Annotated in this window: 46 protein-coding genes and 1 pseudogene (2 of these 47 cut by a window edge); 20 read left to right on the top strand and 27 right to left on the bottom strand. The window is 67.8% G+C overall.

Translation table 11 applies throughout. The annotated features are described in order from the left end of the window. Positions 1-177, top strand: the end of a protein-coding gene (locus ACE37B_RS15475; RefSeq protein ID WP_409924222.1) for a hypothetical protein. 540 nt of this gene lie to the left of the window's left edge; the window shows 177 of its 717 coding nt (coding positions 541-717); its start codon lies off the left edge, out of view; the stop codon is at positions 175-177. A gap of 178 nt (positions 178-355) precedes the next feature. On the opposite strand, the gene ACE37B_RS15470 is transcribed toward ACE37B_RS15475, so the two are convergent. The 4 genes from ACE37B_RS15470 to ACE37B_RS15455 all read right to left on the bottom strand — a co-directional run bounded on the left by ACE37B_RS15470 (position 356) and on the right by ACE37B_RS15455 (position 7,371). Next, positions 356-1,114 (bottom strand): class I SAM-dependent methyltransferase, encoded by a 759-nt coding sequence (locus ACE37B_RS15470; protein ID WP_409924221.1) that lies wholly within the window; start codon positions 1,112-1,114, stop codon positions 356-358. A 55-nt stretch (positions 1,115-1,169) separates the two neighbouring features. Then, positions 1,170-2,888, bottom strand: coding sequence for a nickel/cobalt transporter (locus ACE37B_RS15465; RefSeq protein ID WP_409924220.1), 1,719 nt, complete (start codon positions 2,886-2,888; stop codon positions 1,170-1,172). Between the two features lie 89 nt (positions 2,889-2,977). After that, on the bottom strand, positions 2,978-4,420 hold the full coding sequence (locus ACE37B_RS15460; RefSeq protein WP_409924219.1) for a tetratricopeptide repeat protein: 1,443 nt from the start codon (positions 4,418-4,420) through the stop codon (positions 2,978-2,980). 254 nt (positions 4,421-4,674) lie between these two features. Further along, a complete protein-coding gene (locus ACE37B_RS15455) occupies positions 4,675-7,371 on the bottom strand; it encodes a DUF4331 domain-containing protein (protein WP_409924218.1) in 2,697 nt (898 codons plus the stop codon). Positions 7,372-7,598: 227 nt separating this feature from the next. On the opposite strand from ACE37B_RS15455, the gene ACE37B_RS15450 reads away from it, so the two are divergent. Beyond that, the gene (locus ACE37B_RS15450; RefSeq protein ID WP_409924217.1) at positions 7,599-7,973 is read left to right on the top strand and encodes a VOC family protein; all 375 of its coding nucleotides are present in this window, start codon (positions 7,599-7,601) and stop codon (positions 7,971-7,973) included. Positions 7,974-8,010: 37 nt separating this feature from the next. Here ACE37B_RS15450 and ACE37B_RS15445 read toward each other — a convergent pair whose 3' ends face one another. Together ACE37B_RS15445 and ACE37B_RS15440 are read right to left on the bottom strand one after the other, a co-directional pair. Further along, positions 8,011-8,793, bottom strand: a complete 783-nt coding sequence (locus ACE37B_RS15445; protein WP_409924216.1) for a cytochrome b5 domain-containing protein — start codon at positions 8,791-8,793, stop codon at positions 8,011-8,013. A 37-nt stretch (positions 8,794-8,830) separates the two neighbouring features. Further along, entirely contained in the window at positions 8,831-9,655 is an 825-nt protein-coding gene (locus ACE37B_RS15440; protein ID WP_409924215.1) for a PepSY domain-containing protein, read from the bottom strand. Between the two features lie 238 nt (positions 9,656-9,893). Between ACE37B_RS15440 and ACE37B_RS15435 the strand changes: the two genes are divergently transcribed. From ACE37B_RS15435 to ACE37B_RS15410, 6 genes are all read left to right on the top strand, one after another. Next, a complete protein-coding gene (locus ACE37B_RS15435; RefSeq protein ID WP_409924214.1) occupies positions 9,894-10,553 on the top strand; it encodes a response regulator transcription factor in 660 nt (219 codons plus the stop codon). Next, positions 10,550-11,959, top strand: a complete 1,410-nt coding sequence (locus ACE37B_RS15430; RefSeq protein ID WP_409924213.1) for an ATP-binding protein — start codon at positions 10,550-10,552, stop codon at positions 11,957-11,959. The genes ACE37B_RS15435 and ACE37B_RS15430 overlap by 4 nt, the downstream gene beginning before the upstream one ends. A gap of 184 nt (positions 11,960-12,143) precedes the next feature. Further along, positions 12,144-12,869, top strand: a complete 726-nt coding sequence (locus ACE37B_RS15425; RefSeq protein WP_409924212.1) for a TetR/AcrR family transcriptional regulator — start codon at positions 12,144-12,146, stop codon at positions 12,867-12,869. 75 nt (positions 12,870-12,944) lie between these two features. After that, positions 12,945-13,352: a DUF3237 domain-containing protein gene (locus ACE37B_RS15420; RefSeq protein WP_409924346.1), complete on the top strand. Its 408-nt coding sequence runs from the start codon at positions 12,945-12,947 to the stop codon at positions 13,350-13,352. Between the two features lie 116 nt (positions 13,353-13,468). After that, the gene (locus tag ACE37B_RS15415) at positions 13,469-14,950 is read left to right on the top strand and encodes a sulfatase-like hydrolase/transferase (RefSeq protein ID WP_409924211.1); all 1,482 of its coding nucleotides are present in this window, start codon (positions 13,469-13,471) and stop codon (positions 14,948-14,950) included. Positions 14,951-15,064: 114 nt separating this feature from the next. Beyond that, positions 15,065-15,775, top strand: a complete 711-nt coding sequence (locus tag ACE37B_RS15410; RefSeq protein ID WP_409924210.1) for a hypothetical protein — start codon at positions 15,065-15,067, stop codon at positions 15,773-15,775. A 68-nt stretch (positions 15,776-15,843) separates the two neighbouring features. On the opposite strand, the gene ACE37B_RS15405 is transcribed toward ACE37B_RS15410, so the two are convergent. Next, complete coding sequence (locus ACE37B_RS15405; protein ID WP_409924209.1) at positions 15,844-17,199, bottom strand: carotenoid oxygenase family protein; 1,356 nt, start codon at positions 17,197-17,199, stop codon at positions 15,844-15,846. Positions 17,200-17,344: 145 nt separating this feature from the next. Next, complete coding sequence (locus ACE37B_RS15400) at positions 17,345-17,953, bottom strand: TetR/AcrR family transcriptional regulator (protein WP_409924345.1); 609 nt, start codon at positions 17,951-17,953, stop codon at positions 17,345-17,347. A 238-nt stretch (positions 17,954-18,191) separates the two neighbouring features. Here ACE37B_RS15400 and ACE37B_RS15395 point away from each other — a divergent pair, with 238 nt between their 5' ends. Then, complete coding sequence (locus tag ACE37B_RS15395; protein WP_409924208.1) at positions 18,192-20,984, top strand: MMPL family transporter; 2,793 nt, start codon at positions 18,192-18,194, stop codon at positions 20,982-20,984. 9 nt (positions 20,985-20,993) lie between these two features. Here ACE37B_RS15395 and ACE37B_RS15390 read toward each other — a convergent pair whose 3' ends face one another. Then, a complete protein-coding gene (locus ACE37B_RS15390; protein WP_409924207.1) occupies positions 20,994-21,683 on the bottom strand; it encodes a helix-turn-helix transcriptional regulator in 690 nt (229 codons plus the stop codon). Between the two features lie 127 nt (positions 21,684-21,810). Here ACE37B_RS15390 and ACE37B_RS15385 point away from each other — a divergent pair, with 127 nt between their 5' ends. Continuing rightward, positions 21,811-22,242 carry a VOC family protein gene (locus tag ACE37B_RS15385; protein ID WP_409924206.1) on the top strand — a complete coding sequence of 144 codons (432 nt, stop codon included), beginning with the start codon at positions 21,811-21,813 and terminating at the stop codon, positions 22,240-22,242. A gap of 176 nt (positions 22,243-22,418) precedes the next feature. Further along, entirely contained in the window at positions 22,419-23,960 is a 1,542-nt protein-coding gene (locus ACE37B_RS15380; RefSeq protein WP_409924205.1) for an L-lactate permease, read from the top strand. Between the two features lie 38 nt (positions 23,961-23,998). Here ACE37B_RS15380 and ACE37B_RS15375 read toward each other — a convergent pair whose 3' ends face one another. Next, on the bottom strand, positions 23,999-24,334 hold the full coding sequence (locus tag ACE37B_RS15375; protein ID WP_409924204.1) for a DUF1971 domain-containing protein: 336 nt from the start codon (positions 24,332-24,334) through the stop codon (positions 23,999-24,001). 196 nt (positions 24,335-24,530) lie between these two features. Here ACE37B_RS15375 and ACE37B_RS15370 point away from each other — a divergent pair, with 196 nt between their 5' ends. After that, positions 24,531-25,301: a hypothetical protein gene (locus ACE37B_RS15370; protein WP_409924203.1), complete on the top strand. Its 771-nt coding sequence runs from the start codon at positions 24,531-24,533 to the stop codon at positions 25,299-25,301. 99 nt (positions 25,302-25,400) lie between these two features. On the opposite strand, the gene ACE37B_RS15365 is transcribed toward ACE37B_RS15370, so the two are convergent. Continuing rightward, the gene (locus ACE37B_RS15365; protein WP_409924202.1) at positions 25,401-26,276 is read right to left on the bottom strand and encodes a fructosamine kinase family protein; all 876 of its coding nucleotides are present in this window, start codon (positions 26,274-26,276) and stop codon (positions 25,401-25,403) included. A 126-nt stretch (positions 26,277-26,402) separates the two neighbouring features. Here ACE37B_RS15365 and ACE37B_RS15360 point away from each other — a divergent pair, with 126 nt between their 5' ends. After that, on the top strand, positions 26,403-29,126 hold the full coding sequence (locus tag ACE37B_RS15360) for an ATP-binding protein (protein WP_409924201.1): 2,724 nt from the start codon (positions 26,403-26,405) through the stop codon (positions 29,124-29,126). A 69-nt stretch (positions 29,127-29,195) separates the two neighbouring features. Here the strand turns inward: ACE37B_RS15360 and ACE37B_RS15355 are convergent, their stop codons facing one another. The 7 genes from ACE37B_RS15355 to ACE37B_RS15325 form a co-directional block, all read right to left on the bottom strand. Beyond that, positions 29,196-30,497, bottom strand: coding sequence for a GGDEF domain-containing protein (locus tag ACE37B_RS15355; RefSeq protein WP_409924200.1), 1,302 nt, complete (start codon positions 30,495-30,497; stop codon positions 29,196-29,198). Between the two features lie 147 nt (positions 30,498-30,644). Beyond that, the gene (locus tag ACE37B_RS15350; RefSeq protein WP_409924199.1) at positions 30,645-31,640 is read right to left on the bottom strand and encodes an ABC transporter ATP-binding protein; all 996 of its coding nucleotides are present in this window, start codon (positions 31,638-31,640) and stop codon (positions 30,645-30,647) included. Continuing rightward, the gene (locus ACE37B_RS15345) at positions 31,637-33,247 is read right to left on the bottom strand and encodes an ABC transporter permease (RefSeq protein WP_409924198.1); all 1,611 of its coding nucleotides are present in this window, start codon (positions 33,245-33,247) and stop codon (positions 31,637-31,639) included. Before ACE37B_RS15345 ends, ACE37B_RS15350 begins: the two co-directional genes overlap by 4 nt. Beyond that, on the bottom strand, positions 33,244-34,356 hold the full coding sequence (locus ACE37B_RS15340; RefSeq protein WP_409924197.1) for an extracellular solute-binding protein: 1,113 nt from the start codon (positions 34,354-34,356) through the stop codon (positions 33,244-33,246). The genes ACE37B_RS15345 and ACE37B_RS15340 overlap by 4 nt, the downstream gene beginning before the upstream one ends. Positions 34,357-34,504: 148 nt before the next feature. Continuing rightward, a complete protein-coding gene (locus ACE37B_RS15335) occupies positions 34,505-35,599 on the bottom strand; it encodes an acetate/propionate family kinase (protein WP_409924196.1) in 1,095 nt (364 codons plus the stop codon). 3 nt (positions 35,600-35,602) lie between these two features. Next, the gene (pta, locus tag ACE37B_RS15330; protein WP_409924195.1) at positions 35,603-37,693 is read right to left on the bottom strand and encodes a phosphate acetyltransferase; all 2,091 of its coding nucleotides are present in this window, start codon (positions 37,691-37,693) and stop codon (positions 35,603-35,605) included. 78 nt (positions 37,694-37,771) lie between these two features. Then, positions 37,772-39,787 carry an alanine racemase gene (locus ACE37B_RS15325; RefSeq protein ID WP_409924194.1) on the bottom strand — a complete coding sequence of 672 codons (2,016 nt, stop codon included), beginning with the start codon at positions 39,785-39,787 and terminating at the stop codon, positions 37,772-37,774. Between the two features lie 228 nt (positions 39,788-40,015). Here ACE37B_RS15325 and ACE37B_RS15320 point away from each other — a divergent pair, with 228 nt between their 5' ends. Then, positions 40,016-41,515, top strand: coding sequence for an HD-GYP domain-containing protein (locus tag ACE37B_RS15320; RefSeq protein ID WP_409924193.1), 1,500 nt, complete (start codon positions 40,016-40,018; stop codon positions 41,513-41,515). Between the two features lie 31 nt (positions 41,516-41,546). Here the strand turns inward: ACE37B_RS15320 and ACE37B_RS15315 are convergent. Then, positions 41,547-42,335, bottom strand: a pseudogene (locus ACE37B_RS15315) (LLM class flavin-dependent oxidoreductase). 290 nt (positions 42,336-42,625) lie between these two features. Between ACE37B_RS15315 and ACE37B_RS15310 the strand changes: the two are divergent. After that, complete coding sequence (locus ACE37B_RS15310; RefSeq protein WP_409924192.1) at positions 42,626-43,057, top strand: hypothetical protein; 432 nt, start codon at positions 42,626-42,628, stop codon at positions 43,055-43,057. Here ACE37B_RS15310 and ACE37B_RS15305 read toward each other — a convergent pair. Together ACE37B_RS15305 and ACE37B_RS15300 are read right to left on the bottom strand one after the other, a co-directional pair. After that, positions 43,021-43,815, bottom strand: a complete 795-nt coding sequence (locus ACE37B_RS15305; protein WP_409924191.1) for a fasciclin domain-containing protein — start codon at positions 43,813-43,815, stop codon at positions 43,021-43,023. The two genes, ACE37B_RS15310 and ACE37B_RS15305, sit on opposite strands and share 37 nt — an antisense overlap. Positions 43,816-44,028: 213 nt before the next feature. Continuing rightward, positions 44,029-45,840, bottom strand: a complete 1,812-nt coding sequence (locus ACE37B_RS15300; protein WP_409924190.1) for an SLC13 family permease — start codon at positions 45,838-45,840, stop codon at positions 44,029-44,031. A gap of 65 nt (positions 45,841-45,905) precedes the next feature. Between ACE37B_RS15300 and ACE37B_RS15295 the strand changes: the two genes are divergently transcribed. After that, positions 45,906-47,252, top strand: a complete 1,347-nt coding sequence (locus ACE37B_RS15295; RefSeq protein ID WP_409924189.1) for an MBL fold metallo-hydrolase — start codon at positions 45,906-45,908, stop codon at positions 47,250-47,252. Here ACE37B_RS15295 and ACE37B_RS15290 read toward each other — a convergent pair. From ACE37B_RS15290 to ACE37B_RS15280, 3 genes are all read right to left on the bottom strand, one after another. Continuing rightward, positions 47,242-48,525: an MFS transporter gene (locus tag ACE37B_RS15290; protein ID WP_409924344.1), complete on the bottom strand. Its 1,284-nt coding sequence runs from the start codon at positions 48,523-48,525 to the stop codon at positions 47,242-47,244. The two genes, ACE37B_RS15295 and ACE37B_RS15290, sit on opposite strands and share 11 nt — an antisense overlap. Further along, positions 48,525-48,725 (bottom strand): hypothetical protein, encoded by a 201-nt coding sequence (locus tag ACE37B_RS15285; protein ID WP_409924188.1) that lies wholly within the window; start codon positions 48,723-48,725, stop codon positions 48,525-48,527. Before ACE37B_RS15285 ends, ACE37B_RS15290 begins: the two co-directional genes overlap by 1 nt. Positions 48,726-48,828: 103 nt before the next feature. Continuing rightward, positions 48,829-50,880 (bottom strand): alpha/beta fold hydrolase, encoded by a 2,052-nt coding sequence (locus ACE37B_RS15280; protein WP_409924187.1) that lies wholly within the window; start codon positions 50,878-50,880, stop codon positions 48,829-48,831. 63 nt (positions 50,881-50,943) lie between these two features. Here ACE37B_RS15280 and ACE37B_RS15275 point away from each other — a divergent pair, with 63 nt between their 5' ends. Beyond that, positions 50,944-53,772: a BTAD domain-containing putative transcriptional regulator gene (locus tag ACE37B_RS15275; RefSeq protein ID WP_409924186.1), complete on the top strand. Its 2,829-nt coding sequence runs from the start codon at positions 50,944-50,946 to the stop codon at positions 53,770-53,772. A gap of 177 nt (positions 53,773-53,949) precedes the next feature. Here ACE37B_RS15275 and ACE37B_RS15270 read toward each other — a convergent pair whose 3' ends face one another. Both ACE37B_RS15270 and ACE37B_RS15265 read right to left on the bottom strand, forming a co-directional pair. After that, a complete protein-coding gene (locus tag ACE37B_RS15270; protein ID WP_409924185.1) occupies positions 53,950-54,303 on the bottom strand; it encodes a hypothetical protein in 354 nt (117 codons plus the stop codon). A gap of 81 nt (positions 54,304-54,384) precedes the next feature. Next, positions 54,385-54,735 carry a DUF1622 domain-containing protein gene (locus ACE37B_RS15265; protein WP_409924184.1) on the bottom strand — a complete coding sequence of 117 codons (351 nt, stop codon included), beginning with the start codon at positions 54,733-54,735 and terminating at the stop codon, positions 54,385-54,387. A gap of 261 nt (positions 54,736-54,996) precedes the next feature. Between ACE37B_RS15265 and ACE37B_RS15260 the strand changes: the two genes are divergently transcribed. Both ACE37B_RS15260 and ACE37B_RS15255 read left to right on the top strand, forming a co-directional pair. Next, positions 54,997-55,377, top strand: coding sequence for an ArsR/SmtB family transcription factor (locus ACE37B_RS15260; protein WP_409924183.1), 381 nt, complete (start codon positions 54,997-54,999; stop codon positions 55,375-55,377). Then, the gene (locus ACE37B_RS15255) at positions 55,374-55,859 is read left to right on the top strand and encodes an SRPBCC family protein (protein ID WP_409924182.1); all 486 of its coding nucleotides are present in this window, start codon (positions 55,374-55,376) and stop codon (positions 55,857-55,859) included. The genes ACE37B_RS15260 and ACE37B_RS15255 overlap by 4 nt, the downstream gene beginning before the upstream one ends. A 139-nt stretch (positions 55,860-55,998) precedes the next feature. Here ACE37B_RS15255 and ACE37B_RS15250 read toward each other — a convergent pair whose 3' ends face one another. After that, a complete protein-coding gene (locus tag ACE37B_RS15250) occupies positions 55,999-56,622 on the bottom strand; it encodes a TetR/AcrR family transcriptional regulator (protein ID WP_409924181.1) in 624 nt (207 codons plus the stop codon). Positions 56,623-56,837: 215 nt separating this feature from the next. On the opposite strand from ACE37B_RS15250, the gene ACE37B_RS15245 reads away from it, so the two are divergent. Beyond that, positions 56,838-57,671: the 5' portion of a nuclear transport factor 2 family protein gene (locus tag ACE37B_RS15245; protein ID WP_409924180.1), read on the top strand. 69 nt of this gene lie beyond the right edge of the window; only the first 834 of its 903 coding nucleotides appear in the window; the start codon lies at positions 56,838-56,840; its stop codon lies beyond the right edge, outside the window.

The following is a 57,671-nucleotide window of genomic DNA, read 5'->3' as shown; positions in this document are numbered from 1 at the left end:
GGGCCCTATCGCGACTCGCGCCTCGGCCAGTGGCTGTTCGGACCCGGCGCCGGCGTGTTCCGCCACGACGGCATCGACGTGCTCCGCAGTCACGGCTCGACCGACACGCACCGCAAGTACCTCGAGCGCATCGGCTTCCGACACGCCCACGACGACGTCTACGAACTCACCCTGTAGCCCGAGTTGTCACACCGCCGGCCCCACGCTGGGCGCCCGGATCTGTCCGCGCCTGGCATCAGGGAGATCGACGCCAGCCGAGGAAGTGCGCATCCGAACGCCACGTGACTGGGCGCGGCGCCGCAGGTCGTTCTGGGTGCGGCGCGGCCCCGTCGACGAGATGCCTGCGGGCGTGTGGTCAGCGCCGCGCGACGATCAGCCGCATACCGACGTCGTACTCGGCGAGGTCGCGAAGCTCGCCGTTGCGTCGGTCCCACGTGCCGTCTCGGAGGTCGCTGTCGACCGCCGCAACCACACGGTGCAGTACCGCCGGCTCCATCCGAGCGAATGCCGATGTCGCACGGCGCGCCGCCCCGTCGAGAACACGTTCGGGGTGAGCCCAGAACGAACCAAGCGTCCAGTCGGGCGTGTCTCGAGCGTTCAGAACCGGTTCGACGGCCACGGTGCCACCGAGCCACATCGTGAGATCGTCGATTCGCGGAAAGGTCGCCCGGTCGAGCGCTGCGGCCTCCGGAAGGTAGTCGCGGTACAGCCACATCGTGGCGCAGACATCCGGGTCGTAGGTCACGATGACGACCGGGCCGCGCGCAACTCGGCGAAGCTCACGCACGCCGACCTCCTGCTCTGCATCCCAGTGGTGAACGGTGAGGACGGCCATCGCTGCATCGACGGTGCCGTCTCGTAGGGGAAGCGGGGCGGCCGTTCCCCGCAACGCTGGTGCGAGGTCGGCTGACCGCTGATCTGCCATGACGTCGCTGGGCTCGATCGCGATCACATGGCGGTCACTCGGCTCGTAGGAACCGGTGCCCGCTCCGACGTTCACGAGCGTCCGGCTGTCGCCCAGAGCGGCCTCGATGCGCTCGCGCAGTCGCGGGTCCTCGCGGCGGGTGGTCGAGTAGCCGTGTCCGATGGTGTCGTAGCGGGGATCGACGGTCACGCATTCGAACGTACTGCGCGCTCGACGCGGCATCCCGCTCACATTGCGGTCGACCTCAGACGTCGGCGAGGCCTCGCAGGGCCAGGCCGACGCCGACCACGAGCACGAGCAGCGCGGTGGCGTGCGGCATCGCCGCCGACCACCGGCGGCCGATCGACGCGAGTCGGCCCCCGCCGGCGGCGACGAACCGCTGCGCTCGATCACGGAACGTCACGAGCAGGATGCCCGCCGCGGTCAGCGTCATCGCCATGCCGAGGCCGTAGCCGACGACGAGGAGCACGCCGAACCAGGTTCGTCCGAGCGCGATCGCCGACAAGAGGATGATGAGCGCCGACGGACTCGGCACGAGCCCACCGGCGACGCCCATCCCCACCAGTCCCCGCCGAGACACCGTCGTCGTGCGATCACGACCAGGCTGGTCATGGTCATGGTCATGGTCATGGTCATGGTCATGGTCATGGTCATGGTCGACGTGCACATCCGGCGCGGCGACGACCGTCTCGGGTTCGAGCAGCGCGACCCCACCGCCCGTGGAGTGATGGACGTGCACATGACCAGCCGGCCCGTGCGAATGGCCAGCTGGGCCATGCGCATGACCGGCAGAACCGTGCGAATGACCAGCCGGGCCGTGGGAGTGACCGCCGGGGCCGTGATGGTGGCCGTGCCCGAAGAAGCCCACGTCTCGGTGGCGGACCGCGCTGACCAGCAGGCCGACGCCGAGCGCGGCGATGAGGAGTCCGCTGATCACCCCGAGCCACGCCAGCACGCCCTCGCCGGCCAGCGAACTCGACACGGTGAGCGCGGTACCGAGCAACAGCACCCCGCCGGTGTGCGTCGCGGTCACCGTCGCGCCGACGATGACGGCGTCACGCGTGGAACCCTGCCGTCCGGCGATGTAGGCGGCCATCACCGTCTTGCCGTGTCCGGGAAGCAACGCATGCGAAGCGCCGAGAACGAGCGCCAAGCCGAGGGCGAGCAGGCCGATGCCCGGCGTCAGGTCGCGCCGTCCGACGAGATCGTCGAAGGCATCCTGCACTCGGCCGACGGTGCCGTCGAAGACGCCAGGACGGGCCTCGACGAGGTCGCCCCGAGCCGACGCTGCCCCCGAGCCATCGGCGCCGGCGCCATCCGACGCGTCGGAGATGCGCTCCGGCGTGGCGCCGCTCGGGTCGACGGAGAGCGTCACCGAGCGGACGTCCAGCGGCGACTCGAGCAGGTCGACCGGATAGGTCCGCAAGCCGTCGGTCACGCTCGACGTCGGAACGGGAGAGCCGACCAACGTCACCCCGTCACCGATCGCGTTGATCTCGTTCCAGCCCACTCTGCCACTGTCGTCGGTGTCGGCGAACGCGACTGCCACCGGTGAGGCCGTCGACCCCACTGCGAGGTCGACGCTCGCTTCGAGGCGGCAGTCGAGGCGGCTGGTGTCGAGCCCGGCCTCGCCCGGCTCCAGCACGAAGGTCGACGAGATCGGGGTGAGTCGGGCCGCGACGGCATCGACGAACAGGGTGAGTTCCGACGCGACGGACGCACAGCGGATCTCGGCATACGCCGCACGTTCTGCTGCATCGACGTCACCGTTGCCGTCGGCATCGACGGCGGATCGAAGCTGCGCGGTCGGGATCTCGGCGGCGTCGATGACGAGGTCGTCGACGATGCGGTCGGACGAGATCGTCAAGCTGTGCAGCCGGTTGACGCTGAAGTTGCCGAGCGGATGCGCCGAGGCGGCGGACGGCACCGCCAACAGGAACACGAGTGCGCTGATGATGATCATCCACCCAGATCGCGATGCCCGTCGCGATGCTCGTCGTGATGCTCGTCGTGGCCCGCGTCGAGGGGCTTGTCGCGAGAACGGCATCGTGCTCACCGGTCCGTCGAGTCGGTCAGGTCAGCGAGCGTTGCAACCGCGACGGGCGCCGAGAGCGGATCGAAGTACGGATTGAGTTCGAGGGCGGCCGTCAGGTCGGCGATCGCGCCGTCGGCGTCGCCCAGCGCCTCCTTGATCATCCCGGAATGGAAGAGGAACGACGCGTGCCGATACCCCGTGGCAGCCGCTCGTTCCGCGGCGGCCAACGCCTCGACGTGGCGGCCCGACCGATGCAGCGCCCAGGCGTGCGCATCGTGCATCGCCAGGAACGGATGCGCCGCCACTCCGGTTTCGGCGGCCGCCAGGGCGGTGTCGACGTCGCCGTGGTCGGCCTCGAACAGGATCGGACCGGCATCGAGTTGCACGCCGTTGTCGGCGAACAACGCTCGCGTCGCGTCCACGATCGCGAACTGCGCTGCTGCTTCGTCGCTGCGTCCCAACGACTCGAGCAGGATGCCGTACGCCGCGAGGTACGCCGGGTCGGGAGCTTGCTCGACGAGCTGCGCGTAGTGGTCGAGGGCGGTTTCGACCTGGCCGAGCGCCGCCTCGGCCTTGGCCTTGCCGGCGAGCGCTGCCGGATCCGACGGTGCTGCTCGACGGGCTTCGTTGTAGAGGTCGAGCGCATCGCCGGGCCGGCCATCGTCGAAGGCGAGCTCGCCGAGATGGAAGAGGGCGAACGCTCGATCCGTCGGCGTCGGTGCCGCCTCGAGCGCATCGGTCATCCATGCTTCGGCGAGCGGTGCGTCGCCGCGCAGTTCGGCGGCGTAGGACGCTCGTGCGAACGATGCCGTGTCGGGCGACAGCTCGATCATCCGATCGATCGCCGCGAACGCAGCGGGATAGTTGCCGAGTTGGAGTTCGGCGTCGCTGAGCGCACCGTGGAGGATCGCGCTGAAGTCGTTGATCCCCAGACCGCGTCGAGCGTGGTCGCGTGCCGCGACGAAGTCGTGACGGGCCGAGGCGAGCGCCGAGAGTCCTGCGTGCACGAGGAAGTTGTCGTCGGCGGGGCCCTGCGCGACGGACCGCTCCAGCGACTCGGTGAGCGCCCCGTCGGCCAGGGCGTAGAACGCCGGGTTCACCGTCACCTTCGCTTGCTGCACATAGGCCAGCCCGAGGGTGGCCCAGGCGGTCGTGTCAGCGGGGATTCGATCGAGCCGCAGCTGCAACGACTCGATGAGTTCGTCGAGCGTGTCGGGCGACGGATTCACCGGCGAACTCACCTGTGTGGCGACGACGGCAGCGGCCGGCCCCACCACCGTCGCCGTGCCGTCCAGGTCGCTCGTCGCATCGAAGCGAACCAGACCCAGCGCGCTCGCCGTCAGCAGCACGAGGGCCAGCAGCACACCGACCGCGACGAGACGGCGGGCAGAGCGCCGAGCAGGGCGGTCGGGATGATGTTCGAGATCGGGTTCGAGTTCGGGTTCGGTCGCAATGCTCATGATGAGGCTCCGCTGGGGTCAGGTGATCGGACGAGATGACGGTGATGGACGAGATGACGGTGATGGACGAGATGACGGTGATGGACGGGAACGTCGGCGGGGAGATGGACGGCAAGGCCGACGAGCGGCCGGCCGCGCCAGGACGAGATCGGGGCTCCGCACATGCAGGCGATGCGGGAGCGCCGGGCCGGTGTCGGCGAATCGAGATGACTCGCCGACACCGACCCATGCCGTTGCGACGGCTCAGGGTGAGGTCAGTTCCCGACCAACTGCGTGTTCGGGAAGAACCCCATGACGTCGGCGGTGATGTGCGCCGCCGCCGAGGTGTAGACGCACACTCGTCCGCTGTCGCCGACCGACGCTGCAACCAGCATCGAGTTGTTGACACCTGCCGAGTAGACACCGCTCGCCGTCTCCGGCTGCGTCGTGCCACACTCGAACACCGCGAAGTACCCGTTCGTCTCGGCCTGGATGGCCGCGAGGTTCAGGTACACCGTGCCGGCGCCGGCTGGGACCATGGTGCTTCCGGTTCCGGTGACTCGCACCTCGATGAGTTCGCCCGCGATGGGCTTGTCACCGCTGTAGCCGATGCGTCCACCGGCGACACCGGCGCGCGTCTCGAGCAACCGTTCGGGCACGACGGCGACGTAGCCGGATCCCGCCGGGTACGAGCCTTGCAGGTCGGCGACCAGCTCGGTCCCGACGGTCGTGTACAAGCAGACCGTCCCGTCGGCGGAGACCTTCGAGACGAGCAGGTTGCCGCGCACGTCACCACCGGGCATGTTGAGGTTCGCCGTCACCGGGCGGTCCTCGTCACAGGGGTAGGCGGTGACGAAGCCGGTGCCGTCGGCACCGATCGACGTCACGTTCAACACGACGGCATCGACGTCGTCGGGGAGCGCGGCACCCGGCGTTCCGGTCACTTCGACGACGACGACGTCGTCGGCCGATGGCGTTGCACCGCTGAAGCCGACCGGGCCGCCTGCGACGTTGGCTCGGGTCTCGAGCACCCGCTCCGGCGCATTCGGCACGAACGAGGACGAGGTCGGGTGATACGCCGACACATCGACGATCAACTCCGTCGACGTCGACGTGAACACACAGATCGTGCCGTCGTCACCGACCTCGGTGATCGCGAGGTTGCCGATGTTGCCACCGGCGATCGGATTGACCGTCGCGGCGTTCGGGAGATCGTCGTCACAATCCGCGTAGACCGTGACGAATCCGTTCGCCTCGGTCTGGACCGACGAGACCGTCACCACGATCGCCGAGGCATCCTCGGGAACGACGTCGTTCACGTCCACTTCGATCTGCTGTCCGGCGACGGGCTTCGTCCCCGAGTAGCCGACCTGGGTGGCGGCGCGAGTGTCGAGCACGCGCACCGGATCGATCTGCACGATCTCCGGTGCCCGAGGCGTGCGCTCGGTCCCGTTGGTCACGCTGTCGAGGTGCGGCAGCGCCACATACGGGAACGAGTCGGAGAACTCGCGGTCGTTGCGATCGACGGAGTCGAGCGTCGCCAATGCGCTGACGTCGGCACCGCCTTCGTAGACCGCACCTTCGACCACCCGCAGGGCGATGTCGACGACGTCGTCGGTGAGACGGCGACCGTTCGGGAAGCCCTGCAGGTCACCGGCGAGCACACCGAGCGCCTGCGGCGACGCCGTCGGCGGCACCGCCATGTTGAGACGGAGCATCTCGGACGGGACGATGTCGGCCTGATCCACACCGGCGTTCAGCGCCAGACTGTTCAGGTCGGCGGCGAGAGCGGGATGCTGGTCGGGATCACCGAGGCCACCGTTCGCGACGCTGACTCCCTGGAGGAAGATCTCCACCAGATCGGTTCGTGGCTCGTCGCCCGGATCCGAATTGTCGCCGTCTCCGTTGTTGTCGCCCGGGACCGGAAGGCCATAGATCGCCGACACGAGCGGCGGCAGGATCGGCATCGTCACCGACTCGACGACGGCGGGAACGGTCGCGTCGACGGTCGGATCCACGGCGTTGAACGTGTCTTTCAACGCCAGCGGGATCACCACCTCGTTGACGAGCGGGTTCCCGAGTCGTGAGACCTGCGTGAACTCGGCGCTGTTCGACGACCCGTCCGCGTTGCGCGACGTCGGGCGGTCGGTGGTGCTCCACACGCCGATGACCGGATTCGCGGTCGCGTCCTGCCCCAGCGCCACCAGATCCTTCGGCACTTGCACGGCGATCGTGTTGACGTTGTACCCCGCCAGCGTGTCTTCGCCGACCTCGCTGGCATCGGCACCGTAGAGCAGGTCGAAGACGCGCAGATCGAGGAAGAACGGATCGTCGGACTGACCGGCGTACGACCTGAGGTCGCCCGCGGTTCCCGACGCGACCGCTTCGTCGACGAGCGCCTGATAGTCGGGCGTCGACGCTGAGCCCGCCGCTGACGGCGCTGCGATCGCGTCGCTCAGCAGCGGTGTGACCGCGTCGTCGGTCTCGTCGAGCAGTGTGCCCATCAGGTCGCGAACCACGAGGTCATACGTCTGGTAGACGTTCAACTCCGGATCGGTCACCGAGTCGAACGGACCGGTGTTGTTGAGGAACTGGCCGGGGTCCTTGGTGATCGTGGTGAACGTCCACGTGTAGACGAGATCGGCAACGGCATCGCCGTCGTGGTCGATGTTGATGTTGTATCGAGTGTCTTCGGCCCAGGGGTAGAAGTTCGGCCCCCCGTTCGGTTCGGCGAACGGCAGCCAACTCGCGATCATCGTCACCGTGTCCGGATCGTCAGGGCTGACGAAGGCATAGACGTCGGTGTTGTCGGCGCGAGGGTCGCCGGCGATCAGCGGGGCCTCTCGGTGGCTCGACGCGGAGAGGCCGGTGGGCCCGGTCTGGACGACGGCGATGGTGGCCAGCATCGCCACGCTCGCTCCGAACGCGACCGCCGGCTTCCACCTCCCCGTTCGTTCGGTAACTGCGTTCATCGATCGATGTCCCTTCGTTGGTTTCCGTGTGCGGCCGACGAAGTCGCCAGCCGTGTGCCGGTCGGCACAGGGCTGGTTCGCACCGAAGGGTCGGTTGGATCACCTCTCGTCGCGTCGATGTCGACCGACGACTCGACGGACAGTTCGCGGGACGGCTCGACGGACCGTCCACCGGCGGTTGGGAGTGGTCGGTTGACAGCGGAGGACCAGCGGTCCAGAGTGAGGGCATGCAGCCCCCGTCCTCGCCGGCGATCACGTCGCTCGGCGTGCATCACGTGTCGATCAACGTCACCGACGCGGCGGCGTCGGTCGACTTCTACACCCGTGTGCTCGGCCTGAGCGAGCGCACCGATCGTCCCGATTTCCCGTTCGCGGGGGCCTGGCTCGACGTCGGAGACCAGCAGGTTCACCTGCTCGAGGTCGACGTCCCTGACGACAAGGGCCAGCACTTCGCCATCCGAGTCGCCGATCTCGCCGCCGCGGTGGCGTCACTGCGAGCCCGCGGTGTCGCCGTCACCGACCCCTCGCCCGTCGGCTCCAGCCTGCAATCGTTCCTCCACGATCCGTCCGGCAACCGCATCGAACTGCATCAACCTGCGTGACCGCTCAGCTCGGACACGGTGCCACTCTGGCGCGGCGTCACTCGGCGAGGGTGCCGATCCGGAGCGTGGCGAGCCACTGCTCGGGTTCACCCTGGCCACCGTGCTCGCCGAGGAAGTCGTCGCTGGCATCGGCCCCACACATCTCCTCGACATCGCCAGCACCGGCCGGGTGGCGGGCGATGAAGGTGGTGACGTCGTAGACGGATCCGTCGACGACGGTCCAGCAGTCGCCGGGGGTGGCATGGCGCTCCACTTCCTCCATCGACAGGGTCAGGTCCCCCGGGGCGATCGGTTGCTGGGCCTCGGCGTACTCCTCCTCCCAGACCGCTTCGGCGCCGGAGTGGCCGGCGAGGTACACGAGGGGCAGCGCAGCCAGCGCAGCGACGGCACTCGACGATCGGGCCCCGATCGCCACCGTTCGATGCGGTCGCACGAGCGAGAAGAAGCCGACCACGAGCACGGTGGCGGCCATCGCGATCGACACGGGGATGAGTCGGTTGCCGGCGTCGGCGTGCGCGTTCGGGAGCCCGACCGCTGCGGCGAGTGAGTCTCCGGACGACTTGGCTGCGACCACACCGAGCACGGCGAGCACACTGAGTCCCCACAACGCGGTGAAGGTACGGGCGAACAGCGCTGGCTTCCACGCAGAGACGAGCAGCCAGATCGCGGTGACCGGAAGCGCCACGATGACGCCGTGCACGATCAGCGGGTGCATCGGCAGCGACGAGATCGACGCCCACGTCCCCATCGGGAGCAGCAGGAAGACGATGATGGGGACGATGCCAGCGAGCGCGAGCACCGAGAATCGGCGAATGTTCATGGTGATGTCGACTCCGAAACCAGGGTTCGTGGGTCGGTCAGTCCTCGTCGTAGCCGTCTTGGTACGGACGGACGTCGACGACGTTGCCGGCGAGGCCGAGGTCGACCTCGAAGACCTGACCGTCGGCGGCGCGTACCTCGACGTCCCAGCCCGACCAGCCGTCCTCGGTCTCGCGATCGACGTCGATCGCGACCGACCCGGCGCCCACGGCGTCCTGGGCAGCGGCGACGATCTCGTCACGAGACGCTTCGGAGCCCGCTGCTGCCGTCTGCCACGGCGCCGCACCGCCGGTCGCGTCGCGGTACGCGAGGCCGTCGACCGTGAACACGTCGGCGTCGTCACGATCGTCGTCGATGTCGTAGCGGACACCGAGGGTGACCTCGCGACCCTCGAGGTCGCGCAGCTCCGTCAGCAACGGCTCGGCGGTTCCGTCACCGTCGTAGTCGGCGAAGGCCGGCGCCGCCCACATCCACGGCTCGGGACCGAAGTCGACCTCGACGCCGAGGACGTACCAGTCGTCGGCGTCCTCGCCGGAACGCAAGACACCGCTCAGCTGCTCCAGCCCGTCGACTTCCTGCACCACCGCGGCGGACCCGCCCGGCGCGGAGGTCGCTGCGACGTCGCTCCCTGCGTCGGTGTTGGCGGTCGTTGCCGAGGTGCCCGAGTCGCCGGTCTCGTCCGCCGCGATCGGCGGCGATGCCGTCGGCTCGATGACCGTCGGCTCGGCGGCGGCTTCGATGTCGACCAGTTCGACGGTGTCGACGCCGACATCGGGATCGTTGATCGCGGCGCCGATCGCCACGCCGCCGACAGCGGCACCGACGACTCCGGCGGTGATCAAGATGGTGGTGCGGGTGCGCATGACTCGTTCTCCTCATGTGTTGGGGTCGCCCCGTCGGGGGCGTGATTGACGATCCACATCGTGGCGACGTGGTCTGACGGCGAGCTGAGCGCTTCCTGAAAGCTCCCTTCAGGTTCGAATCAGCTTGCGGTCATCTCCGCGCTCCACAATGCTGCACACGAGCTGCAACCCGGGCGACGGCCGGCGGCAGCTCGGGGCGCCGAACGGTCGGCGCCGCTGCGGACCCGAGGTACCGACGATGGCCATCTTGCTGATCGAAGACGAAGAAGGCATCCGGACCTTCGTGCGACGCGGGCTCGAGGCGGCCGGCTACCAGGTCCTCGTCGCGTCGGACGGCATCGACGGACTCACGATGGCGGTGTCCGACGACGTCGACCTGGTCGTGCTCGATCTCGGGCTGCCAGGCCTCCCCGGTGAGGAGGTGCTCACACGACTCCGTCAGCGCCGTCCCGGCGTTCCCGTGATCGTCTTGACCGCGAAGGATGCCGTCGCCGATCGTGTGGCGAATCTCGAAGCAGGAGCCGACGACTACGTGGTGAAGCCGTTCAGCTTCTCCGAGCTCCTGGCCCGAGTTCGGGCTCGGCTCCGCCACACCGGACAGCTTCGCTCCGACACGATCGCCGTCGGTGGCCTCGTCCTCGATCTCGCCGCGAGGACGGTGAGCGTCGACGGCAAGGTGACCGACCTGTCGGCCCGCGAATTCGAGTTGCTGGAGACCTTCGCTCGCAACGCCGGCAACGTGCTCTCCCAGGTCCAGCTCCTCGACCGAGTGTGGGGATACGACTTCGACGGCTCGTCGAACGTCGTCGAAGTGTACGTGGGTCATCTCCGCCGCAAGATCGGCTCGGCTCGCATCCAGACCGTTCGGGGCGCCGGATATCGCCTCGTCGAGCCGTGAAGCTGACCACCAGGATCGTCGTCCGTTCGCTGCTGGTGATGGCGGTCGCGCTCGGCTCGGTCAGCGTGCTCACCTACGAGTTCGTCCGCGTGTCGGGCCGAGAGGACGTCGACCGGTTCCTTCGCCGCGAGAGCGACCAACTGATCGCCGGGTTCGCCACCGCGGCGCCCGATGCCGCCGGCGCGGATGGTGCGCTGACCGGCACCGAGACCATCGCCGCGGCACGTACGGCGCTGACGATCCATCCGAGCGGCCCACAACACGTCGCGACGATCACCGTCGACGGCATCCGGATCCAAGCGACCGGCGGGCCGCCCGCGGTGTCGGCACTCGCCCGGGGCAGCGACGCCCCTGCGCAGGAGCCCGGTCGTCTTCGCACCATCGACACCGCTGTGGGACCACTTCGGGTGCTCGACGTCGCGATCGTCGATGCCAAGGCGGAACCCCTCGCTGTCGCCACCCTGCTGGCCCCGCTCGATCCGAGCCGGTACGCCGCCTCGAACGCACTGCAGCGCACCGCGATCGCCGGGGTGATCGCGTTGATCCTCGGAGGCGCCCTGCTCGCTGCGATCGTCGGCCGGTCGCTGCGCCCGCTCCGCGACCTGTCGACCGCTGCAGCCGGCGTCACCCCCGAGACGCTCAACGAGCGCATCCCCGTCCCGGATTCGCACGACGAGGTCGAGCAGTTGGCACGCGAGCTCAACGAGATGCTCGAGCGCATCGACGACGACGATCGAACTCGTCGGCGGTATCTCGCCGCCATCTCGCATGAGGTGCGCACCCCGCTCACGGTGGCCGAGGGGCACCTGGAGTTGCTCGAGCACGGTCAGATCGAACCGGCCCAGGCGGCGGCGACCGTCCGCCACGAACTCGACCGGCTCGGTCGCGTCCTCGACGACCTGCTGTCGGTCGCTCGCGGTGTCGACGACGTCGACATCCGTCCCGGCCCGATCTTCCTCCCGGATCTCTTCGCGGCGATCCTCGGGAGAGTCGACGCGCTCGGGCTGCGCCATCGGGTGCAGATCGAACCCGCTCCGCCGACCGCATTCACGGGCGACCAGGCTCGCATCGAACAGTGCGTGACCAACCTCGTCAACAACGCGATCGACCACAACCCTGTCGCGACGAAGGTGATCATCGACGCGACGAGCGACGACGCGACCGTCACGATCCGCGTCGTCGACGACGGGAACGGCATCGATCCTGCGATCTTCCCCCACGTTCGCGAACCGTTCGTGACGACGAGGTCGTCAGGTCATCGACGCTCGAGCGGACTCGGGCTGGCGGTGGTCGACTCCCTCACGCTGGCCCAGCAGGGCAGCCTCCATCTCGACACCGGCCCACACGGGACGACCGCCACGCTCACCTACCCGATCGAACCGCCGATGGAGTTCGAGCCGGTCTGACCGGCCCGAACGAAACGCCCACGCCGTGCTGACGGCGTGCTGTACTGACGGCTGACGGGACACCGCTGACGGCGTACGGGTGACATGCGAACGGCTCCCAGCCGGTGCGCAGACGCAGCCCCTCACCGCGGCGTCGAACCGGAGCTGTTCGCCGTGTCGCTCGTTCAGGCAATACCGTCACGGCGTGGCACGCTCTCCTGACCAACCGACGTCCACGCCCAAGAGCCAGCGCCGCCGCGCCGAGATCCTCGACGCGGCGCGTCGGGTGTTCGAGGCGCAGGGGTACGTCGACACCAACGTCGCCGACGTCATTCGCGTCGCCGGCGGATCGCGCGCCTCGTTCTACTCGTACTTCACGTCGAAAGACGACGTGCTCAGCGTGCTCGTCCACGAACTCGTCGACGACCTGTTCGCCGCCGCTACTCACCCGCTCGACACGTCCGCTTCCGCTGCCGCTTCCGTTGCCGACGGCGGAGGCCGCCTCGGCGACACCGGCCCCGGCGACGCACACCAAGACATCGCACCACGAGCCGTGTCCGAGCGCCTGGCCGGGCTGGAATCGTCGATCCGGCAGTTCATGTACGCGTATCGCGATCGGGCTCCGCTACTCAACGTGCTCGATCAAGCGACGACGACCAACGCCGAGTTCCTGGCGCTTCGCATCGAGATCCGCACCCGGTTCGGCGCTCGCCTCGAGGCCCTCCTCGCGGAGCGTGCAACACGCCGGGCCGACCCCGACGACCTCGAACCACGAACGACGGCGATCGCCCTGGGCGGGATGGTCGAGGACATGGCTCGCGGCTGCTATCTGTTCGGACTCGACGTCGACGAAGAGCAGGCCATCCACACCTTGGCGGTGCTGTGGTCTCGCTGTCTCCGACTCGATCGCGAACGCCCAGCGCAGCCCTGACAGCGCCGGGCGCCTCCTCGACATCCAGGAGTTGACACCCCGTCACCTTTACGCCACGATGGCGCCGTGGATGCCATGACCCTCGTTCCGCTCTGTTCGGTACACATCGAACTGGAGCGGCCCATCAACATCGGGCGCGGCCCGGCCGGACACCGCATGATCGCCGGGATCACCGGCATGACCCTGAGCGGCGATCGCCTGAACGCCTCCCTCGTCGGCTCCGCCGCAGCGGATTGGCTGACCATCGTCGACGGGGTCGCCACGATCGACGTGCGGGCCACGGTCGCCACGGCTGAGGGCGCCCACATCTACGTGCAGTACACGGGTCGATCCGACGCAAGCGCCGGCATGGGGTCGGCGCCGGTCTACGTCAGCGCCCGATTCGAGACCTCCAACGTGCGCTACGACTGGCTCAACCGCGTCGTCGCCGTCGGCAAAGGCGACATGAACGAGATGCGTTACGAGTGGGCCGAGCTCCGGTGACCTCTGGCCGCTCGGAGCCCCCGAGCGCCATCGAGACACCATCGTCGGACGCGGCCGGTCGACCGCGTCCGACCGGCACACGGAGCCCGACGGCAACACCGCGATAGTCTCGGCGCGTGCGAGCCGACCGGCGTCCCAACGTCGTGTTGGTCACCTTGGACCAGTTCCGAGCGGATCATCTCGGCGTCGCCGGCCACCCGTTCGTCCGAACCCCACACCTCGACCGACTCGCTGCTCACGGCGTCCGTTTCGCTCGGCACTACAGCCAGGCCGCGCCGTGCGGGCCGGGACGCGCGTCGCTGTACACCGGGATGTATCAGGCGAATCATCGAGTTGTCGCCAACGGCACCCCGCTCGACGCCGGCTTCGACAACGTGGCACTCGCCGCCCGGCGAGCGGGCTACGACCCGGTACTGTTCGGCTACACCGATCAGGCGGTCGACCCGAGAACGGTGACCGATGCGTCCGACCCGCGGCTCGCGTCCTACGAAGGGATCCTGCCGGGCTTCGAAGCCGTCATGCCCGTCGTCGACGACCAGCGACCCTGGCTCGACTGGCTCGTCGAACAGGGCCATGCCCGCCCGAGTTCGGGGGCGGAGGCCTGGGAGACCGAACCCGATCGCCCAGCCGGCCACAGCCTCGCGGCCTTCCTGACGGGCACGGCGATCGACTGGCTCGAACATCGGCGCATCGAGACCGACCGGCCGTGGCTGCTGCACCTCAGTCACCTTCGTCCTCATCCACCGTTCGCTGCGGCGGGCCACTTCGCCACGATGTACGACCCGAGTCAGACCGAGCCGCCGATCACGCCGCTTCCGGCTGGCGAACGCCATCGGCTGCACGACTCGATGCTGCGGCATCCGCTGGCAGCAGCACCGGACGATGTGGACGAGATCCGATGGCTTCGAGCGCAGTACGCCGGCATGGTGAGCGAGGTCGATCACCAACTCGGTCGGCTGTGGGCGGCGCTCGAGCAACTCGGCTGGTGGGACGACACCGTCGTCGTCGTGACGTCGGATCACGGCGAGTACCTCGGCGATCACGGGCTCATCCAGAAGGGCGGCTGCTTCGAGCCGTCCTACCACGTGCTCGGCATCGTCCGCGATCCTCGCCACGCTGACCAACACGGCACCGTCGTCGACGAGTTCACCGAGAACGTCGACGTGATGCCCACCCTGTGCGACGCGATGGGCATCGCCGTGCCCACCCAATGCGACGGCGTCCCGCTCACCCCGTTCCTGCGCGGCGATGATCCGCCGTGGTGGCGAGACGCAGCGCACTGGGAGTACGACTGGCGCGGCGATCTGATCGAGCTCGGTACCGACGAAGACGTGGCCGCGTGGCCTTGGGACCGCCGTCTCGAGCGCCAACATCTCGCGGTGCGACGCGACGCGGAGTCGGCGTACGTTCACTACGGAAACGGCACCTGGGAGTGCTTCGACCTCGCGGCCGACCCGACCTGGCGCACTCGGATCACCGACCCGGCCTCGATACTTCCCAAAGCGCAGGCGTTGCTCGCGTGGCGTACACGTCACGCCGACCGGCGACTCGCCGGCACGCTGATCGACCACGGTATCCACGGCCGCCCGCCGCCCTGACCACCCCGAGCGACAGAGTGGGTCAGACCCACTCTGTCGCTTTTCTCGGGTCGACCGGCAGATCGATCGAAATGGACGCCGTGCGAGGGTGATGACTCGCTAGTTTCGTCATCCATGTCAACGACACTCCCACGCCGTCGCGCCACCACGCTGCTCGCCCCCGCCATCGCCGCCACGCTCGCACTCGCTGCCTGCGGAGGCGACGACGACTCGGCAGGCGGCTCCATCGAGGACTGGTGCGCCTACGCGGCAGAGGCGGAAGTGGTCGACGCCGTCTTCGACGGATTCAGCACCGGCGGCGACGTCGAGGCCGGAGTCGGCCAGGTCCGCTCGATCGTCGATCGGATCGACGACCTCGCGCCGGCCGAGATCGCCGACGACGCAGCAGCCCTGAAGGACGGCACGCTGCGCCTGCTCTCGGCCATCGAAGACGCCGACTACAGCCTGTTCGACGCCGACCTCTCGTTCATGGCCGAGGACGGCCTCGAGGAGCGCATGGACAACGCTTCGGAGAACATCGACGCGTTCACGCTGCGCGAGTGCGGGCGCGCATTCGGCACCGAGGACAGCAGCAGCGATGACAGCAGCGATGACAGCAGCGATGACGACGACAGCTTCGACCCGGCAGCCGGCAGCATCCGCGACCAACTGCTCGCCCAGTTCGAGGCGATCGGCCTCACCGCCGATGAGTCGAGCTGCATCGCCGACAACCTCGACTTCACCGACCCGGCCCTCCAAGAGGGCGACATCTCCGCGGTGTTCGACGTGTTCAGCACGTGCAACATCCCGCTCGAACGCTTGGCCGAGATCGGCGCCGGCGGCTGACGCCACGCAGTCGCCGCTTCCGACGTCCGTACCAGCGCCGAATCCGGCGGACGGGCCTCGGGAGCGGCTCAGCGGAGCGCGGCGTCGGCGACCCAGTTACCGTGCGCGCCGTAGGGAACCCGCTGCGGCAGATGCACGGTCGCGACCGGAGCAGCGGTGAAGTCCTGGGCATCGACGATGATCAGGCGGCTGCGGTCGCTGGACGTATCGTGCGCCAGCGAGATGATCCAGCCTTCGTCTTCGCCGGCATCGTCTGACGCGGGCACGAACACCGGCTCCGCGCCGCGGACGCCGTCGCCGAGTTGGTGCTCCCAGCACTGCCCGCTGCGCAGGTCGTACTTCCACAGCGCCGATCCGTACACCGGCTCCTCGGCGTTGCCTTCGCCGGCCATGGCCATCAGGTAGCCGTAACGGGCATCGAGTCCGACCAACCGATCGTCGACGCGCCCGAAGTCGCCGGGTCGATCGTCGACTTGTTCTTCGGTGACCGTGCCAGCCGCCAGGTCGATCGTCCAACGCCAGAGACGACCGACCTGGGCGTAGTCGTCGTTGCTGGTTCCGAACGCCTCGGGCTGACGCGACACGTGCAGCACGATGCGACCATCGCCGTCTTCGTGGGCGTTGACGGGGTGGAACACGTAGCAGGGGTCGATCTCGAACCACCGCACGTCGGCGTTCGTGCCGCCCTCACGGGGCATCACGCCCAGGCGGGCGCCGGCGCTGCGATCGAACGCGAACGGCAGGCCGCTCTCGATGGCTCCGAGATCGAACACCACGGGCAGATCCATGAACACGACGTGGTGCCGCGTGACGTTGAAGTCGTGCATCATCACCATGTTGGGGATGTCGATGCCCTCGAGCTGCTTGAGCTGCCCGTCGGCGCCGATGCGGATGTAGTGGAGGTACGGCGGCTCCATCCCGAGGTAACTGAACGCGAGCAGGTCGCCGGTTTCCGCGCAGATCTTCGGGTGCGCAGTCATCGAAGTCGTGAGCGCACCGCCCCAGTTCTGGACGCCGACCGTGTTGAGTTCGCGGTCGATACGCCACGGCCAATGTCCTTCTTCCAGGCAGAGGATCTCGCCGTTGTGGACGTGCACCGACGTGTTCGCCGTCCCGCGGGTGAGATCGCTCATCGACGACATCGGGTCGCCGCCCGGATCGGTGATGTTCGGCGTCTGGATGAAGCGGTTGCGGTACCACTCGGCCTTGCCGCCCGACAGCCGCACGCCGTGGACCATGCCGTCACCGAAGAACCAGTGCGCCGACGAACCGGACGCCGGATTCGGTCCGGTCCGCAGGTACGTGCCTTCGAGTTCGGTCGGGATCACGCCGTCGACACGCAGTTCGGTGTCGGTGATCTCGTCGAGCACGGGAGCCCAATTGCCTCGGAGATGCCAGGGCAGGTCGGTGTCGGTCATGGTCATCGCAGTCCCCTTCGATCGGTGGCTGCGAGTCTCCCACGACTCGCCCACCGTTCCGTGCCCGAGCGGCACGGCGTCGCGTCCGATTCGTCCCGCTCAGCGCGCCTGGTACTCGTGCCTGCAGCTCCGACCGGTCAGCGCCGACCGGTCAGCGCCGCACGAACGCGTCGAAGAGCACGCCGATCAGGCGGTGCAAGCGAACGTCGGGACGCTCGGGAGGCGCACCCAGGTTCTCGGCGATCTTCGACATCACCCCGTCGAGTTCGACGAGGCCGTGGATCGACGACCACGCGAGGATCGCCGCCGCGTCGACGTCGAGTCCCGGGTTCACCTCGTCGCGCACGGCTTCGACCGTCGACACCAGATGCATGAACGCGCGCAAACCTTCCGCTTGGAGATGCGGGTCGTCGGGATCGTGCAGCGTCTCGTCGAGCATCACGGCGTAGTGGCCCGGGTTGGACCGAGCGACACCGACGTAGGCGACCGCGCACGCAGCGAAGCGTGACCGAGCGTCGAGACCGGCCGACGACGTCGCGTCGCCGAGGGCGTCGGCGAGCGCTGCGAGCCCTTCGGTTGCCACCGACGTGAGCAGGCCGCGCGAATCGCCGAAATGGTGTGCCGGCGCGGCATGCGACACGCCCGCTCGGCGCGCCACCTCACGCAGGCTGAACCCGCCCGGGCCGCGTTCCGCGACCAATTCCGCGGTGGCCGCACGCAGCGCGCTGGGCAAGTCGCCGTGGTGATAGCTGTCTGGCATTCGGTTCACCTCTCAGACCGTCGTGTCGACCGTCACGCCGGTTGTCCTGTCGCATGCGGCGCAGACCGTCCGTGCGGTCGTGCGGTCGTGCGGCAGAGGTCACACGACCGACGGTTGACATTGGCAAGTTTGATCTTTACGTTGTCATCTTGCCAGTGTCATCTTGTCACTGTCACCGTACCAGCTGGTGCCACGCCAACCGGCACGCCATTCGACATCGCACAGGACGGACCACTCCATGCTCGACCCCACCCCGAACCTCGTTGCCGACACCGCTGCGGAGTCCGAGCAACGCCTCGGCTCGCCGAGCCACGAGGTGTCGCCGTCTCGCCACGCTGGGCGCAGCACTCGTGTGGTGGCGTCGCTCGACGCCCGGCTCGGCCGCACCCTCGTCGCCGTCGGCATCCTCACTGCGCTCCTCGTCGTGCCCTTCCTCGCGATGGCACCCGAAGAATCGGCCAGCACCGAGCCCGCCGGTGACGTGTTCACCGCTCGCGACCGCATCGACGAGACGTTCGCGTCGACGGTCCGCGGCATCGGGTTCGTCGTCGAAGATCCGGGCGGCGACCTCCTTCGTGCCACGCCGCTCGGCGAACTGTTCGACGCCCAGCAGCGGTTGCGCACCGACCCCGACCTCGGCCCGACGTTGTTCACCTACTTCGACGTCGACGCAACGGTCGACGCCGTCGGCATCCTCAGCCTCGCCGATCTCGTCGACAGCGAACTGCGATCCACCGACGGCATCGGGCTCGCCGACGCCACCGACGCGCAGGTCAAGCAGGCGGGCGCGGCGGTCATCGAGCGGTACGGACCACGGTCGGATGTCTTGGGCCTGTCCAGCGAGTCCACCCAGACGGCCGACGGCACCTGGGTCGTGCCCGCGATCAACTCGATCGTGCTCGCCGACGACACGATCCTCGGATTCGGGGCTACGTCCGTCAACCTCGGCGGAGACACCGAGCCGGAGAAGTACGACCGCGAGATCCAAGAGGTGCTGCGCACCGCCAACGACCTCCAAGTCAACGGCATCGCGATCGACGTCAACCTCACCAGCCAGGAGCAGGGGGCGATCGCCGGGCCGTTCATCGGCTTCACGATCCTCGCCGTGCTGTTGATGGTCGGACTGACCTTTCGGAGCTACTGGATTCTCGCCACCGTCAGCGCAGCGTTCCTGCTGCTGATCATCTGGTTGAAGGGCATCACCAATCTGATCGGCTTGAAGGACGACCTCGTGCTGTCGCTGATCGTGCCGATCGCCATGGTCTCCTTCGGTGTCGACTTCGCGTTCCACGCGATCGGCCGCTACCGCGAAGAACGCGCAACGGGAGCGTCGGCGACGCCAGCGATCGTCACCGGTCTCGCCGCGGTCTCCGGCGCACTGCTGTTGGCGCTCGCCTCGGACTCGATGGCCTTCCTCGCCAACGTCACCTCGGGCATCGAGTCGATCACCCAGTTCGGTATCGGAGCCGCCATCGCGTTGGCCTCGGCATACGTACTGCTCGGCGTCGTCACCCCACTCGTCGTCGCTCGGATCGAAGCCGACGTGGCACCGCCCACGCCAGGTCGTCGATCGACCGCGTGGCGGATCGGCGGCTCGATCGCCGCTGCCGCGATGACGATGGGTTCGGTGCTGCTGATGGTGTTCCTGCTTCCGTGGCTCGGCATCGTGCTCGCAGCGGCGACGATCGGCGCAATCATCGTCGTGCCGTACCGCCGCCAACGGGGCCGGCTCGGCGACAGCCTCGCTGTCGGCGAGACGCCGGTACGCGACGCAAGCCACGGTGTGGCCGCGCCGATCGGGCGCGCCATCAGCGCGATCGCCAGGCGCCCCCGCCTCGTCGTACCCGCGGCCATCGTGGTGACCGCAGCCGCCGCCACGCTCGCCGTCCAGGTCCCGGCCGAATTCGACGTCGAGGACTTCTTCGCCGCCGACACCGACTTCGTCGTGGGGCTCGATCAACTCGACATCCACGTCGGCGACCGAGGTGGCGAACCCGCGCTGCTCTACGTCGAAGGCGACCTCGGCGACCCTGCCGCACTACGCGCCGTTCGGACACGTCTCGCTCAAGTACAGACCCTCGACACCCCGTCGCTCGCCCGCACCGAATCGGGCGATGTCGACATCGATGGCGGCGTCTTCGAGGTGTTCGCTGCCACGTGGGAGTCGCCGGCCATGGTCGCCATCGTCGACGATCTCGCCGGCGTCACGCTCACCGACGAGGACGGCGACACCATTCCCGACACCCGCGAGCAGGTCGAAGCGCTCATCGCCGTCGCCTCCGACACCGGCATCCCGTTCGACGCCGAACGTTCGATCCTCACGCCCGACGACGTCCGGACCTCGATCGTGCTCGACGGGTCCTCTGGCTCGACCGTGTTCGAGCTCGGACTCGTCGACAGCCGGGCACAGGAATCGGTGGCGGCTGCCAAGGCCGATCTCGAACCGATCGCCGACGCGATCTCGGCCGACCTGGGCGGCACGTTCGTACAACTCACCGGGAGCCCGTTCATCCGTGAAGGCTCGCTCGACGGCACCAACCGGGCGCTCCAGGTGTCGCTGCCGACCGCTGTGTTGCTGTGTCTCGCGGTGGCAACGACGTTCCTGCGCTCGATCCGCTACGGACTCGCGAGCATCATCCCGATCCTCATGGTCGTGGCGTGGCTCTATGCGTTCATGGAAGTCGCCGGGTACGCGATCAATCTGGTCACGGCCACGATTGCTGCGGTGTCGATCGGGATCGGCATCGACTTCGCCATCCACTTCATCGCCCGCTACCGCGAGGAGTTGGAGCGCACCGGCAACCGGGCGACGGCCGTGTCGATCACGGGCGAGGGCACCGGGGTCGCACTGGTGGCGTCGGCGGCGAGTTCCGCGGTCGGCTTCGGCATCTTGGCCTTGGCACCGATGCCGCTGTTCGCTGCCTACGGCTTGTTGACCGCGCTGATGATCGTGATGGCGTTGGTGGCGACGCTCGTGGTCCTGCCCAGCGTCTTGGTCCTCGTCACTCGCGACGAGCCCGGGAGCGCGTGACCGGCGGGATCACGGGACGGCGATGTCGTCGGGAACCCATCCGAGCGTGTGGTCGACATCGTGTCGATCCGCCGCTCGGGTGGTGAGTCGGGCGCTGCGAATCCGGTCGAGACGGAAGATGCGTCCCCCCTCGCGAAGGTGGCACCAGCCGATCAGAAACCATCCTTCGGCCCCGTTGTAGAAGCCAACCGGATCCACGCTCCGAGCCGTGGCCGTCCCGTGCGCGTCGACGTAGTCGAGGTTGACCACGACCTGCCGTCGAACCGCCTCCTCGACGGTTCGACGCGCCCGACGGGAGGCCGCGGGCTGCTGTCGCACTCGAATCCGCTGCCGAAGGTCACCGACCGCGAGACGAGTGTCGGTTCCGAGCGAATCGAGCAGACGTTCCGTCGCGGACGTGCCCGCGTCGGTGTACGGCATGTCGGGTCCGGCCGCGGCCACCGCGATGAGGAGCGCTGAGATCTCCGAGGTCGACAGGGCGACGACGGCGGTGGCGTTCGTGTCGAGGCTGACGTGCCCGCCATTCCGGCCGCGCTCGGCGTAGAGCGGGACGCCCGCAGCGCGCAACGCGGCGATGTCACGCTCGATCGTGCGGCGGGTGACTCCGAAGCGGTCGGCCAATGCCCCGGCGCTCACCGGCCGCGTCGCCGAACGGCGGATCGCTTCGCTGAGGGCGTGCAGACGCTCGAGCCGATTCACACCGGCACCTCAGCACCCCGGACGAGTCTCGTCAAGAAGATCCTGCGATATCCGACACTCGGCTGTCGCACCGCTTCCGTACGGTCGAGCGCATGCAGACGACACACCTCTCCCCCACGGTCGAGCGATGACCGCCGAGTCGACGGCGCCCCGCTCCGACATCAGCTTCGGCTACACGATCGTCTACGTCGACGACGTCGACGCGACGCTGCGGTTCTTCACCGACGCGTTCGGCATCGAGCGCGTCTTCCTCACGCCGGAAGGCGACTACGGCGAACTCGCCACCGGGTCGACCGCCTTGGCGTTTGCCTCGACCGACCTGGCCCGAGCCAACCTGGACACGGCCGGGGGCTTCGCCGCGCTGACCACCGACGGGCCGCCGCCCGCCGTCACGATCACACTGCTCGCCGACGACGTCGCCGCCGCGGTCGACGCAGCGCTGGCCGCGGGTGCACATCGCTACGTCGACCCGATCGCCAAGCCCTGGGGCCAGACGGTCGCCTACGTGCTCGACCCGAACGGGCTCCTCATCGAGCTCGCCACGCCGATCGAGCACTGAGACAACGACTGGCGACAACGGGATCGGCCCATCGATCAGCCTGGGGCGGTTGCCGAACGAGAGAGTGCCAGCTGCAGGAACCGGCCATGATGGACGAGGCGGAGCAGCGACGGACCCGGCATACACGAACCGGCACGCACGAGCCAGCATGATGGACGGAACGTGAGGTGGGTGTCGTGAGCTCGTTCGATGCGGTGATGGCCGCGGTGCCGATCGTCGCGGTGCTCGTGATGATGGTCGGCCTCGGCTGGTCGGCGATGCGGGCCGGCCTCGTCGCGGCCGCCGGGTCGGTGGCGATCGCTCTTGTCGTGTTCGACTTCGGCGGAACCGACGATTCGTTCGGACCGGCCGCCGGCGTGATCGGCGTGGTCGCGGAAGCCGCGTGGGTCACGTTGACGGTCGTCGCGATCATCGGACCCGCGCTCGCCGTCCATGAACTCCAGCAACGCACCGACGCCACCGCCACGCTCCAGAACGGCCTGGCGCGGCTCACCCCCGACCCGCGCGTCGCTGCGCTCCTGATCGCGTGGTTCTTCTCGTTGTTCCTCGAAGGCGCCGCCGGCTTCGGCACCCCGATCGCACTCGCCGCGCCGTTTCTCGTCGCCGCGGGGTTCCGCCCGATCGAGGCGGTGAGCGCGGCGCTCGTCGGGCACGCCGTCGGCGTGTCGTTCGGCGCGGTCGGCACCCCCGTGCTGGCCCAGGTCGCGGAGACCGGATTCACCGCCGCCGAACTCGCTCGCGCCACCGTGCCGTATCACACGATCCTCGGCTGGGTTCTGGCGGCGGTGGTCGTGTGGTTGATCGGCAAGGCGGTCTCGACGGGAGGGCCTCCCTGGGCATGGGGTGCACTCGCTGCGGCCACGTTCCTCGGGCCGTACTACCTGATCGGTCGGTTCGTCGGCCCGGAACTCCCGACGCTCGGTGGCGCGCTCATCGGCGTAGTGCTGTTCGTGGTCGTCGTGCGCAGCCGTACCGCGAATGCCAGCGCCGGGTCCCTCGGCGCAGAATCGATCGACGGCGAGTCGACACCATCGTCATCCAGCGATCTGCTGCGCGCCGGTGCGCCCTACCTGGCCATCGTCGTGCTCGTGTTGATCACGAGACTGGTGACGCCGGTACGCGATCCCCTCTTCGACGTGATCGTCGACTGGACGATCTTCGAGCGGTTCACCGGTGCGGTCCGGCCGCTCTATCACCCCGGCGTGCTGCTACCGATCGCGTTCGGGCTCGGAGCCCTGGCACAGCGAGCGTCAGCGGCCGACATCCGCCACGCCATCGCCACGACCAATCGACGCCTGGCGCCGGTCGTGGTCGCGCTGTTGGCGATGGTGACGATCGCACGCACGATGTCGCAGTCGGGGATGACCGACGAACTCGCAGCGGCCGCCGCTGGTGCCGGCGCGGCATGGCCACTTCTCGCACCGGCCGTCGGGGCGCTCGGCACGTTCGTGACAGGGTCCGCCACCGCGTCGAACATCTTGTTCACCGACTTCCAGGTCGCGACCGCCGAAGCGACCGACCAGCCGGTGCTCCCACTCCTCGGCGCGCAGGGTTTCGGAGCCGCCGTCGGCAACATCATCTGCCCGCACAACATCGTCGCGGCCGCAGCGACCGTCGGGCTGTCAGGCAAAGAAGGTCTCGTGTTGCGACGCACTCTGCCGGTCGCCGGTGTCTACGTCGTGCTCGGCGGCGCGTTGGCCTGGATCCTCACGCGCTGACGCGCCCAGTCGAGCGAGCCGTCGATCGGACCGAGCGGTCAGTCGTTGGCCAGACCGGAGCTCTCGGCTCCGTCCGCAGGGAGCGGGCGGTCACGTTCGCGATGGAAATCGATCGAGAAGGTGACCGGCCCGACCACCTCGACGTGATGCAGCCGCTGCGGCGGGATCACGATCGAGCTTCCCGCGGCCACCTCGATGCGCTCATCGGGTTCGTCCTCGAACACGAAAACCAGTGCGCCGGTATGGACGTCGAGTCGCGCCCAGACGCCGGCGGCGACTCGATGCGCTCGTCGGAGCCCACCGGGGTGGTCGTCCTGATCGAACGTCGCGGTGGTCCGCACGTACTCGATCGCGGCCGGCAGTTCGTCACCCATCGATCGCACCCTCCATCATCTCGGTCTCGCCCGACCGTATCCGGCTTCGGACATCTCGAGTCGCCGGTGACAGCGCAGCGACCATTGGAGCAGTTGTGCCCTAGTGAACGTAACCCTCGGCCGACAGTGTGGTCACTGCATCGTTCGTCGCTAACAAGCTCGTCGGCGAACATCAGACCACCTGAAAGGGGTCGCAATGCTCAAGAAACCACTCGGACTACTGGGAATCTTCATGATCGTCGTCGGCATCGGATACTTCGTCGGCGCAGGTGTCGCCTACAGCAAGGTACAGGGCGGCTACGGGTCGCTCCAGTCCTTCAGCGAAGTGCAAGACGTCGAGCTCAGCTACAACGAGGACGGCCAGTTGATCGACCGAGGTACCGTCGAGAACGCGCAAGCGATCCGGTCGCTGCTCGCCGACGACTGGAACTTCCCGATCGTCAGCGGAGATCTCGATCCGAACGATCCGCTGGTCAACACCGCCACGGAATACATGTTCCAGATGGCGACGATCTCCTACCACATCCTCAACGGGACGCAGACGGTCACGTTGATGGAGTCGGACCTGACCGACGCCGACGGCAACGTCGCCACCGAGTTCATGTGCAACGACCAGACCGTCGCCGTGCCGACTCCGTTCCCGGAGGAGGGAATCAGCTGCGAGTTCGAGGTAGACGGTCGCTACTGGACCGGCTTCGACCGCATGGACCCGGTGGAGGGACAGGCCCGTGACATGGCATGGAGCGGCACCGCTCACGCACTCGTCGCCGAACTCGGCGTCGGCGCGGCAACGCACAGCACCCTGCAGCTCGCACTCGGCGTGGCAGCGCTGCTCGCCGGACTCGGCGTGGTGTGCACGGTGATGGGCGGCGCATTCATCTGGCACACCCGCCAGACGATGGCGCTGGCAGCTGGTGCATCCACCGGACCGGCGAACGAACCGGCTTCCGAGTCGACCGACGCCTGATCACGCAGCGACTTGATCACACGGCGACAGAGTGGGTCAGACCCACTCTGTCGCCGAGGCGCGTTCGCTCATCCGACGACGATCGCCACACGTACGAGGTCAGATCGCCACGACCGCCTCCAGCGCATGATCGGTCGCCGCCGTGTACTGGCCGCCGAACTTGACGGCGTGGGCCACCAGCGGCGCGAGTTGGTGGAGCGGCACGCGTGTCTGCCAGCCATCGGCCAACGGCCACTCGTCCTGGTAGCCCTCGAAGCTCTCCGGGCCGAACCCGCCGAACAGGCGCATCATGGCCAGGTCGTACTCGCGGTGGCCGCCGTGGCACGCCGGGTCGATCAGCCACGAACGGCCGGATCCGTCGATCATTCGATTGCCAGCCCAGAGATCGCCGTGGAGCCGAGCGGGCGGCTCGGGCGGTCCGCCGACCTGATCGAGTCGTTCGATCACCTGGTCCAGCGTGGCGAGCGTCGAGTCGGGAAGGGCTCCGCGACCTCTGGCGATGATGGCCAATGCCCTCAGGCGTCGCTCCCCGTAGAACTCGACCCACGATCCGCAGGGGTCGTTCGACAACGCGAGCGACCCGGTCGTTCGACGATCCTCACGACCGAACGACGCGAAGCCCACTCGATGCAGCCGCGCCAACGCTCGTCCGAACGCGCCTTCCCCCTCGGCGGTCGAGCGCGTGGCCGGCTCGATCCATTCGAGGACGAGCCGAGGCGGCGAGCCGTCGTCGCCATCCGACACAGCGAACACCTCCGGCACCGCGAGCTCGTCTGGCTCGCGGAGCCATCGAAGCCCGTGCGCCTCCGTCGTGAAGAAGCCCGGCGGCGGGTCACGGTGCGTCTTCGCGAACACGGTCCGTCCGTCGACGAGGTCCATGCGAAACGACTCGGCCACGTCGCCGCCCCCGAGGCGGTGCGCGTCTCGAACGTCGCTGCCGAGGTCGTTCGACACCGCGTCGACGAGAATCCGCATACGCCCAGTGTGTCAAGACGTCGCCGGTTGCGGTGACGGCAGCGGCGAGGCCACCGCGTCGACGACGCTGGAGCGAGTCTGCGCCGCTCTGGCGATTCCGGGTGCGACTCCGCTAGACCAGACGGAGTGAGCGAACTCCCGACCGGAACGGTGACCTTCCTGTTCACCGACATCGAGGGTTCCACGGCGCGTTGGGAGCAGCAACCCGCCGAGATGGACGTCGCGCTCGCCCTGCACAACGAGATCTTGCGCGACGCCTTGCATCGACACGGTGGCGTGCTCTACGAGACAGCGGGCGACAGCTTCGTCGTCGCGTTCGCATCGGCACCAGCAGCGCTCGAGATGGCCGTGTCGAGCCAACATGCGCTCACCCACGCGACATGGCCCGCCGGTTTCGAGGCGCTCCGCGTCCGAATGGCGATCCACACCGGCGCAGCCGAACTACGCGACGGCGTCTACGTCGCACAGCACACGCTGTCGCGTCAGGCACGCATCTTGGCGGTGGCGCACGGCGGACAGGTGCTCGTCTCACGACCGTCCTTCGACCTCGTCGCCGATCACCTGCCACCCGATGTCACACTGCGTGACCTCGGGGAACTGTGGCTCAAGGATCTCATCGAACCCGAGCACGTCTTCCAGGTCGTCGCGTCCGAACCGACGTGGTCGATGCCGGCGGACTTCCCGCCGTTGCGGGGCCGTGATGCCCGACCGGGCAATGTGCCGATCCCTGCGCTGCCGTTCATCGGCCGTGCAGACACCGTCGAAGAGATCGCTCACATGGTCACCGAAGGTCCGCTGCGCGCCACCACGTTGCTCGGCTCGGGTGGCATCGGAAAGACGCGTCTCGCGTTGCGCACCGCGGAGCGGGTCCAGCACCGCTTCCCCGACGGCGTGTTCTTCGTCGACCTCGCGTCGGTCACCGAGCCCGAGATGGTCGCCCCGGCCATCGCTGCGGTCATCGGGCTCGACCAACGCGACGGTCAGGCGGCGGTCGATGCGCTCGAACACCACCTGTCGGATCGCGAACTGCTGCTCGTGCTCGACAACCTCGAGCAGGTCGTCGATGCCGCGCCACGCATCGCCTCGCTCCTCGCGGCTGGACGGCGACTGCGGATCCTCGCGACGAGTCGCATCCCGCTCCAGATCCTCGGCGAAGCGCAGTATTCCGTGGCACCGATGCGTCTCCCCGATCCGGACGGCCCCGTCGTCGTCGAGCAGCTCGCCAAGGTCGAAGCGGTCGCCCTGTTCGTCGAGCGCGCCTGCGCAGCCAAGCCGTCGTTCGCACTCACGAGTGACAACGCCGCCACCGTCGCGGCGATCTGCCGGCGTCTCGAAGGCATCCCACTCGCGCTGGTGCTGGCCGCTGCTCGATCGAAGGTGCTCACGCCCGCGTCGATGCTGGCTCGACTCGACGACCGTCTCGGCGTCCTGACCGGCGGTGCCACAGATCTGCCGGCTCGCCACCAGACGCTGCGCAACACGCTCGAGTGGAGCTACGACCTGCTCGACGACGATCAGAAGTCGTTGTACGCGCAGTGGTCGGTCTTCGATGGTGGCTTCCGGATCGAATCGGCCGATGCGGTCCGCGTCGGCGATGGCGACGGGGCACTCGACGTGCTCGACGGCATCACTGCGCTCGTGGACAACAGCCTGTTGATCCCCGACGACACCTCGGACGGCGACACGCGCTATCGCATGCTCGAGACGATCAACGAGCACGCCAGCGAGCGATTGCACCAACAGGGTGACGCAGAGCTCGTCGAGCAGTTGCACGCACAGCACTTCCTCGAACTCGTCGAGCAGGCTGCACCGCACCTCGAAGGCGAACACATCGAGAACTGGACGCTCCGTCTCGAAGAAGAGCACGACAATCTGCGGGCAGCGCTCGCGAGAGGTGTCGCCCGATGCGACCGTGGCGACCCTGCGGCGGCGCCACTCGTGGTGCGCCTCACCGCAGCGCTTTCTCTGTTCTGGCACGATCGCGGCCACCTCACCGAAGGCGAGGAGCATCTCGAACGCGGTCTGGCGCTCGTGCCGATCTGGAACGACAACGCCGCCGACGCCGACGAGCGACGCCAGGTCGCCGAGGCGTCGGCCGAGATCTGCGACCGGCTCGGTTCGATCGCCCGACGCCGAGGCGACCGGGCCAGTGCGCGCCACTTCTTCGAAGCGTCGCTCGCGACCTACCGCGAGCTCGGCGACCTGCGAGGTCAGGGCCGGGTACTGGCCAGCCTCGGCACGGTGTCGTTCCACGAGGATGATCTCGAGGACGCGCGGCGCTACTACGAACACAGCCTCGAGCTCTCACGAGCGGCTGGTGACCGGTTCAACCAAGTCAACCTGCTGCTCTCGCTCGGCAACCTCGACCGTGACGGCGGTGACCACGAGAGCGCCCGATCGCTCTATGAACAATGCCTGAGTGTGTCGCGCGAGATCCACGAGATCATCGGCGAGAGTGTGGCGTTGAACAATCTCGCGAACCTTGCGCTCACCACGGGCGACCCCGTGCTGGCACTCGACCTCCACCGCCACAGCTTGGAGATCCGGCATCGCATCGGCTTCCGGATCATGCTCGCGGAGTCGATGGTCGGCATCGCATCGGCAGACATCGCGCTCGGGCGAACGCAGCGGGCGGCCCGGCTGATCGGCTACGCGGAGTATCTCGCCGATGCGGTCGGTGGCACGTTCGATCCGATGGAACGACGACTCCACGAGGAGGCCCGTACGACGCTCGACGCCGAGTTGGGCGAGGAGCGCCACGCGGCGTTGCGCGAGGCGGGTCGCTGGCTGCGCTTGGACGCTGCGGTCGCGCTCGCGCTCGAGCCCGACGACGGCGAGCCGGTGGGCTGACGCACCGCCAGCGAACGGTCCGTGTGTGTCGCGGTCCGGACACGTCCAGGTGCGGGGTCGCGGTTCGCGTCAGGCGACGACGAGTTGGCCTCTGCCCGAGCGTTTGCCGCACAGCATGGCCAGGTCGGCTCGCTCCACGCAGTTGCCGGGGCTCGACGTCGACGTCGCGAGCCCGGCGCTCGCCGAGACTCGATCGGGTCCGAGGCCGACCGGCAGCGGCGCGACGATGGCGGCGAGAATGCGCTCACTGATGGACGTGGCCGCGTCGGTGTCGGCCTCCACGAGCAGCACGGCGAACTCGTCGCCGCCGAGACGCGTCACGACGTCATCGGGCCGGCACACCTCGGTGATGCGGCGTGCGACCTCGACCAGCACCTTGTCTCCGACCACATGGCCGAACGTGTCGTTGACCAACTTGAAGTCGTCGAGATCGATGAACAACACCGAACCCGAGGATGTGCAGGTATCGAGCGCTTCGGCGAAACGCGTGCGATTGACGAGACCGGTCAAGGGATCTCGTTCGGCGGCATGCGTGAGGCGTTGCTCGCTCTCCTCGCGACGCAACGCCATCTCGATCGTCTGCATCGAGTCGCGAAGAATCACGTCGATGTTCCCCTCGAACACATACTCCATCGGAGCGAACGAGAGCACCGCGAGTTTCGGCTGGCCATGCAGATGTGCGACAGCGAGATCGGCACTCGCGAGGCCAGAGGCAAAGGCGACCTCGGCCAGTCCGCCGGGAAGGTCGTCGATCCGAAGCACGGTGTGCACAGCGTCGACCGGCCGATTCCACTGCACCGCGACGCCGGCCAGTGAGGCCACCAGCCGACCGAGGTCGTCAGCGATCGCTCGCCCCGGTTCGGTCGCAGACGCGAATCGGTGTCCGTCGAAGTCGGCGAGCAAGAACGACCGGATGGTGAACGCGTCGTCCCATTCCATCGACAGGCTTCTCGCCACGGATGCGGCGACGTCGAGCGACGACGCGCTGGCACCGTAGGCGTGCAACGCTCGCGTCGACGCCGACTCCAACTCATGCGGCATCAGCGTCACGATCCAGACATGTCCATCGTCGACGCGGACGCGTTCGGCACAGCATTCCGCGTCGTGACGTTCGCCGTTGCGGTCCAAGAGGCCGAGCTTGTACGGCAGATGTTTGGATCGGGCACGTCGATCGTCGGGCCAGAAGAACGCGGAGAGCATGGCTTCGTAGTAGGCGGGCGCCACGTAGTCGAGGGCGTTGTTGCCGACCAGTTCGCCGGGCTCGTAGTCCAGCGTGCCGAACGAGGAGCCCATCTGCTGCAGGATCGTGCCGTCGTCGGCGATCACGAGAACGGTCTGGCGAAGGTGCGCCAGCACCACCTCTGCGCTCAACACGGACATCCCCGAGGCGCTCGTATCACTCCGGGTCCCATACAGAGGTGATCGGCCGACTCGCCTGCTGTCTTGAGTACCAACTCGGTGACGAGACGCCAAGACGCCTCGACGCTGAGGTCACCGACACCGCCGGGTGCGGCCGGGTCAGTCCAGGCGGTGGAGCGGGTGATCTGCGACGATTCGCACGGCGCAGGGGGCACCGACGTCGACCAGGTCGGTACCGGCGGGCGCTTCGGCCACCAACGTCACGCCGTCGGCCCGTGCGACCTCGTATCGCCAGACCGACCCCAGATAGTGATGCGCCAACACCCGATCGGGTCCGCCCGGCTCGACACGGAGGTCGTGCGGACGGGCCATCACCACGCCGCCGTCGCCATGCGGCAGGAAGGCGACGTCGCCGAGGAAGCCCGCCACGAACCGGTCGGTCGGCGCCTCGTAGACGCGTTCGGGGTGATCGACCTGCAAGATGCGGCCGTCGCGCATCACCGCGACGCGATCGCCGACGAGCAACGCCTCGTCGCGGTCGTGCGTGACCAAGACAGCACTGGTGCGCCGCGCCCGCAACGCCGTCACGACGTCGGAGCGCAACGAGTCGCGCAGCGTGGCGTCGAGGTTCGCGAACGGTTCGTCGAGCAACACCACCGGCGGCTCCGGGGCGAGTGCGCGTGCAAGCGCTATGCGCTGCTGCTCGCCGCCGGACAACTCGTGCGGGTACCGCTTCGCGACGTCGGGCAGACGCACCAGGTCGAGCAACTCGCCGACGAGCGCGTGGCGGGCCCGACGGGACAGGTGGCGAACGCCGAAGGTCAGATTCTGGTCGATTCGAAGATGCGGGAACAGCGCATGATCCTGGAACACGAGTCCGATTCGCCGCCGCTCGGCGGGCAGCGCGCTGACGTCGACGTCGCGCAACAGCACTCGCCCCTCAGCCGGCTCGAGTCCGGCCAGAATGCGCAACAGCGTCGACTTGCCGCAGCCGCTGGGGCCGACGAGCGCCAGAAGTTCGCCGTCCTCCACCGCGAGGTCCACCGCGTCGACGATCGCCCGACCGCCGATCGTCTTACGAATGCGTTGGGCTTCGAGCGCTCGGACGCCCGGTTCGATCACGACGTCGGCGTCGGGAACCAGCGTGTCGGTCATGTCGTCACCTCAGCGCCGCGTTCCAACGCCCACAGCAGTACAGCGACCGGCACCATGCCGATTCCCACGATCGCGAGTGATGGAACCGCTGCCTGCACCCAGAAACTCTCCGACGTCGCCCGCCACACCCACACCGAGAGTGTGTCCATTCCGAACGGCCGAAGCAACAGCGTGATCGGCAACTCCTTCATGGCATCGATGGCGACCAACGCCGCGGAGGCGAGCAAACCCGTCCGGATCAACGGGAGTTCGATTCGGGTCGCGACGCGCCACGGCCCCGCACCGAGCGTGCGAGCGCCAGCAACGACGTTGGGCGGCACCTTCGACAGGCTGGCATCGACCCCCTGGTAGCTCACAGCGAGGAACCGTACCGTCAGCGCGTACACGAGACCCACGAGCGAGCCGACGAGGAGCAGGCTGCCGGGGATCCAACTGAACCGGTCGAGCGCGGCGAGTGTGATGACGACCCCGACGGCGACCACCGGGCCCGGCACCGCGTACCCGAGGGTGGCGACGCGAGCGACGACCTGGCCGGCGATGCCGCGGCGACGAGCGAGCCACGCCAGCGTGACTCCGGCGACGAGACACACGATCGTGGCGGCGCCCGCTACTTGTAGCGACGAGCTGACGTGGTGGCCGAGATCGCCCTCCATGGCCACGTTCTGGCCGGTCGCGCGGGCTTCACGAACCCATCGGATGAGCTTGACGAGCGGAATCCCGACGGCCACGGCGACGACACCCCAGCCGACCGCCATCAACGCGAGCGTGCCACCGAGACCGGTGGGTCGCGGGGCGACGGTCTGCATCCGTCCGCCCTGCGTGTAGCGCGCACGCCCACGCAGCAGTCGCTCGACGAGGATCAACAACACCGCGGCGCCGATCAGCAGTGTCGCCAACTCGGCGGCAGCATTGCGATCTCCGGTACCGAACCAGACGCGCAAGACACCGTCGGCGATCGTGCTCACGTTGAAGAGCCGCACGGTGCCGACATCGGTGAGCACCTCCATCGCCACCAGCGCCGCTCCCGCGGCGATCGAGGGTCGCGCCATCGGCAGCGTGACCCGCCACCATGCGGCCCACGGCGTGCAGCCGAGGCTGCGGGCAACGGCGATCGAGCTCGCCGACTGATCTCGGAATGCGGCACGGGCGAGCAGATACACGTACGGGAAGTACGCCATCGTGAGCACGGCGGCACACAACCAGATGCTGCGCACGCTGCGCGCACCGAGTGGGCCCTGCAGCGTGTCGAGCCAGACGAAGCCGAGCACGTAACCGGGCATCGCGAGTGGCGTCACGAGCGCCCAGCCCAGCAGACGCCGACCGGGGAAACGATGCGCGGTGACCAGCCAGGCCAGGCCCGTGCCGAGCACGGTGGAACCAACCACGACGGTCACGAGCAGCGTGACCGTGTCGCGGATCATCCCCGGAAGCCGGGTGTTCCAGAGTTCGCGCCAGACCGCGGTGTTCGGCTCGAGGATCGAGGCGATCGTCACGACCACCGGGACCGCGACGATCGACGCGACGGCGACGATCGCTACCCAACCGGGCAGCGATCGTGCGCGTCGTCGCAGGTCGATCGACGAGTCGGCGGCCGGACTCGTCGTCACTCGTATCCGGCGGCGCTCAGCACCTCGACCGCGGTCGGGTTCAGCTCACCGAGCTGTTGGACGACGGCGAGGTCGGAGGAGAACTCGCCCCAGGCAGCGACGAGATCGCTCGCCGGCACGTTCGGGTCGGCCGGGTACTCGGAGTTGGCATCGGCAAACTCCTGCTGGCCGTCGGTGGCGAGCCACTCGAGCAGCACTTTCGCGGCGTCCGGGTTCGGTGCGTTCGCCGTGACCGCACCGGCACTGACGTTCACATGGGCTCCACGACCGTCCTGCTCGGGCCACGAGATCGCGACCGGGAAGTCGGGCTCTTCCAACTGGAGACGACCGAGGTAGTAGGTGTTCGCAAGGGCAACGTCGCACTCGCCTGCGGCGACGGCGCGGTAGATGTCGGTGTCGCTGTTGATGTAGAGCGGGTCGTTCGCAACCCACGACTCGACGATCTCGGTTGCACGCTCTTCGCCCTCTGCCGCGATGATGCTCGCCACCAGCGACTGGGTGTACGGGTGCGTGCTCGGGCGCAGGCAGACGCGGCCAGCCCACTGGGGATCGCCGATGTCGGCGTACGACACCGGCGGCTCGGTGACGCGCTCGGTGCTGTAGATCGGGACGCGAGCGCGGCGGCTGAGGGAGAACCACAAACCGTCGTCACTGCGCAGCTCGTCGGGGATCGAGGTGGCGAGCGCTTCGCTGTCGATCGGGGCGAGGATGCCGGCTTGGGCGGACAGCTCGATGTTGGCGGCGTCGGCCGTGAGGACGAAGTCGGCGGGGGTGTTCTCGCCTTCCGCGATCAGGCGCTCGCGAAGTTCTGGGTCGCCACCGCTGGTGAATCGCACCTCGATACCGGTCTCCTCGGTGAAGCGTTCGAAGACGGGCTCGATGCCGTACTGGCGACCGATGTAGACGGTGACCGTGCCCGACGCCTCGGTCGCTTCGTCGGCGGGAGCCTCGGTCGTGACCGCTTCATCGGCGGGAGCCTCGGTGGTAGCTGGCTCGTCAGCGGGCGACGCTGCGTCGTCGCTGCCACATGCGGCCGCGATCGTTCCGACGGCGACGGTGAGGGCGGTGAGGCGGATGAGCCGGCCTCGGTGGGTGTGCTTCCTGATCATAGTTAGGTCATCTTAACTCACGACTTATAGGGCGCCAACTCCTTTCGTGGGGAGCGTATCCGGCAGGAGTCGGTGCGCCACGAGCCCGGTGACGACGTGCCGAGTCGAGCGCGACCGAGCCGAGTGTCGCGACCCCTGGCGGCCTCGGTCAGCCAGCGTCGACGACCATCGCGGTCTGGCGGGCGATCTCGCGTTCTTCGTCGGTCGGGATCACCAGGACGGTGACGCTCGCACCATCGGGTGAGATGACGAGTTCGTGCGTGTCGTTTCGCTCCGCGTCGATCTCGATGCCGAGGCGGCCGAGCCCGCTCAGCACGGCGGCGCGCACGCGAGCGCTCCGCTCGCCGATCCCTCCGGTGAACACGATGGCCTCGCAGCCGCCGAGCACCGCGAGGTACGCGCCGACATACGTGCGAATCCGGTGGCAGAACACGTCGAAGGCGAGTTCGGCAGCAGCGTCACCGCGTGCACTGCGCTCGAGGACCTCACGCATGTCGGACGATCCGCTGAGACCACGCAAACCCGAACCGTGGATCAGCTCAGCGATGACGTCGAGCGGGTCGCGCCCGGTGGCATGACTGACGTGCGCGATGACGGCGGGATCGATGTCGCCTGATCGGGTCCCCATCACCAGCCCTTCCAGCGGCGTCAGACCCATCGAGGTCTCGACCGATCGACCCCGAGCGATGGCCGCCATCGACGCACCGTTTCCGAGATGCGCGGTGATGAGGTCGATCTCGTCGAGTGGGCGACCCAGCAGGTCGGCGGCGCGCCGAGCGACGTACTCGTGCGACGTGCCGTGGAATCCGTACCGACGGACGCCGAGATCGGCGTACCACGACTCGGGTACGGCGTAGCGAAAAGCCGATGGCGGGAGCGTGCGGTGGAACGCCGTGTCGAACACCGCGACGTGCGCGACGTCAGGCCAGCGGCGTCGCGCCGCTTCGATGCCGAGCAGATTCGCCGGGTTGTGTAGCGGAGCCAATGGAACCAGTTCGCGCACCTCGGCGACGACGGCGTCGTCGATCAGCGTCGGCTCGGAAAACCGCTCACCGCCGTGAACGACTCGATGCCCGACGGCGTCGACTGTCGCGTCGGCCAGTTCCTCGCCGATCGCCGCCAACGCCGCAGCGTGATCGGCCACCTCTTCGATCGCACCGCCGGCGAGGCGTTCACCGCTGGACGTGTCGATCAGTTGGTACTTGACCGAGGAGCTTCCGGCGTTGAGGACCAGGACGCGCAACGCTCAGCTCCGCCCCGCCTGGATCGCGGTGATCGTGATCGTGTTGACGATGTCGGGCACGAGTGCGCCGCGCGACAGATCGTTCACCGGCTTGTTGAGTCCTTGCAGGATCGGTCCGATCGCGATGGCATCAGCGGACCGTTGCACCGCCTTGTAGGTGTTGTTGCCGGTGTTGAGGTCGGGGAAGACGAACACCGTCGCCCGGCCCGCCACTTCGCTGCCGGGCAGCTTGGCCCGGCCGACCACCGGATCGATCGCCGCGTCGTACTGGATCGGGCCCTCGACGAGCAGATCAGGTCGGTGCTCTCGGACGATCTCGGTGGCGGTCCGCACCTTCTCGACGTCGGCGCCACCGCTCGAGGCGCCCGTCGAGTAGCTGAGCATCGCGACTCGCGGCTCGATACCGAACATCTCCGCGGTGTCGGCCAGTGAGATCGCGATGTCGGCGAGTTGCTCGGCGTCGGGATCGGGGTTCACGGCACAATCGCCGTAGACGAGCACGCGATCGCTGAGCAGCATGAGGAAGCAGCTGGACACGATCGAGGTACCCGGCCGAGTCTTCACGAACTCGAGCGCCGGGCGGATCGTGTGTGCGGTCGTGTGGACGGCGCCTGACGCCATCCCGTCGACGAGGCCCTCGTACACCATCATCGTGGCGAAGAAGCTGACGTCGGTCATGATGTCACGAGCGCGCTCGAGCGTGATCCCCTTGTGGCTGCGCAGCTCGTGGTAGCGGCGAGCGAACCCATCGAGCAGGTCGGAGTCGAGCGGATCGATCACGGGGACGTCGAGGTCGAGGCCGAGCGAGTCGATGCGGGCACGAACCTGTTCGACCGGCCCGAGCAGGGTCACGTCACACACCCGGCGTCGAACGATCCGATCGGCCGCGATCAGGATGCGGTCGTCGGTGCCTTCGGGAAGGACGATGTGCGCGTTGGCCGCCTGCGCTCGCTCGACCAGGTCGTATTGGAACATGATCGGCGTGACGGTGTCGGAGCGGGCGAGTTCGATCCGCTCGGCGAGCGCGGCCACGTCGATGTGCACTTCGAACAGACCGAGGGCCGCCTCGATCTTGCGGATGTTGTCGGGGGTGATCGACCCCTCGATCTGCGCCGCCCGCACCGCCGTTTGGAACGAGTCGGTGTCGACGGCGAACATCGGCAGCGTGGTGCCTCGCCCCACTCCCTCGACGAGCCGGAGGACCCGATCGTCGGGAACCAACCCGCCGCTCAACGCCACGCCGACGACGGCCGGATAGCCCTCGGATGCACGCGTCAACGCGGCGCTCATGATCACGTCGGGCCGATCGCCAGGAGCGATGAGCAGCGTGCCTTCGGTGATCCGGTCGAGCAGGTTGGGAACGGACATCGCGGCCACTCGCAGGTCGCGCACCGGTCGTTGCAGGTCGTCGGCGTCGCCGGTGATCCACCGGCCACCGAGCCGCTCGGCGAGTTGCTCGACCGACGGCTGACGAAGCGCGGGGTCCTCCGGGACCGCCCAGGCAAGCGGCGTCGTGGCGTCGGACGAACCACTACTCGCCAGGACGCGAGTGAGCGCCGCGGTCACCTCATGGATCGATGCCGGGTCGGCACGGTTGACGATGGTCGCGATCAACTCGCCGCCCAACGACTCCCGCCCGACGGCAGTGGCGTCGACGATCTCGTCGACGGTCCGGTCGTGACCATTCACGACGGCGACGACGGCGGCGCCGAGGTTTCGGGCGAAGCTGGCGTTGGCTTCGAGTTCGACCGGTGCGTCCGGCCCGGTGAAGTCGCTGCCCTCGATCACCACGATGTCGCAGTGCGCTTCGATCTGCTTGTAGCGGCGCAGCGCTCGAGCCATGGCCGCAGCGGAGCCGTGCTCGGCGACGATCTGGCGGTACTCCTCCGCGGTGAATCCGTACCCGACGCACTCGTCTGGCAACCGGTAGCGGGCTCGGATGAGCTCGAGGTCGTTGTCGGGCGATCGCGGCACCACCGGCCGGTAGAAGCCGACCGACTTGACGCGCCGTGCGAGCATCTCGACGAGCCCGAGCGTGACGAGGAACTTCCCACTGGCCGCGCCCATCGCGGTCACGTACACCGATCGTGACACGCTTCGACGCTACCGCGAATCGCGGCCCGCCGGCCTCGAGGTCATCGCCACCTCTACGACCTTCGCGTCACCCGACACTCACCAGTGACGCAGATCGATGGGCCACCGGTCGATGATCTGGTCGCCGTCGATCAACCACATGTCCTGGTGCCGCACCACCGTCGAGTCGAGATGCGCCGGCTGCAGTCTGATCAGGTCGCCAATCGACCACGCGCCGGGGTCGTCGGGCGCCAGCGTCATGTGTTCGCCCGAACAGCCTCGCACCGTGCCGTGCGCCCAACTCGGATTGCCGTGGTCCGTGCCCAAGGCAGTCAGCCCGGCGTCGGCGATCAGCATGCCGTCGGGACGCACAGCGATCACCGTGGCGAGGAGTTCGAGCGCGATGTCGAAGGGCAGATCGAGTTGGGCGTCGTGCGTGTCCATCAAGCAGTAGCTGCCGGCTCGTATCTCGGTGCACCAGGTGTTGGTGTCGAACGTGCCGGTTCCACCTCCGGAGATGACGTCGCCTCCGACCGCGTCGGCTGCGGCCAGGAGCGTCGCCATCGATGCTTCGACGAGTTCGAGCCGCGTCGCCCGATCCGTCACCATCATCACGTGAGCCTCGTGGCTCATGACGCCTCGCACCTCGAGGCCAGCCGTACGCGCGCGTTCGGCGAGACGCCCGGCATCATCGGGTCGGCAGCCGCCACGAAGCGCTCCGACGTCGACGTCGATCAAGACCGAACGAATGCCACCGACGATCGCTGCGTCGAGGGTGGCGTCGCTGCCGACGGCGACGGTGATGCGGGCCTCATCGGCCAGCGCTCCGAGCCGAGCGGTGTCGAGCGTCTCGTTGGCAAGGAGCAGATCATCGTCGAGGCCAGCTTCGACCAAGCCCTCGATCTGTCGTGGCGTCGCCGCACAGAGGGCCGTGTGTCCGTCCGCTGCCAGGCGCTTCGCCAACGCGGTCGACGCGAACGCCCCCACGTGAGGACGCAACTCGAGGCCGGGACGCCGGGCATCCATCGCGGCACAGTTCGCAGCGAAGACGCCAGCGTCGACCACCAACGCCGGCGTCGACAGGTCGGCGACCCGGGCGGGATCGCCCGCTCCACGACGTCGACGCGCCAACACGGGCGGCAGGCGACCCGAGCCGAGGGCTTCGTGGATCGTCAAGGCGACGACCGGGTCCTCGAGGTAACCCTCCACCCGGTGATGGTTCGGCGACGGGTTGACCACCGCGTCGTGGTCGAGGATCGGAGGCGAGACGTCGAAGTAGCGCTGATCCAAAGGATGCAGCGCCACGACGTCACGATCGTCGTAGGCGTTCAGCCAGTTCGCCACCGCGGCGGGATGCACCACTGGGCTGACCGCGTCACGGATGGCGGAGACGCCGAGCGGCGACCCGAGCGTGACGAAACTCGCGATCGAGCGCTCGGACGAGAGGCCGCCGTGGGCGAGCAGTTTGTATGCGATGACCGATCCCAGCGAGTGCGCCACGACGACGATCCGATCACCCGGAGAGCACTGGTCGAACGCGGCGGCGACGACCGCGTCGATCTCGGCGTGGACCTGTTCGTTCTTCAGATACTGGGCGACGTCGCCCGCCGCGTACGCGACGCTGGCTGCACTGGCACCCGGGACGAGGCGATCGAGGATCGACAGGCCCGCCTGCACCCACTCCCAGCTCAACGCGCCGCCGACTCGTGCGCCCCCGGGCTCGTTGTCGGCCGGGGGCTCGGCGACGGCAGGCTCGAGATCGGCCGGCTCGGGATCGATCTCGGCTTCGATCGTCTCGGCGGACACACCCGACGCTCCGAGGACCTCGCCGACCACTTCTCGGCCGAGGCGGATGGTGGCCTCCTCGTCGTCGGAGACCCCGGGTGCGACGTCGTCGCCGATCACGGCTTCGGCTTCGTCCAGGGAGTCTTCCCGAGTGAGTTCGAACAGCGCGTCGCCGAAGAACGGGAAGATCACGTCGTCGTCGACGATGGGGCTCGTCAGGCCGAGTCGATCGAACCCCCGTTGCAGGGAGGCGATCCAGTGCGCGCGCAGTTCGTCCGGATCGCGGCCCTGCTGGTTACGACCGTGGATGAAGATCAGCTTCGCCGCCACGAGGCCCAGTGTCGCGCAGCCATCGACGTCATCGGTGCGTCACGGCGGCGCAGCATCGGCCGACCCGGCGGAACGGTTGACGGGAACGGTGATCCTGACCTGGGTGCTCGCCTGGAGCTTCGTCCCGACCACGGCGCGCCTGATCGACCGGGGTTCGACGACCGGCCGCGGGTCGACAACAAACGCGAAACAGCTCACCTGGGGCGACCAACGGTCCGATGACACGTCATGTCGCTCAGGACGGGGGCTCGCATCTGGATCGTCGGCGTCTGGATCGTCGCGCTCACCACCCTGCTCCTGACGAGTGTGACCACCGACGTGGTCTGGTATCAGCCGGTGCTGTTGTTCTGGGTGGTCGTGATCGGCGCTGGAGCATGCGCCGTCTTCGCTGCCGTGCTCGTCGTTCGAGCGTTCGCGTCCGCGACGGCCGAGACGGCGCTGTTCGGATCGTTCGTCTGGGCCATCTCGATCCTCCCCTTCGCGCACGGCCTGCTGACGCCCGGCGTGCTGTACGACGCGAACGAGGCCTTCGCGTTGTCGGTGCAACTCGCGATCCCGGTCGGCGCGATCAGCATCCTCCCGCTCGCCCTCCCCCGCAGTCGCCGAGCGAACCGCATGGCGGCCCGCTGGCGCACTCTGGTCCCCGCACACATGGGCGCCACCGCCATCTTGACCATCGTGCTCCTCGTGTCGCCGGACTCCATCCCCGCGGCTCCCACCGGCAGTCCGGCAGCCATCGCCATCGCGGTGGCATCGATGGCGGTCGCCGGCGGACTGTCGTGGCGACATGCCGGCCTCGCGATGATCTCGGGCAGTTGGGCTGCGTTCGCGGTTGCGGCCGGTGTCGTGCTCGTCGGGTCGGTACCGAGCATCTTCTTCGCCGCCGACGGCTTCGGCGCGGCATTCTGGCTCGCCCACGTGTTCGACATCGTGGGGGTGTTCCTCGCAGCGATCCTCGCCATGGTGGCGTACCGGCGCTCCGGGACGCTCACACAGCTGCTGGAGACCGTCGAAGCAGTCACGCCACTGCATTCGCTCGAGGTCGGTCTCGACGACATCGTGCATCGCTTCGTCGCCGAACTCGACCGCAAAGATCAGATCACGCGAGACCACGTCGTGCGAACCGCGCGGCTCGCGGTCGAGGTGTCGACCGAACTGCGACTGCCACCCGCCGACGTTCGCCTCGTCGGTATCGGAGCGATCCTGCACGACGTCGGCAAGTTGATGGTGCCCGGTGAGCTCCTCGCCAAGCCCGGAAGCCTCACCGCCGACGAGTTCGCCGTCATCAAGACGCACGCGCAACTCGGGGCGGACCTCGTGTCGACGTCGCCCGTGCTCGGCCCGGTCACCGAGATCGTTCGAGGCCATCACGAGCGGATCGACGGCGCCGGCTACCCACAGGGACTGTCCGGCGACCGCATTCCCCTCGGCGCGCGCATCGTGTCGACCTGCGACGCCTTCGACGCGATGGCGAACACCCGCCAATACCGCGAGGGCATGGGACGCGATCGAGCGTTGACCATCTTGCGCGAGCACGCCGGCGCGCAGTGGGATGCCGACGTGGTCGCGGCGCTCGAACGTGTCGTGGGCCGCCACGACCTGCTGGATGCCGGGGTGCTCGACCGTGTCGGTCGCGACGTCGTTCTCGACGATGCGCACCACTGGTGCAGTTGCCGCGACGCTCTCCCGAACCAGTTCGCATCAGCGGGCGCCGACGCCGCCGGTTGATCGCAACCGGTCGGCATCCACCCGACAGCGATCAGCGAGCGGTGACCTTCAGGCCGATCTCGCCGAGCAGGGCGATGGGCTCGGTGTGGTGACCGTTGGCCGGAAGGTCGAGGGTGAGGCCGTCGAGACCGGCGTCCATCACCGCTTGGAGCCGCTCGCCGACGGTGTCGGCATCGCCGAAGATGAGCATCGACTTCACCATCCCGGCGATCTCCGGACTCCAGCCCTTCGCTGCGGCCATGTCGGCGACGTCGGCCTCGGCCGCTTCCACGGTCGCCGCGACGATCACCATCTGCATCGCGGTCACGACGATCTCGGATCGGTCGCGCCCGACCTGTTCGCAGTGGCGCGCGAGCGCGTCGAGCTTGCGGGGAACGTCGTCGGGGCCGACCCGGACGAGGTTCGACTCGTCTGCCTACTGCGCCACCATCCGCAACGTCTTCTTCTCACCCGAGCCCCCGATCATGATCGGGATCTTCGACACCGGAGCGGGCGAGTTGACGGCGTCGGTCACCTGATAGTGCTTGCCGTCGAAACTGACCGGCTCGGCGCGCAGCATCGGACCGATGATCTGCAGCGACTCCTCGAGCTTTTCGAAGCGGTCGGTGAACGTGCCGAACTCGTAGCCGAGTGAGTCGTGTTCGAGCTCGAACCACCCCGCGCCGATTCCGGGCAGTTGATAGAAGTGGTCCATCACGAAGATCCGGTCGAACCCGGCTGCTTCGGCGGCTTTGGCCTGGGCGACGACGTTGTCGAAGATGTCGCCGCCGCTGATGCCGGGGTAGGTGAAGTTCGGGATCTGGTAGCCGAGTCGGGTCATCGGAACACTCCTGCCCCGGGAGACGGCTGACGCTTTCGAGACAAAACGTCAGGACGCAGAAGCTGACACATTCGGAACCATGTGTCAAGCTGTGGGATGCGGCCGGTACGGAAAGCAGTGACGAACGCGCAGCACCCGGCCGCAGTCAGGCAGCGATCCAACGGCAAACCGGATGGGCTGAACTCTTGGCGCTCGCACCCAAGGGCTTCAAGTCCGACACCCCGACCGTCGCCGCGGACATCGCTGCTGCCGCACCCACCAACTCGACCGACATCCAGCGGTAGATCCTGATGGAGCGATCGTTCTTCGATCAGGTGCAGGACGTGTTCGAGGGCTTCGTTCTCGACGTCGACGGCGTGCTCCACTCGAGTACACATCGGCGCGGCATCAAGGTCTGGTACGACGACTCGGCCCGCGAGCACTACGAGGCCCAACTCGTCCGAGTCGGCGGCAAGGTCGTGCTCGAAGTGGGGTTCCACGCGGAGTATCCGAAACCCGACCAGAGCCAGGCCGCGCTCGACCGGCTTCTCCGCGACGAGGTCGCGTGGCGTGGTGAACTCGGCGACGAACCCGAAGCGGGCGTGTTCATCGGCGTCGACCGATGGCGCCGCATCTCGGAGGTCTGGCAGGAGCCCGACACCGACGACGTCGACGCGGCGATCGAGATCGCAGCCCGCCTCGCAGACTACGTCTCGGTACTGGAGCCGCTCCGACGTGCGTGATACCCGAGCGCCCGCCGTCGCCGGACCAGCGCAACGACGCTGGCGACGAGAACACCGAGTCCGATCAGCGTCAGGAGCGGCGACCGGAAGAACAGGGTGTAGATCACCCGTTCCGCCCAGGATGTCGCCGACGCGTCGGTGATCACCGCGTCGATCGAGAAAACCGAGCCCGTCTGCGTGCACCACGATGTGTGCCCGATGTTCGCGTCCTCCACGGTCAACACCCCGTCGTCCTCACGGGTTCGCACCCGTTGATCCGAACCCGTGAGGATCCCGGTGCGGGTCTGGTGCACGATCTCGCCGCCGTCGAGGAGGTACTCGGGCGTGATGATGGGATACGGCCCCTCCGGGGTTCGCCTCGGCGGCGTGATGTGGTACCCGAGGACGGCCTTGATCTCAGCGTCGGACAGAGTGGACACGGCGTCGCCGAGCTCGGCGAATGCCGCATCCGTCGGGGCCCACACGGTCTTGTCCGACAGAACCGGGTCCGACAGGATCTCGAATCCCTCGGAGTCGTACCGGCTCAGCTGGTCGAGGAACGTGTCGTGCTCGCCGGTCGCTCGGAGCACGTCGACGACGCTCGCGCCGCTCCCGCCGTCTTCGCAGACGAAGCGATAGTCGCCGCCGGCGGCGACATTGTCCGCCGATCCCGGTGCGCTTCCAGCCTGCGCGACCGGGACGGTCGAGAGCAGGCAGAAGACGGCGCTCGCCAGCGCAACGCAGGCGCGTGTACCGGTCGATCTCGGTTGGTCGGCCACGTTGCGATTCCTCCGGTGGATGGCTGCGGCGAGTTCCGCAGCAGTACCACCGATCCTCGTCAACCGACAACTTCGTGTCGTCAGCCTGCGAGATCGATCACCTCATCTTCTCGGCCAGCCCGAGTCAGAGGAAATGGCGGCCGTGAGCAAGGACCACGATCACGTCGATCGCCCCACCGCCGCGACAGGCAGGGTTGACGAGGTCGAAGCGGGTCACGCGAAGGCGTTGACCGCCGGAATCAGCACGACGAGGAAGACGCACGTCATCACGCTGCCCGCCCGGAGGTAGTCCGACACTCTGTACCCGCCGGGGCCCATCAGCAACGCGTTCACCTGATGCGTCGGGAGCAGGAAGGCGTTCGACGCTGCCAAGGCCACGATCAGGCCGAATTGCGCCGGATCAGCACCGACGCCGACCGCGACGTTGGCGGCCAACGGCACCAACAGCACCGTGGCACCGACGTTGGACACCACCAACGTGAACACGGTGGCGAGCAGCGCGACGACGAGTTGCACGCCCCAGACCGGGAACCCGTCGACCGCGTCGATCACGCGCTCGGCGATCCACGCCGCCGTACCCGTGTCCTCCACCGCCTGGCCGAGCGGGATCAGCGCAGCCAGGAGGAACACCGTCTTCCACGACACGGCCCGATAGGCCTCGTCGGGAGAGAGCACGCCGGCCACGATCACGACGACCGCGCCGGTCATCAGACCGAGCGAGAGTTGCAGGTTGCCGACGATCACGAGGCCGAGCGCGGCGACCAAGGCACCGACGGCCCACCACCGTTTGGACGAACGAGGCGGCTCGGCTGGGTGCTCGGTGAGCACGACCATCGAGGGGTCGTCGTCGAGTTCGGCGAGACGATCCCAGGGGGCGAGCACGATCATCACGTCGCCGCCACTGAGCTGCCGGTTGCGGAGGTCCGAGGTGACGACCTCGCCGCGCTGGTAGAGACCGAGCAGCACCACCCCGTAGCGGTGGCGGAGTCGCAACTCCTCCACCCGACGGCTCACCGCGTCCGATCCGGGCCGAACGACGACCTCGGCGAGACCCGTGCGTTCGTCGTCGTCGAGCACCGAGAACCACTGGCCGTCACCGGCGAGCAGGCCGTTTCGTTCGACGAAACCGTCGACCTCGTCATCAGGTCCGACGAGCGCGACCGCCATGCCCACTGCGAGATACTCATCGCGCGACGGCCCGACTCGCACACCGTCGGGGTCACTCATCGCGACGAGGCGCACGTTGCCCGACTGCGCCTCGATCTCGCCGATCGTGTCGTCGAGGAGTGGGCTGCCAGCAGGCACGACGAAGGGTTGCAGTTCGTCGTCGAGGCCGTAGGTCGACGCAACGTCGGGGAGTGCTGCCCTCGACCCGCGTTCGGCGGACACGACAGGCAACAGCCACCGGCCGAGCAGCGCGAACACGGCGATCCCCGATGCGAGCAGGGCCAGCCCGATGGGCGTCGGGGCAAACAACCCGTAGGGCTCGAAGTCGGGTTCGGCGCCCGCCGCCGACGCCGCAAGCAGATCGTTGAGCAAGATGAGCGGCCCCGAGGCGACGAGGGTGAGTGTCCCGCCGAGGATCGCGGCGAACCCCATCGGCATCAACAATCGGGACGCGGCGAGCCCGGTCCGCTCGGCTACACGTTCGACCACCGGGAGGAACAGCGCCGCTGCGCCGATGTTCTGCATGAAGGCGCTGATCGTGCCGACGGCGGACGACACCGTCACGAGGACACGTCGCTCGGTCGCCCCGCCGATCCGCAGGATGAATGCCGCCACCGACCGCATCACCCCCACCCGATCGAGGGCAGCGCCGAGGATCATCACGGCAATGATCGAGATCACGGCGTTCGACGAGAAGCCGGCGAACACGTCCCCGGCCGGGACGAGCCCGGTCAGGCCGATGACCACCATGATGCCGATGGCGGCGACGTCGATGCGTACCACCTCGGTCACGAAGAGCACGACGGTGCCAGCCAGCAACGCCACCACCAGCACCATGTCGGCCGTCAGACCTGCCATGACGGCATCCTAGAACGAAACTCGTTTAAAGTACGTACAATTGACCCGGTCGGAAGGACCCCGGAATGCACGTGATCACCATCGAGACCGCCTCACTCGGCGACCGGTCGTACCTCGTCCACGATGGAGCCGTCGCGCTCGTCGTCGACCCGCAGCGCGACGTCGATCGACTGCTCGACGCCGCCGATCGGGCCGGGGTCGTCATCACCCACGTCGCGGAGACGCACGTACACAACGACTACGTGAGCGGCGGGCTCACGCTCATGCGTCTCACGGGAGCGACCTACTTGCACGCGGCCGCCGAGCCTCTCCGCTTCGACCACCACGAGGTGTCCGACGGTGACGTCGTGCAGGTCGGGTCGATGCGGGTCGAGGTTCGTCACACACCGGGCCACACACCGCACCACCTCTCTTACGTCGTCACCGTCGATGGCAACTCGCCAGCGGTGTTCACCGGCGGGTCGATGCTGTACGGCACGGTCGGGCGCACGGATCTGATCGGCCCCGAGTCGACCAAGGAGCTGACCCACGCCCAGTACCGGTCGGTCAACGCACTCGCCGCATCGCTGCCGGACGACACGACGGTCTACCCCACCCACGGCTTCGGGAGCTTCTGCGCGTCGGCCGCCAGCGAGCTGGAGTCCGACGGCACACTGGGCACCGAACGCACGGCGAATCTTGCGCTCAGGGCAGCCGACGAAGACACGTTCGTCGACCAACTGATCGCCGGTCTCGACGCGTTCCCGAAGTACTACGCGCACATGGGGCCACTGAACATCGCAGGTGTGGCCGCCGCCGACTTCTCCCCGCCGGCGGAGGTCGACCCCGTCGAGCTGGCCCGCCGAATCCATCGCGGGGAATGGGTGGTCGACCTTCGACCACGGCGGGCGTTCGCCGAATCGCATCTCGCCGGCACGATCGGCATCGAACTGTCGGACAGCTTCTCGACCTATCTCGGCTGGCTCGTCCCGTGGGGCATGCCGGTCACTCTCCTCGCTGACCGTCACGACGACATCACCGAGGCACAGCAACAGCTCGTTCGCATCGGGATCGACCGGCCTGCTGGCGCCGCCGAAGGTGGGCTCGACCGCTGGGCCCCCGACGCGGATCGCAGCTCCTACGAGGTCACCACGTTCGCCGGGCTCGGGCAACTCGACGAACCAACGGTCCTCGACGTTCGTCAACACGGCGAGTTCGCTGACGGTCATCTCGCCGGCTCGACCCACATCCCGCTGCACGAACTCCTCGATCGGCTCGACGAGGTACCGACCGGTCGGGTCCATGTGCACTGCCAGAGCGGGTACCGAGCCTCGGTCGCCTCCTCGCTCCTCGACCGCGCCGGCCGCGAGATCGTCCTCATCGACGACGACTTCGGCCGCGCAGCCGACTCGGGTCGCCCGATCATCGTCTGACGTCCTGCGCTGGCGAGATCACACGAGGGGTTCGCAGGCCGACGTAGATCGCTCCCAGAACCAACAATGCGGTGGCGACGGTCATGGCTTGCGAGAAGCCGTCGGCCAGCGACTCACGCACGATGGTGACGATCAGTGGAGCGTCCGGTCCGCTCTGCTCGGCGACTCCGAAGCCCGCTGCCGCCGAGTTGCGTACCGCGTCGAGCGTTTCGACGCGAAGCAGTGCGGCTGCGTCGTCGATCGACGCGCGGTAGCCCGCGGTGAGTGCTGATCCGATGATGGCGATACCGATCGCGCCTCCGAGTTCTCGTGCGACGTCGTTCATCGCAGAAGCAACGCCTTGTTTGGCGCTGGGAAGCGCTTCGACGATCGCCTCGGTTGCGGGAGGCGCTGCGAGCCCCATGCCCGAACCGAAGACGACGAGCGCTGCAGCGAACACCCAGTACGGCGTCGAGATGTCGACGAGCGCGAACGTGCCGGTGCCGATCGCCATCAGGACCAGACCCGACGCGCCCACGGCGCCTCGTCCGAGTGCGATCGACCAACCCGGCGCTTTGGTCGACAGATACGGGAGCAGCACACCGACGGGCAGCAACGCTGCGGCGATCTGGAACGGGCTGTAGCCCGCCACGAAGCCGAGATATTGCGCGGCGACGAAGAAGAAGCCGAACACCACCAGGAACTGCACGAAGATCGACGCCGAGCCCGTACTGAACCCGCGCAGCCTGAACAACCGGATGTCGAGCAACGGCGTCGGTGTGCGCAGTTCCCACCAGGCAAAGCCGACGAGGCCGACCGCAGCAGCGATGAAGCCGCCCACGGTGACCGGATCTGCCCATCCCTTCACCGGCCCCTCCGTGATCGCGATGACCAGTCCCCCGATGCCCACCAGGGACAGCAGCGCGCCAGGCGGATCGATGTTGGCGTGGTCGGGGTCGTTCGTCTCGGGGACGAACATCACGGTCATCAGCCCCACCACGGCAGCGGCGATCGCCATGGCGAGAAAGATCGATCCGAACCAGAAGGTTTCGACGAGCGCACCAGCGACGAGCATGCCGATGGTCCCGCCCAGCGAGGCGCTGGCAGTCCACATCCCGATCGCCATGCCACGCCTCGCGGTCGGCATGGCTGACGTGAGCGTCGACAATGTCCCCGGGAAGATCATCGCGGCACCCACACCACCGACCACGCGCGCAGCAATGAGCACTCCGACCGAGCCCGCAAGCGAGGCCCACAACGATCCCGCGATGAACACGGCGAACCCGATGAGCATCAAGCGGCGACGTCCGAACTCGTCTCCGAAGGCCCCATCGGGAGCAGCAGTGCAGCGAGGCTGATGGCGAAGGCATCGACGATCCACTGCAGGTCGGATTGAGTCGCACCGAACTCGCGACCGAGCGACGAGATGACGACGCTGAGACTCGCGACCCCGGCGATGATCAGCACCACCGACAGACACATCGATGCGATCACCCAGTTGGTTCTGATCGGTGCGCCTCGACGACCTGACCGAGCTCCCCTGCGAACCCGCCAGCACCACCGTCACCGGGCACCCATCGTCACCGGGCACCCATCGTCACCGGGCACCCAGCCATTGCTCGACCACGTCGCCGACCTCTCGGAGCCACGGGTCGAAGACGATGAAGTGGTCGGCTCCGTCGAGGTATTCGGTGGTGACCGCTGCACCGTTCGATTCCAGAGCCGCACTGAAGTCGTCGGATGTCGCTATCGGGACGATCCGGTCTGCTCGTCCGTGGATGAGCAGTGCATCGAGTCCGTCGGCCGACTCCAGCTGTTCGAACGGGTTGAACGTCTGCCAGCGAGCAGCTTCGTCCTCGGAGCCTGGGGGCGGTTCGGCGCCATAGACGTCGTAGGTGCCAGCGAGACCGATGAAGCCGTCGGGAGTGGCGGCAAGGGTCTCGTCATTCGAGCACTGACCGGAGATCGAGTCTCCGTTCAGGCTCACCGTTGCGGCAACGACACCACCCGCCGAGTATCCGACGACCACGACGTCATCCGGGTCGCCTCCGTACTGCTCGGCGTTCTGCCGCGCGAAGCGGACGGCGCACGCCGCCTGGAAGTTGCTTCCCGACGAGTTGGACGACTGGTTGAACTGCCAGTCGGTGTTGAACACGACGTTGCCTCGCGCAGCCAACTCCGCGGACAGCTGCGTCGTGATGCTGCGACCTTGGGGGACACCGTGGAGCACGACGATCACCGGGGCCTGTTCGATCCCGTCGATCGCGAACACGTCGAGTAGTGGGGTGTCGGCAGCGTCGCTTGCCGCATCGGCTCCGTAGTCGACGTCGACCGCCACCGGCCGCAGCGCTGCTTCGGCGGGGAGGGTCATGCCCGCCGTGCCGACATCGATGGCGACGAGGCCGGGTCCCGGTGTGGCGCCAGCCTCGACGCTGCCGCCGGCCAGATTGGCGGCGTACATGGTCGATGCAGTCGCACCGACCCCGAAGGCAATACTGGCCGGGCCGTCGAAGCCGGCGTCGGCCCCTCCGGCGATGGGGACGATCGAGCCATCCGGATCGACGCGGACGACGCCGTTGGTGATCACATCGGTCACGTAGACGCGACCCGACTCGTCGAGCGCGATGCCGTCGTTGATGAAGGCCGCGTCGGTGATCGCGTACGGCACGATGTCGCCGGGGCTGCCGTCCTCGAGCACCGGGATGCGGATGATCGACGTCTGCTGGAGGATGTTCACGTACAGCAGGCCCGCCCGGTACGCAATGCCGTTGGCTCCATTCGGCTTCGCGAGCCCGAACCGGTTCGGGCCGCCCAGTTCGGTGTTCTCGAGCCACTTCTCGGAGGTTCCGTCGGGCGTGATCCTCCAGATCGCACCCAGCGGTACGTCGCCGTCCATGCCGGAAAAGGACTCGGTGACGTAGAGGTTCCCGGCGTCGTCGAACGCCATCGCATTGGCGAAGAGCATCCCGTCCGTTCCGGCGAACCGGGTACCCTCGCCGGTCCGGCAGTCGAACTTCCACACACCGGCCCGGCCGGGGCTGTCGACCGCTGCGTACAGGTGGCCATCGGCATCGAACGCCAACCCGAGGATCCCGAAGTGCTCGACGAAGTAGGCCTCCGGGGCCAGGTCCCAGTCCGGGATCTGCGCGAACACCTCGTACTCTCCCGAACCGGGAGCGAGCCTCACCACCTGGCCGAGCGCGGGCAGCGACACATACACGTTGCCCGACGGATCGACCGCGAGGCCCTCGGCGACCTCGAGCGCGGTCGGGTCGAACGACGCGACGATGCCAGCCGGCTGCGACGTCTCGTTGGGAATCGGGGCCGGGCAGACGTCATCGGCCGGTTCCTCGGGAATGATCGCGGCGAGGCTGGTCGCGGGAGCGATGTCGACCGTGGTGGTCGAAGGTCGCGGCGACGTCGACTCGTCGATCGGCGTCGACTCGTCGATCGGCTCTGCGCCTGCCGGGCCGGAATCGGGCACAGCCACCGATGCGACCGAATCGGGTGTCGCCTCCGACGACGGATCGCTGCCTGAGCACGCTGCCACCACCACCATGGCAACAGCGACGAGGGACGCCTTCGCCCGCCGTGTCGTCGCCCGAGTTCGTGCCGAGCCGATTGCGCCAGTGGGGTTCTCTCGTGTCATGGAGACACCATCGCCCGCGCCACTTTCGAGTCGCTGACGAACCGCTGTGCGAAACTTCGACCCGTGCCAGTCCGACCGGGGCGAGTCGTCATTCGAATGCTCGGCCCGATCGAGGTCCGATCCGAATCAGGATCCGCAGCCACACTTCCCAGAGCCCAACGGCGCATCATCGCGGTACTCGCTGCCGAGGAGGGCGGCGTCGTTTCCCTGGACCGGCTCATGGACGTGCTCCACGTCTCGAAGGCGGCGATCCAGACCGCCGTGTCCCGGACGCGCGACTCGATCGGAGTCGACTCGATCGCGACCAGGCCCGACGGGTACGCGCTGGGGGAGGTCGACCTCGACGTGGACCGCTTCTGCGAACTGATCCAACGAGCTGCTGGCGCCCAGACGCTGGATCGCGAGATCATCTTGGGCGAGGCACTGGCGCTGTGGCGTGGGGAGCCGTTCGCCGAGTTCATCCATGAGGACTGGACTCGACCGGCCGCTGTGAGGCTCGGCGAGATCCACTCGACGGCCACCGAAGACCACGCCAAGGCGCTCCTCGATGCAGGCCGCCCTCGCGAGTCGGCAGCCGCGATGCGCGCGCACGTGGAACGGCACCCGCTCCGCGATCGCCCTCGCGAGATCTTGATGTCGGCGTTGTCGGCACAGGGCCGATCGACCGAGGCGCTGCGCGTCGCCCGCGACTACCGGAGGTATCTCGACGAGACGGTCGGAACCACGCCGTCCGCCACGTTCGACCACCTCGAACGATCGATCGCCTCGGGCACTCACACCGCAGCGCCGCTGCCGAGCCAGAGCACTCGGATATCGACGACCAATGTCGGCCCTGAACCGAATCGGTTGGTCGACCGTCCCGAGATCGACCAGGTGGTCGAACTGCTGGCGTCTGCCCGGCTCGTCACGATGGTCGGGCCTGGCGGCATCGGAAAGAGCCGGTGCGCGATTGCGATCGCTCGGCGGTTCGTGGAACGACTCGATGCTGCTGGCCCGAGTCACCGGACCAGCGGTGTGTGGTTCGTCGATCTCGCCAGCACGGACGATCGATCCACGGATCTCACCGTCGTCGTGAGCGAGGCGATCGGGCTACGACGTCAAGCCGGGCTCACCCGAGGCGAAACGATCGTGCAGTTCCTGCAGGACCGTTCGACGCTGCTCGTCCTCGACAACTGCGAACACGTCATCGCGAGTGCTCGCGATCTCAGCTCGGCGTTGCTCGACCAGTGCCCTGGACTCGTCATCTTGGCGACCAGTCGGCTCCGAATGCGGACCTCCACCGAACGCGTCGTCGACGTCGCGCCGATGGCGCCCGAGTCGGCGGCCGAGTTGTTCGAGGCGCGTGTCGCCGAATGCGGAGCAGGTCCGTTTCAAAGGACCGACGTCGCCGCGCTGTGCGAGCAACTCGACAACTATCCCCTTGCGCTGGAACTCGCGGCTGGTGGCACGCGGGTGCTCTCGCCCGCCGAGATCCTCGCCCGTTTCGTCGCTCATCCGGCCTCGCTCGACTCGAACACCGTCGACGGGCCGTCTCGTCACACGAGCCTCGCAACGGCACTCGAGTGGTCGCTCGCCCAACTCGGCCCCGAGGCGACATCGATCCTGCACTCGATGACGGTCTTCCGCGGAGCGTTCGACCTTGCATCGGCACTGGCGGTCGTCGGATCCGATGTCGAGACCGAGGTGTTTCTGGGGCTCCTCGAGACGCTGGTCGAACACCACCTGCTTCGACGTGACCATGCGACGGCGAGGTTTCGAATCCTCGAGCCGATTCGACAGCACCTCGCCAGCGCAGCGCCGCTGACCGCCGAACTCGAAGAGCGCCACGCTCGATACTTCGCGGCGTTCACGCGCCGCGCCGTCCGCGACAAGTTCACGGAGGCCGAGGCGGCCGCCAGCCGCGCGCTTCGACGGTCGTTGCCTGACGTCCGAGCAGCCGTGCAGTGGGCGATCGCCAACCAGGACCCGACGCTCGTCGAGTTCATGATGGAGCGGATGGCGATGACGGTGAGCGCCGAAGTGTTCATCGAAGGCGGAGAGTGGGCCGAGCGAGCACTTGCGGCGTTCGAAGCCGACGCTGCCGAGATGCCGGCGACGGCGCTTGCTGCCGCGGTCGGTTGTTTCTGGTTGGAGCGATTCGAGGAGTCCGAGCGGCTCTTCGACCGTGTGGCGACGACGACGACGGGTCCGTTGCAGCTGGGCATCCTCGAAATGGTGCAGGGCTTCGTGGCGATCTTCAGCGGCGACTTCGCTCGAGCTGCACAGTGTGCTCGCCGGTGCGGCGAGATCGGTCGCACGATCGGCGAGCCGATCTTCGAGCTGCAGCCCTTGATCACCGAGATGGACCCGGCAGCGATCGAGGTCGCGGATCGTCTCGGTTCGCCGAGCAGGTCGGCCGTCGCCCGCTGGTTCGCATGGCTGTCATTGGACGTGAATCTGCGTGGTCAGAGCAGACTTCCCGACGAAGGCGTCGCCTTGGCGTTCGAGTCCGGCGACCCCTACGTGATTGCGCAAGGGCTGTCGTTCTTGGCGTCGCGCCTGCTGCGATCGGGCGACACCGCACAAGGCGCTGGCGAATTGGCGAACGCCGTGGAGCGGATGCTCCGGTTGCGCTCGCCCACGCTGGTGTGGGCGGCCGTGGATCAGTCGGCGAGCGCGCTGGCGATCATCGACGGCCAACAAGATGGTGCGGTCACGCTGTGGTCGGCGCTCGAAGGGGCAGGACGCGCGAGCGCGGCGCAGACCTACATGGTCCCCGGCACGGTCGAAGCCGCTCGAGCTGCGTTGTCGTCGACCGAACTCGAGATGGCCACCCTCGCCGGGTCGGTACTCAGCATGGACGCTGCTGTGGCCTTCGCCCTCGAACGTCTGGACCAGGTGGCCAAGAGCTGAGAGCCCGTCACCGCTGGGAGTGCGTCGACGTGAGTCGAGCAACTCTGATCGAACGAATCTGCTGGACGATCAGGTGACAGGCCGGTCACGGAGCAGCTGAACTTGCGTGACCGGCCACGCCGGTCGCCACAGTTTTCGCCGAGCTGACGCGTTCGAGGTGAAGGTCGCGCCGCTCGGTCAGGCTCGAACCGAGTCGAGGTGATCGAGCAGCTCGTCGGCCGCCTGCTCGACCGCATCGTGACCGTTCTGCGCAGCGCGCTGCTTTGCAGCGATGAGGCCGCTTCGCACGACCCGATGGAAATCGCCGTACGGGAAGCCGAAACGATCCTTGGTGTCGTCGGAGGCGTCGGCGTCGACCGCCAGGTGCCATTCGCCGAAACCGTCGTAGCCGTCGCGGTCGATCTTGCCGTTCTCGTCCTCGGTCGAGGGTGCGGCATCACCCCACTCGGTGTCGAGGTCGTACTGGTTACTGTCGATCAGTGCGCGCGCCTTCGCGACACCGTCGTCGTTGACTCGATACGTGGATGTCATGGATGAGCTGTACCCGCACGACGATCGCGACGAACCGTGGTCGTCAGGCGCGGACCCGCAGCGAGCCTGCGAATGCACCATTCACGCCTCATGCGAGCCCGCCTGCCACGGCCAACGCCCGCTGATCTCCACCTCCAGGGTGAACGAGAGGAACGTACGGATCAGCACGACGATGCCGAGTACAGCGACCGACGTGAACGTGGGGTCCAGTGCGACGGTCCGAATGATGTCTCCGGCGACGAGGACCTCGAGCCCGAGCAGAATCGACCGACCGATCGACCGACGGGTGTCTCGATACGCGATTTCGCGTCCATCGTGCCGCCAGCGCAGCAACAGCATCGCGAGCGACACCGCGAGTCCCACCACGATGATGGCGACCCCGACCAACTCGACGACTTCACCGACGCGCTCGACCAGCGACTCGAAGCTCATCTGATTCACGTCCCCCCGAGAACGCAGCGGGTCGGCACGGACATCGGTTCTCCTCGCATCGCGATCGTTCCCGAGCAACTACCCGGTCGATCACAGGTCCAACCCTGTCCCGTCTGCCCATCGGACGCCGCGGTCCAGGAGATCCAGCGCACCACGCGACGCCGTGTCCCGATCGAACGCTTGCCACCTCGGTTGACAGCCGGCGGCTCCACTCGTAATGTCGCATCTGGTTAATTAACCAATCATGAAAGCAAAGAGGGGATGCTGGCAGGAACCGCAACGCTGAACGACGACCGCCTGGACGAGACGTTCGCTGCGCTCGCCAATCCGACCCGTCGAGCGATCCTGGCTCGCCTGGCCCAAGGCGAGGCAAGCGTGAACCAACTGGCCGAACCGTTCGATCTGAGCCTTCCGGCAATCTCCAAGCACATCAAGGTGCTCGAACGCGCCGGCCTCGTCACACGCAGCCGGCGCGCTCAATCCCGACCGTGCACCATCGCGGCAGCGCCACTCGCCGAACTCGCGAGCTGGACCGAGCAGTACCGCCACATCTGGGACGAACGCTTCGACCGCATGGACGACTACGTCCGACAACTCCAACACGGCAACCACTCACCAGACAAGAAAGCGGCACCGCAATGATCGACTCCAACGACGTCCAGATCGACCGCACGTTCGACGCACCGATCGAGGTGATCTGGTCGATGTGGACCGACCCTGAGCACTTCGCCAAGTGGTATGGGCCGATGGGCTCCAGGATCCCGACCGCGGAGATGGACGTCCGAGTCGGGGGTCGCCGCCACATCGCCATGGAGATGGACACTCCGAACGGTGTGATGGCGATGTTCTTCGTCGGCGAGTACCGCGAGGTCGAGCCCATGATCCGCCTCTCGTACACCGAGAGCATGGCCGACGCCGATGGGAGCGCGCTGACCGCCGAACAGATGGGCATGCCCGCTGGAACGCCGATGGAGACCTCGGTCGTGGTCGACCTCGAAGACCTCGGCGACCGCACCAGGATGACCGTCACCCACATCGGCGTCCCCCGCGACTCGCCCGGTGGTCAGGGTTGGGCGATGGCGATCGACGAGCTCGAAGCACGAGTCGCCGAACGCCAGAGTTGACCGCCCTCGCTCCAAGGGCGATCCACGTCGCCGATGACGCACCCCCCGAGAACGTCGAACGCCCAGGCCAGGCGACCCGAGAAGCGTGGGTGTGGCCGGGCAGCGCCAGAGTGCGTCGGTCCAGATCGAGCCCGGCTGTTCAGCGTGGCGTCAGCCCGCTGGTCAGGCCGGCGAAGCTGAGTTCGGCTTGGAGTCGGAGCATGTCGCGGTCTTCGCCGAGCGCGACCTGGATGAGCAGCGCGGTGAACTGGTTGTCGATGAAGGCGGCGGCAACCGGAGTGGAGACACCTGGGTCGATCTCGCCGCGTGCCTTTGCGCGTTCGACCCAGTCCGCGTAGCACCCTCGGGCTTCGTCCCGAAGGCCGTCGGCCCGGGTCTGCGTGGCCGAGCCGAGCTGCGATGACAACACCCGCATCTTCGCGAGCAGGCAACCGGCGGGCATGTCCCGGTTGATGTCGAGCATGATGTCGATCATCGCCGCGAGGACTTCGGCGAAAGGCGCATCGTTGGTCGTCCTATCCAGCATCGGCGCAAGCACTGTCTCGGCGTAGCGCTCGAGGGTGGCATCCATGAGGCCGTCCTCGCCGCCGAACTCGCGATAGAGGGCGGGCTTGGACACGTCGGCTCGGCGACACAGTTCGTTCAGCGACACGGCGTCGGTTCCCTCACGCCAGTAGGCGTCCATCGCGACGTCGATCACACGCTCCCGATCGATCGTCTTCGGCCGGCCCCTCCCGCGACCACCGCTCGATTCGACCACCATGCCCGACCTTTCTGAGGTTGCTTCCCTCTGAGACTGGCCCTTGATCGTACCAGGCGGTACTCAACTCGAACTCGCTCGAAGATTCCGCCGTGAATATTTTCGTACCTTTCGGTACGTTCGGGTTGGTAGTAGCGGCCGGGCGGTCTATCTTGTTTTCGTACCGCATGGTATGAAACACGAGAATCCATCGCCACCCACGAGTCGGAGAGCCCCACATGAAGATCCTCACCCCGGTCCTCGTCGCCTCAGCGATCGCAGTCGCCGCGTGCAGCGATTCGACCCCGACCGCCGAGCAAGCCAGCGGTACCGAACCAACCGAGACAACGATTCAAGAACAGGAACAAGCCACCATGACAACGACCGAACTCGCCACGGCAACCCTCGCAGCGCTCTTCATCGACTTCGACCCCGACGCCGCCGCCGAACTGCTCGCCCCCGACTACATCCAGCACAACACCGGAGTGCCGACCGGGGCGGCTCCCGTCCTCGAATTCATCCCCGCCCTGGAAGAGAGCGGTATCTCGGTGACGACGCATCGCGTCTTCACCGACGGCGACCTCGTCGTGTTCCACAACACCTACGAGAACGCAGAGTTGTTCGGCGCCCCGACCCTGGTCGCGTTCGACGTGTTCCGCATCGAGAACGGCAAGGTCGCCGAGCACTGGGACAACCTGCAGCCACCGGCGGAACCGAACGCATCAGGGCGAACGCTGACCGACGGCCCCACCGAGGTCACCGACCTCGACCAGACCGAGGCCAACAAGGCCCTCGTGGCCGAGTTCACCCAAGCCGTGCTGATCGACGGCGACTTCGACCGCATCACCGAGTTCATGGCCCCCGACCTCATCCAGCACAACCCGTGGTGGGGCGACGGCCTCGAGGCCCTCGGCGCGGGCTTCGCGGCCCAGGCCGAGCAGGGCAACGCCCTTCGCTACGACACGGTCCACCAGATCATCGGGCAGGGCAACTTCGTGCTGTTCATGTCCGAGGGTGCCCTCGGCGACACCCCGACCGCCTACTACGACCTCCTTCGTCTCGACGACGGCAAG

The sequence above is a fragment of the Ilumatobacter sp. genome (assembly GCF_046290335.1).
GTDB lineage: Bacteria > Actinomycetota > Acidimicrobiia > Acidimicrobiales > Ilumatobacteraceae > Ilumatobacter_A.
Note: the sequence above shows the minus strand (reverse complement) of the source record. Positions and strands in the feature narration are given on the sequence as shown.

What these genes read in the sequence shown, in the direction of transcription:
- ACE37B_RS15255 (WP_409924182.1), top strand. Translation starts at nt 55,374, where the DNA reads ATGATCGACTCCAACGACGTCCAGATCGACCGCACGTTCGACGCACCG.
- ACE37B_RS15280 (WP_409924187.1), bottom strand. Translation starts at nt 50,880, where the DNA reads ATGACACGAGAGAACCCCACTGGCGCAATCGGCTCGGCACGAACTCGG.
- ACE37B_RS15340 (WP_409924197.1), bottom strand. Translation starts at nt 34,356, where the DNA reads ATGATCAGGAAGCACACCCACCGAGGCCGGCTCATCCGCCTCACCGCC.
- ACE37B_RS15375 (WP_409924204.1), bottom strand. Translation starts at nt 24,334, where the DNA reads ATGGGTGACGAACTGCCGGCCGCGATCGAGTACGTGCGGACCACCGCG.
- ACE37B_RS15455 (WP_409924218.1), bottom strand. Translation starts at nt 7,371, where the DNA reads ATGAACGCAGTTACCGAACGAACGGGGAGGTGGAAGCCGGCGGTCGCG.
- ACE37B_RS15405 (WP_409924209.1), bottom strand. Translation starts at nt 17,199, where the DNA reads ATGACCATGACCGACACCGACCTGCCCTGGCATCTCCGAGGCAATTGG.
- ACE37B_RS15460 (WP_409924219.1), bottom strand. Translation starts at nt 4,420, where the DNA reads ATGAGCATTGCGACCGAACCCGAACTCGAACCCGATCTCGAACATCAT.
- ACE37B_RS15440 (WP_409924215.1), bottom strand. Translation starts at nt 9,655, where the DNA reads ATGCGCACCCGCACCACCATCTTGATCACCGCCGGAGTCGTCGGTGCC.
- ACE37B_RS15310 (WP_409924192.1), top strand. Translation starts at nt 42,626, where the DNA reads ATGGAGCGATCGTTCTTCGATCAGGTGCAGGACGTGTTCGAGGGCTTC.
- ACE37B_RS15365 (WP_409924202.1), bottom strand. Translation starts at nt 26,276, where the DNA reads ATGCGGATTCTCGTCGACGCGGTGTCGAACGACCTCGGCAGCGACGTT.
- ACE37B_RS15260 (WP_409924183.1), top strand. Translation starts at nt 54,997, where the DNA reads ATGCTGGCAGGAACCGCAACGCTGAACGACGACCGCCTGGACGAGACG.
- ACE37B_RS15400 (WP_409924345.1), bottom strand. Translation starts at nt 17,953, where the DNA reads ATGCCAGACAGCTATCACCACGGCGACTTGCCCAGCGCGCTGCGTGCG.
- ACE37B_RS15295 (WP_409924189.1), top strand. Translation starts at nt 45,906, where the DNA reads ATGCACGTGATCACCATCGAGACCGCCTCACTCGGCGACCGGTCGTAC.
- ACE37B_RS15395 (WP_409924208.1), top strand. Translation starts at nt 18,192, where the DNA reads ATGCTCGACCCCACCCCGAACCTCGTTGCCGACACCGCTGCGGAGTCC.
- ACE37B_RS15450 (WP_409924217.1), top strand. Translation starts at nt 7,599, where the DNA reads ATGCAGCCCCCGTCCTCGCCGGCGATCACGTCGCTCGGCGTGCATCAC.
- ACE37B_RS15250 (WP_409924181.1), bottom strand. Translation starts at nt 56,622, where the DNA reads ATGGTGGTCGAATCGAGCGGTGGTCGCGGGAGGGGCCGGCCGAAGACG.
- ACE37B_RS15270 (WP_409924185.1), bottom strand. Translation starts at nt 54,303, where the DNA reads ATGACATCCACGTATCGAGTCAACGACGACGGTGTCGCGAAGGCGCGC.
- ACE37B_RS15320 (WP_409924193.1), top strand. Translation starts at nt 40,016, where the DNA reads ATGTCGCTCAGGACGGGGGCTCGCATCTGGATCGTCGGCGTCTGGATC.
- ACE37B_RS15420 (WP_409924346.1), top strand. Translation starts at nt 12,945, where the DNA reads ATGACCCTCGTTCCGCTCTGTTCGGTACACATCGAACTGGAGCGGCCC.
- ACE37B_RS15445 (WP_409924216.1), bottom strand. Translation starts at nt 8,793, where the DNA reads ATGAACATTCGCCGATTCTCGGTGCTCGCGCTCGCTGGCATCGTCCCC.
- ACE37B_RS15435 (WP_409924214.1), top strand. Translation starts at nt 9,894, where the DNA reads ATGGCCATCTTGCTGATCGAAGACGAAGAAGGCATCCGGACCTTCGTG.
- ACE37B_RS15290 (WP_409924344.1), bottom strand. Translation starts at nt 48,525, where the DNA reads ATGCTCATCGGGTTCGCCGTGTTCATCGCGGGATCGTTGTGGGCCTCG.
- ACE37B_RS15350 (WP_409924199.1), bottom strand. Translation starts at nt 31,640, where the DNA reads ATGACCGACACGCTGGTTCCCGACGCCGACGTCGTGATCGAACCGGGC.
- ACE37B_RS15465 (WP_409924220.1), bottom strand. Translation starts at nt 2,888, where the DNA reads ATGATCATCATCAGCGCACTCGTGTTCCTGTTGGCGGTGCCGTCCGCC.
- ACE37B_RS15385 (WP_409924206.1), top strand. Translation starts at nt 21,811, where the DNA reads ATGACCGCCGAGTCGACGGCGCCCCGCTCCGACATCAGCTTCGGCTAC.
- ACE37B_RS15370 (WP_409924203.1), top strand. Translation starts at nt 24,531, where the DNA reads ATGCTCAAGAAACCACTCGGACTACTGGGAATCTTCATGATCGTCGTC.
- ACE37B_RS15300 (WP_409924190.1), bottom strand. Translation starts at nt 45,840, where the DNA reads ATGGCAGGTCTGACGGCCGACATGGTGCTGGTGGTGGCGTTGCTGGCT.
- ACE37B_RS15410 (WP_409924210.1), top strand. Translation starts at nt 15,065, where the DNA reads ATGTCAACGACACTCCCACGCCGTCGCGCCACCACGCTGCTCGCCCCC.
- ACE37B_RS15265 (WP_409924184.1), bottom strand. Translation starts at nt 54,735, where the DNA reads ATGAGCTTCGAGTCGCTGGTCGAGCGCGTCGGTGAAGTCGTCGAGTTG.